This window comes from Leucobacter sp. UCD-THU, from assembly GCF_000349545.1.
Taxonomy (GTDB): Bacteria; Actinomycetota; Actinomycetes; order Actinomycetales; family Microbacteriaceae; genus Leucobacter; species Leucobacter muris.
The window spans coordinates 187,244-243,682 of sequence record NZ_KB714602.1; the positions used below are offsets into that span (position 1 = coordinate 187,244).

General features: G+C 71.3%; 52 protein-coding genes and 2 pseudogenes (2 of these 54 only partly in view). 18 read left to right on the forward strand and 36 right to left on the reverse strand.

Translation table 11 applies throughout. The annotated features are described in order from the left end of the window. From H490_RS24115 to H490_RS24130, 5 genes and pseudogenes are all read right to left on the reverse strand, one after another. On the reverse strand, positions 1-332 hold the 5' portion of the coding sequence (locus tag H490_RS24115; RefSeq protein ID WP_017884037.1) for a M24 family metallopeptidase. It extends 847 nt beyond the left edge of the window; only the first 332 of its 1,179 coding nucleotides appear in the window; it begins with the start codon at positions 330-332; its stop codon lies beyond the left edge, outside the window. Between the two features lie 25 nt (positions 333-357). Then, positions 358-1,416, reverse strand: a complete 1,059-nt coding sequence (locus H490_RS24120; protein ID WP_017884038.1) for an ABC transporter permease — start codon at positions 1,414-1,416, stop codon at positions 358-360. A gap of 22 nt (positions 1,417-1,438) precedes the next feature. Next, complete coding sequence (locus H490_RS32840) at positions 1,439-2,680, reverse strand: sugar ABC transporter ATP-binding protein (protein WP_017884039.1); 1,242 nt, start codon at positions 2,678-2,680, stop codon at positions 1,439-1,441. A gap of 73 nt (positions 2,681-2,753) precedes the next feature. After that, positions 2,754-2,924 (reverse strand): annotated as a pseudogene (locus H490_RS33070) (ATP-binding cassette domain-containing protein); the annotation flags it as partial. Then, positions 2,908-3,936 carry a sugar ABC transporter substrate-binding protein gene (locus H490_RS24130; RefSeq protein ID WP_017884040.1) on the reverse strand — a complete coding sequence of 343 codons (1,029 nt, stop codon included), beginning with the start codon at positions 3,934-3,936 and terminating at the stop codon, positions 2,908-2,910. The gene H490_RS24130 and the pseudogene H490_RS33070, both read right to left, overlap by 17 nt. Positions 3,937-4,130: 194 nt before the next feature. On the opposite strand from H490_RS24130, the gene H490_RS24135 reads away from it, so the two are divergent. Continuing rightward, positions 4,131-4,820, forward strand: coding sequence for a GntR family transcriptional regulator (locus tag H490_RS24135; protein WP_017884041.1), 690 nt, complete (start codon positions 4,131-4,133; stop codon positions 4,818-4,820). After that, complete coding sequence (locus H490_RS24140; RefSeq protein ID WP_017884042.1) at positions 4,817-5,989, forward strand: Gfo/Idh/MocA family protein; 1,173 nt, start codon at positions 4,817-4,819, stop codon at positions 5,987-5,989. The genes H490_RS24135 and H490_RS24140 overlap by 4 nt, the downstream gene beginning before the upstream one ends. Before the next feature lie 138 nt (positions 5,990-6,127). Here the strand turns inward: H490_RS24140 and H490_RS24145 are convergent, their stop codons facing one another. The 5 genes from H490_RS24145 to H490_RS24165 form a co-directional block, all read right to left on the reverse strand. After that, on the reverse strand, positions 6,128-7,225 hold the full coding sequence (locus H490_RS24145) for a LacI family DNA-binding transcriptional regulator (RefSeq protein WP_017884043.1): 1,098 nt from the start codon (positions 7,223-7,225) through the stop codon (positions 6,128-6,130). A gap of 26 nt (positions 7,226-7,251) precedes the next feature. Next, complete coding sequence (locus H490_RS24150) at positions 7,252-7,431, reverse strand: hypothetical protein (RefSeq protein ID WP_017884044.1); 180 nt, start codon at positions 7,429-7,431, stop codon at positions 7,252-7,254. A 9-nt stretch (positions 7,432-7,440) separates the two neighbouring features. Next, the gene (locus tag H490_RS24155; protein WP_017884045.1) at positions 7,441-8,265 is read right to left on the reverse strand and encodes a TIM barrel protein; all 825 of its coding nucleotides are present in this window, start codon (positions 8,263-8,265) and stop codon (positions 7,441-7,443) included. A gap of 43 nt (positions 8,266-8,308) precedes the next feature. Beyond that, positions 8,309-9,316, reverse strand: coding sequence for an inositol 2-dehydrogenase (iolG, locus tag H490_RS24160; protein WP_017884046.1), 1,008 nt, complete (start codon positions 9,314-9,316; stop codon positions 8,309-8,311). Between the two features lie 549 nt (positions 9,317-9,865). Next, a complete protein-coding gene (locus H490_RS24165; RefSeq protein WP_017884047.1) occupies positions 9,866-10,960 on the reverse strand; it encodes a LacI family DNA-binding transcriptional regulator in 1,095 nt (364 codons plus the stop codon). Between the two features lie 143 nt (positions 10,961-11,103). Here H490_RS24165 and H490_RS24170 point away from each other — a divergent pair, with 143 nt between their 5' ends. The 3 genes from H490_RS24170 (at position 11,104) to H490_RS24180 (ending at position 14,604) form a co-directional block, all read left to right on the forward strand. Beyond that, positions 11,104-12,294 (forward strand): Gfo/Idh/MocA family protein, encoded by a 1,191-nt coding sequence (locus H490_RS24170; protein ID WP_017884048.1) that lies wholly within the window; start codon positions 11,104-11,106, stop codon positions 12,292-12,294. A 169-nt stretch (positions 12,295-12,463) separates the two neighbouring features. Then, complete coding sequence (locus H490_RS24175; protein ID WP_017884049.1) at positions 12,464-13,459, forward strand: sugar phosphate isomerase/epimerase family protein; 996 nt, start codon at positions 12,464-12,466, stop codon at positions 13,457-13,459. Between the two features lie 116 nt (positions 13,460-13,575). Next, complete coding sequence (locus tag H490_RS24180) at positions 13,576-14,604, forward strand: Gfo/Idh/MocA family oxidoreductase (protein ID WP_031290021.1); 1,029 nt, start codon at positions 13,576-13,578, stop codon at positions 14,602-14,604. A 196-nt stretch (positions 14,605-14,800) separates the two neighbouring features. Here the strand turns inward: H490_RS24180 and H490_RS0115980 are convergent. Continuing rightward, positions 14,801-16,216 (reverse strand): annotated as a pseudogene (locus tag H490_RS0115980) (sugar porter family MFS transporter); the annotation flags it as partial. A gap of 109 nt (positions 16,217-16,325) precedes the next feature. On the opposite strand from H490_RS0115980, the gene H490_RS24185 reads away from it, so the two are divergent. After that, positions 16,326-17,093 carry a sulfite exporter TauE/SafE family protein gene (locus H490_RS24185; RefSeq protein ID WP_017884052.1) on the forward strand — a complete coding sequence of 256 codons (768 nt, stop codon included), beginning with the start codon at positions 16,326-16,328 and terminating at the stop codon, positions 17,091-17,093. A gap of 126 nt (positions 17,094-17,219) precedes the next feature. On the opposite strand, the gene H490_RS24190 is transcribed toward H490_RS24185, so the two are convergent. The 8 genes from H490_RS24190 to iolC all read right to left on the reverse strand — a co-directional run bounded on the left by H490_RS24190 (position 17,220) and on the right by iolC (position 26,827). Continuing rightward, positions 17,220-18,092: a sugar phosphate isomerase/epimerase family protein gene (locus H490_RS24190; RefSeq protein WP_017884053.1), complete on the reverse strand. Its 873-nt coding sequence runs from the start codon at positions 18,090-18,092 to the stop codon at positions 17,220-17,222. Positions 18,093-18,120: 28 nt separating this feature from the next. Beyond that, entirely contained in the window at positions 18,121-19,137 is a 1,017-nt protein-coding gene (locus tag H490_RS24195) for a Gfo/Idh/MocA family protein (RefSeq protein WP_017884054.1), read from the reverse strand. Positions 19,138-19,150: 13 nt separating this feature from the next. After that, a complete protein-coding gene (locus tag H490_RS24200; protein WP_017884055.1) occupies positions 19,151-20,074 on the reverse strand; it encodes a sugar phosphate isomerase/epimerase family protein in 924 nt (307 codons plus the stop codon). 228 nt (positions 20,075-20,302) lie between these two features. Then, complete coding sequence (iolD, locus tag H490_RS24205; RefSeq protein WP_031290023.1) at positions 20,303-22,228, reverse strand: 3D-(3,5/4)-trihydroxycyclohexane-1,2-dione acylhydrolase (decyclizing); 1,926 nt, start codon at positions 22,226-22,228, stop codon at positions 20,303-20,305. A gap of 88 nt (positions 22,229-22,316) precedes the next feature. Continuing rightward, positions 22,317-23,237 (reverse strand): 5-deoxy-glucuronate isomerase, encoded by a 921-nt coding sequence (iolB, locus tag H490_RS24210; protein WP_017884057.1) that lies wholly within the window; start codon positions 23,235-23,237, stop codon positions 22,317-22,319. A 100-nt stretch (positions 23,238-23,337) separates the two neighbouring features. Further along, positions 23,338-24,849: a CoA-acylating methylmalonate-semialdehyde dehydrogenase gene (locus tag H490_RS24215; RefSeq protein WP_017884058.1), complete on the reverse strand. Its 1,512-nt coding sequence runs from the start codon at positions 24,847-24,849 to the stop codon at positions 23,338-23,340. Positions 24,850-24,987: 138 nt separating this feature from the next. Further along, the gene (locus H490_RS24220) at positions 24,988-25,872 is read right to left on the reverse strand and encodes a class I fructose-bisphosphate aldolase (protein WP_017884059.1); all 885 of its coding nucleotides are present in this window, start codon (positions 25,870-25,872) and stop codon (positions 24,988-24,990) included. A 1-nt stretch (position 25,873) separates the two neighbouring features. Continuing rightward, the gene (gene iolC / locus H490_RS24225) at positions 25,874-26,827 is read right to left on the reverse strand and encodes a 5-dehydro-2-deoxygluconokinase (protein ID WP_031290024.1); all 954 of its coding nucleotides are present in this window, start codon (positions 26,825-26,827) and stop codon (positions 25,874-25,876) included. A 256-nt stretch (positions 26,828-27,083) separates the two neighbouring features. Between iolC and H490_RS24230 the strand changes: the two genes are divergently transcribed. Next, the gene (locus H490_RS24230; RefSeq protein ID WP_017884061.1) at positions 27,084-27,842 is read left to right on the forward strand and encodes a GntR family transcriptional regulator; all 759 of its coding nucleotides are present in this window, start codon (positions 27,084-27,086) and stop codon (positions 27,840-27,842) included. Here the strand turns inward: H490_RS24230 and H490_RS24235 are convergent. Then, complete coding sequence (locus H490_RS24235) at positions 27,809-29,086, reverse strand: glycosyltransferase (protein WP_017884062.1); 1,278 nt, start codon at positions 29,084-29,086, stop codon at positions 27,809-27,811. The two genes, H490_RS24230 and H490_RS24235, sit on opposite strands and share 34 nt — an antisense overlap. A gap of 171 nt (positions 29,087-29,257) precedes the next feature. Between H490_RS24235 and H490_RS24240 the strand changes: the two genes are divergently transcribed. The 5 genes from H490_RS24240 to katG all read left to right on the forward strand — a co-directional run bounded on the left by H490_RS24240 (position 29,258) and on the right by katG (position 35,810). Beyond that, positions 29,258-29,479, forward strand: coding sequence for a heavy-metal-associated domain-containing protein (locus tag H490_RS24240; protein WP_017884063.1), 222 nt, complete (start codon positions 29,258-29,260; stop codon positions 29,477-29,479). Positions 29,480-29,482: 3 nt separating this feature from the next. Then, positions 29,483-31,741 (forward strand): heavy metal translocating P-type ATPase, encoded by a 2,259-nt coding sequence (locus H490_RS24245; RefSeq protein ID WP_017884064.1) that lies wholly within the window; start codon positions 29,483-29,485, stop codon positions 31,739-31,741. Between the two features lie 16 nt (positions 31,742-31,757). Then, a complete protein-coding gene (locus H490_RS24250; protein WP_238560331.1) occupies positions 31,758-32,789 on the forward strand; it encodes a cation diffusion facilitator family transporter in 1,032 nt (343 codons plus the stop codon). Between the two features lie 205 nt (positions 32,790-32,994). Continuing rightward, the gene (locus H490_RS24255; RefSeq protein WP_017884066.1) at positions 32,995-33,483 is read left to right on the forward strand and encodes a Fur family transcriptional regulator; all 489 of its coding nucleotides are present in this window, start codon (positions 32,995-32,997) and stop codon (positions 33,481-33,483) included. Positions 33,484-33,575: 92 nt separating this feature from the next. Beyond that, the gene (gene katG, locus H490_RS24260; protein WP_017884067.1) at positions 33,576-35,810 is read left to right on the forward strand and encodes a catalase/peroxidase HPI; all 2,235 of its coding nucleotides are present in this window, start codon (positions 33,576-33,578) and stop codon (positions 35,808-35,810) included. Between the two features lie 131 nt (positions 35,811-35,941). Here the strand turns inward: katG and H490_RS24265 are convergent, their stop codons facing one another. The 8 genes from H490_RS24265 to H490_RS24300 all read right to left on the reverse strand — a co-directional run bounded on the left by H490_RS24265 (position 35,942) and on the right by H490_RS24300 (position 46,183). Continuing rightward, a complete protein-coding gene (locus H490_RS24265; RefSeq protein WP_017884068.1) occupies positions 35,942-36,565 on the reverse strand; it encodes a GNAT family N-acetyltransferase in 624 nt (207 codons plus the stop codon). A 16-nt stretch (positions 36,566-36,581) separates the two neighbouring features. Next, positions 36,582-37,934 carry a dihydrolipoamide acetyltransferase family protein gene (locus H490_RS24270; RefSeq protein WP_017884069.1) on the reverse strand — a complete coding sequence of 451 codons (1,353 nt, stop codon included), beginning with the start codon at positions 37,932-37,934 and terminating at the stop codon, positions 36,582-36,584. 28 nt (positions 37,935-37,962) lie between these two features. Beyond that, positions 37,963-39,027: an alpha-ketoacid dehydrogenase subunit beta gene (locus tag H490_RS24275; protein ID WP_017884070.1), complete on the reverse strand. Its 1,065-nt coding sequence runs from the start codon at positions 39,025-39,027 to the stop codon at positions 37,963-37,965. Further along, positions 39,024-40,211, reverse strand: coding sequence for a thiamine pyrophosphate-dependent enzyme (locus tag H490_RS24280; protein ID WP_017884071.1), 1,188 nt, complete (start codon positions 40,209-40,211; stop codon positions 39,024-39,026). The genes H490_RS24275 and H490_RS24280 overlap by 4 nt, the downstream gene beginning before the upstream one ends. Positions 40,212-40,289: 78 nt before the next feature. Further along, positions 40,290-41,393: a histidinol-phosphate transaminase gene (locus H490_RS24285; RefSeq protein WP_031290030.1), complete on the reverse strand. Its 1,104-nt coding sequence runs from the start codon at positions 41,391-41,393 to the stop codon at positions 40,290-40,292. 70 nt (positions 41,394-41,463) lie between these two features. Continuing rightward, positions 41,464-43,005 carry a tetratricopeptide repeat protein gene (locus tag H490_RS31110; protein WP_017884073.1) on the reverse strand — a complete coding sequence of 514 codons (1,542 nt, stop codon included), beginning with the start codon at positions 43,003-43,005 and terminating at the stop codon, positions 41,464-41,466. Then, the gene (locus H490_RS31115) at positions 43,002-44,741 is read right to left on the reverse strand and encodes a tetratricopeptide repeat protein (protein ID WP_031290031.1); all 1,740 of its coding nucleotides are present in this window, start codon (positions 44,739-44,741) and stop codon (positions 43,002-43,004) included. Before H490_RS31115 ends, H490_RS31110 begins: the two co-directional genes overlap by 4 nt. Further along, the gene (locus H490_RS24300) at positions 44,741-46,183 is read right to left on the reverse strand and encodes an AAA family ATPase (RefSeq protein WP_017884074.1); all 1,443 of its coding nucleotides are present in this window, start codon (positions 46,181-46,183) and stop codon (positions 44,741-44,743) included. The genes H490_RS31115 and H490_RS24300 overlap by 1 nt, the downstream gene beginning before the upstream one ends. Positions 46,184-46,289: 106 nt before the next feature. Here H490_RS24300 and H490_RS24305 point away from each other — a divergent pair, with 106 nt between their 5' ends. The 6 genes from H490_RS24305 (at position 46,290) to H490_RS24330 (ending at position 51,221) form a co-directional block, all read left to right on the forward strand. Then, the gene (locus tag H490_RS24305) at positions 46,290-46,697 is read left to right on the forward strand and encodes a phage holin family protein (protein ID WP_017884075.1); all 408 of its coding nucleotides are present in this window, start codon (positions 46,290-46,292) and stop codon (positions 46,695-46,697) included. A 90-nt stretch (positions 46,698-46,787) separates the two neighbouring features. Further along, positions 46,788-47,285: a low molecular weight protein-tyrosine-phosphatase gene (locus H490_RS24310; protein ID WP_017884076.1), complete on the forward strand. Its 498-nt coding sequence runs from the start codon at positions 46,788-46,790 to the stop codon at positions 47,283-47,285. Between the two features lie 58 nt (positions 47,286-47,343). Next, positions 47,344-48,729 (forward strand): adenylosuccinate lyase, encoded by a 1,386-nt coding sequence (purB, locus tag H490_RS24315; protein ID WP_017884077.1) that lies wholly within the window; start codon positions 47,344-47,346, stop codon positions 48,727-48,729. Between the two features lie 221 nt (positions 48,730-48,950). Continuing rightward, entirely contained in the window at positions 48,951-49,805 is an 855-nt protein-coding gene (locus H490_RS24320) for a siderophore-interacting protein (RefSeq protein ID WP_017884078.1), read from the forward strand. 98 nt (positions 49,806-49,903) lie between these two features. Continuing rightward, the gene (locus H490_RS24325; RefSeq protein ID WP_017884079.1) at positions 49,904-50,734 is read left to right on the forward strand and encodes an LssY C-terminal domain-containing protein; all 831 of its coding nucleotides are present in this window, start codon (positions 49,904-49,906) and stop codon (positions 50,732-50,734) included. Next, positions 50,727-51,221 carry a hypothetical protein gene (locus H490_RS24330; RefSeq protein WP_017884080.1) on the forward strand — a complete coding sequence of 165 codons (495 nt, stop codon included), beginning with the start codon at positions 50,727-50,729 and terminating at the stop codon, positions 51,219-51,221. Before H490_RS24325 ends, H490_RS24330 begins: the two co-directional genes overlap by 8 nt. Positions 51,222-51,309: 88 nt before the next feature. On the opposite strand, the gene H490_RS24335 is transcribed toward H490_RS24330, so the two are convergent. From H490_RS24335 to H490_RS24370, 8 genes are all read right to left on the reverse strand, one after another. Further along, positions 51,310-51,597 carry an ABC transporter ATP-binding protein gene (locus tag H490_RS24335; protein ID WP_017884081.1) on the reverse strand — a complete coding sequence of 96 codons (288 nt, stop codon included), beginning with the start codon at positions 51,595-51,597 and terminating at the stop codon, positions 51,310-51,312. Between the two features lie 31 nt (positions 51,598-51,628). Beyond that, positions 51,629-52,252 (reverse strand): hypothetical protein, encoded by a 624-nt coding sequence (locus H490_RS24340; RefSeq protein ID WP_017884082.1) that lies wholly within the window; start codon positions 52,250-52,252, stop codon positions 51,629-51,631. A gap of 74 nt (positions 52,253-52,326) precedes the next feature. Next, positions 52,327-53,703 carry a replicative DNA helicase gene (gene dnaB, locus H490_RS24345; protein ID WP_017884083.1) on the reverse strand — a complete coding sequence of 459 codons (1,377 nt, stop codon included), beginning with the start codon at positions 53,701-53,703 and terminating at the stop codon, positions 52,327-52,329. Between the two features lie 465 nt (positions 53,704-54,168). Next, positions 54,169-54,618: a 50S ribosomal protein L9 gene (gene rplI, locus H490_RS24350; protein WP_017884084.1), complete on the reverse strand. Its 450-nt coding sequence runs from the start codon at positions 54,616-54,618 to the stop codon at positions 54,169-54,171. A gap of 19 nt (positions 54,619-54,637) precedes the next feature. Further along, positions 54,638-54,898 carry a 30S ribosomal protein S18 gene (gene rpsR / locus H490_RS24355; RefSeq protein WP_017884085.1) on the reverse strand — a complete coding sequence of 87 codons (261 nt, stop codon included), beginning with the start codon at positions 54,896-54,898 and terminating at the stop codon, positions 54,638-54,640. A gap of 54 nt (positions 54,899-54,952) precedes the next feature. Further along, positions 54,953-55,498, reverse strand: a complete 546-nt coding sequence (gene ssb / locus H490_RS24360; protein WP_017884086.1) for a single-stranded DNA-binding protein — start codon at positions 55,496-55,498, stop codon at positions 54,953-54,955. Between the two features lie 3 nt (positions 55,499-55,501). Then, on the reverse strand, positions 55,502-55,861 hold the full coding sequence (rpsF, locus tag H490_RS24365; RefSeq protein WP_017884087.1) for a 30S ribosomal protein S6: 360 nt from the start codon (positions 55,859-55,861) through the stop codon (positions 55,502-55,504). Positions 55,862-56,036: 175 nt separating this feature from the next. Further along, positions 56,037-56,439, reverse strand: partial view of a PIG-L family deacetylase gene (locus H490_RS24370; RefSeq protein ID WP_238560332.1) — the end only. 446 nt of this gene lie beyond the right edge of the window; only the last 403 of its 849 coding nucleotides appear in the window; the start codon falls outside the window, past its right edge — the gene reads right to left on this strand; it ends in the stop codon at positions 56,037-56,039.

The window sequence follows — 56,439 nt, forward strand, 5'->3', positions numbered from 1 at the left end:
AGTCGCTCGCGCACCGCTTCGAGCGCGAACTCCATCGCGTCGCGCACGCCCCAGGCCTCGGCCTTGATGCGCGGAACCCAGACGGGTTCGTTCTCGATCTGGAACCCCTCCATGGCGTTACCGACGAAGCACGAGGCCTCGGGGGCGCCGCGGAAGTAGACGACCACCGGCAGGTAGCGGCTCACCCCGACCGCGTCCATGTAGTCGAACCAGAAGAAGCGGTGCCCGCCGAGCAGGTACTGCACGTTGTGCTTCGACGTGACGAGAAGCGCGTCGATGCCCTCCGCCGCCATCAGCTCGTCGAGATGGTGCGTCTTGAATGGAATGTCCACGGATGTCTCCTTCGGGATTCGGGCCTCAGCCCGCTGTGACCTTGCGCCGCGCGAGGCGACGGGTGTTGAACGAATCGAGCAGCACAGCGAGGAAGATCATCGCGGCCTGCACGAACTGCACCCAGAACGGGCTCACGTTCAGCAGCGTGAGGCCGTTGTTGATCACGCCGATCAGCAGCACGCCGACGAAGGTGCCGAACATGCTGCCCTTGCCGCCGAAGAGGCTGGTGCCGCCGATGACGACGGCCGCGATCACCTGCAGTTCGAGCCCGGTGCCCGCGGTGGGCGTGGCCGAGCCGAGGCGCCCCACCAGCACGACCGCCGAGATGCCGGCGCAGAGGCCCGCGAACCCGTAGACGAAGAACAGGGTCTGGCGGTCCTTGATGCCCGAGAGGCGCGCGGCCTCGCGATTTCCGCCGGTCGCGTACACCTTGTGCCCGAAGACCGTGTTGTTCAGGATCAGGTGCCCCACGATGAACATCAGCACCGTGAGCACGGACGCGAACGGGATGCCGAAGACCGAAGCGCTGCCGATCCAGTTGAAGGCGTCGGGCAGATCGTAGACGCTCTGACCCTGGCTGAGTTGGAGCGTGAGCCCTCTGCCCATGCCGAGTGTCGCGAGCGTCACGATGAAGGGCGCGAGATTGAGCCAGGCGACGGAGGCGCCGTTGAAGGCGCCGATCAGCGTCGAGACGAGCAGAGCGAGGATCACCCCCAGCACACCGTCTCCGCCGCCCGCGACGAAGGTCGCCGCGACCATGCCGGAGAGCGCGATGTTGGATCCGACCGACAGGTCGATGCCCGCGGTGATGATCACCAGCGTGGCGCCGACCGCCGCGATGCCGACGATCGCCGACTGGTTGAGGATGTTCAGGATGTTGGCGGCCCTGAAGAACCGGTCGGTGAGCACCGACATCACGACGCAGACCAGGATGAGTGCGACGAAGATGGGGGTCGTCGGGCTCAGCTTGATGCGCCGCCAGGTGCGGGCGCCCCAGCCGAGCTGCCGCTCGGCGAGCGTCGGCAGCGCCGACGTCTCGGGCGGCAGCACCCGGTCTTCGAGCTTCTGTGTATTGAGATTCATGAGTTCTTCCTCAGGTAGAGAGTCAGCCGAGCGACGCGAGGTGCAGCGCGGTCTCCCGGTCGAAAGCGGCCCGGTCGACCTCGCCGACGATGCGGCCGGCCCGGAGCACGTAGGCGCGGTCGCTGACCGCGAGCACCTCGTCGGTGTCCGAGCTCGTGATGATCACGCCGGCCCCGCCCTCGGCGAGTTCGAAGACCTTCTCGTAGATCGCGGCCTTCGAGCCGACGTCCACGCCGCGCGTGGGATCGTCGAGCAGGATCACGCGCGGCTCGGTGGCGGCGTAGCGCGCCAGCACCACCTTCTGCTGATTGCCGCCCGAGAGCCTGCCCACCGCGCCGTTCGTGTCGGCGGTCTTGACCTCGAAGTCGGCGACCCACTTCTTGCAGAGCCTGGCGAGCTTGGTCTTGCGCACCCAGCCGAGCTTGGAGAAGAGTCCGTAGTTGCCGAACGCCATGTTGTCGCGCACGCTGCTCTCGAGCACGAGCCCGCTCTGCTTGCGGTCCTCCGTGACATAGGCGATCCCGGCGCCGCGGGCCGCGGCGATGCTGCCGGTCTTCACCTCGGCCCCGTCGATCTTCACCCCGCCGCTCTCCGGACGGTCGATGCCCGCGATCGCCCGCATCAGCTCCGTGCGCCCTGCACCGGCGAGGCCGATCAGGCCGACGACCTCACCGCCGCGCACGTGCACCCGCGCGTCCTTCACGCGAGGCGCGTTCAGCCCCTCGACGTTCAGCACGTCGTCGCCGAGACGCCGTTCCCTGAAGGGATAGGCCCGGCCCAGGTCGCGGGCCAGCATGGCGCGCACGAGTTGCTGCTCGTCCCACTCCGCGGTCGGGCGCTGTTCGACCGCCCGGCCGTCGCGGAGCACGAGGATGTCGTCGGCGATCTCGAAGAACTCGTCGAGGTGGTGGCTCACGTACAGGATGCCGAGGCCGTCGGCCTTGAGGCCCTTGATCACGGCCATGAGGATCTCGACCTCGCTCTCCGGGAGCGACGAGGTGGGCTCGTCGAAGACGAGCACCTTCGCATCGCGGGCGAGGCAGCGGGCGATCTCGAGCAGCTGGCGCTCGGAGAGCGTCAGGCTCGACACCGGGCGCCAGGGGTCGATGTGCGCGAGCCCGACCCGCGCGAGCGATGCGCGGCTGAGCTTCTCCGCCTCGCGACGCCGGGTGAAGCCGGCACTGCTCGGGAACGCGCCCAGCAGCAGGTTGTCGGCGATCGACATGTCCGGCACGTCGGTGAGCTCCTGGTAGATGACGCTCACCCCGGCTTTTCGAAGAACTTTTCAGCAGTGAGAGNTGCACGGTGAGAAAAGCGTTTCGAAAATCGGGCCGCACCGCGCCGGCCAGGCTCTTGATGAGCGTGGACTTTCCGGCGCCGTTCTCGCCGGCGAGCGCCAGCACCCTCCCCGGGAAGATCTGCAGGCTGACATCGGTCAGCGCACGGACTCCCGGGTAGTGCTTGCTGACGCCTGCGAGCTTGACGAGTGGATCAGCCATCGACTTCATCGGCCCAGATGCCGAATTCCTTCACTTCGTCGCTGTCGATGTTGGCGGGCGTGATGAGCATCGAGGGCCACTCGACGAACCCCTCGACGGTCTCGCCGTTGTGCAGCTTGACGATCAATCGCACGGCCTCCTCGGCCATGGCGATCGGCTGCTGGCTGATCTCGGCGTCCTGGATGCCGGCGCGGATGTTCTCGATCGCGGGCTTCGGGCCGTCGATGCCGATCACGAAGATGTGGCCGTCCTCGCCGATCGGCGCGAAGCGTCCGGCGGACTCGATCGCGCGGCTGACGCCGACCGCCTCGGCCCCGTTCCCCGAGAAGACCGCGTCGATCTCGGGCTGCGCCTGCAGGATGTCGGTCATGACCTCGTTCGAGATCGCGGTGTCCCAGCCCCCGTCGGCCGTCGCGACGACCTGCACGTCCGGGTGGGCGTCCATGACCTCCAGGAAGCCCTTGTCCCGGTCGATGGCGGCGGGCGATCCGGCAGCGCCCTGGATGTTGACGACGTTACCCTTCGCCTCGCCGTAGCGATCCTCCAGGAACGAGACGATCTCCTCGCCCGCCATCTTGCCCGCGTCGACGTGGTTCTGGCTGACGGTGAACGTGATCAGGTCGCTCGGGATCGAATCGGCCAGTGCGATGACGGGGATTCCCGCCGCGTCAGCCGCCCTGACGGCCGGCACGATGGCCTTGCCATCGGCCGGGTTGATAGCGATGTAGTCGACGCCCTGGGTGATCAGGTTCTCCACGTCGGTGACCTGCTGGTTCGGGTCGCCGTTCGCGTTGGTGGTGATCAGGGTCACCCCGGTCTCCTCGGCACCGCGCTCGAGCCCCTCGAGCAGGCCGGCGAAGAATGGGTTCGACACGGTGTATCCCGAGTAGCCGATGGTGATGCCGGCGTCACCCGCTCCGCCGCCCTCGCCGTTTCCGCCGCCCGATGAGCAAGCCGTCACTCCGACGAGCGCGCCGACTGCCGTGAGCGCCAGCGTTGCCTGTGCAAGCTTTCTGAGCATCAAGTTTCTCCTCTGTCTCTCCATTGAGCCGAAGCGAGTGGCTGTCGCCAGTCGTCAGTCGCCTGTATACACGTTAGGATGATTCCGATAGGTTGTCAATAAAACTGAAACTCCGCTGAAACGATCAGGAAACGCGATGGCACACGTTTCGCGAGATCCTCGAGGATGCGGAGATCTGGAGACTGGTAACGAACATGACTACGTTTCAGCCGGGAAGCGCGCTGCAGCGCGGCCCCTCGCTCGCCGAGCAGGCGTACGACGCGATTCAGGATCTGATCGTCTCCGGCACGATCACGCCGGAGACGATCCTGAGCGAGAACGATCTCGCGCGGCAGCTCTCGGTCAGCAGGTCGCCGCTCCGGGAGGCGATCCGTCGGCTTCAGGACGAGGGCATGCTGAACGAGTCGGGCCCGCGGGGGTTCAGCGTTCCGCCCATCACCTCGGAGTTCGTCACCCAGATCTACCAGGTGCGGCGCGCGCTCGAGGCGGAAGCCGCCTTCCTCGCGAGAGACATCCCCCCGGCGGCGATCGCCCGCGTGCGGGCGCTGATGGAGAAGGTGCGGTCGGAGCTCGCGACGGACGCGCCCCACCACTCCTTCAGCGAGGCCGACTTCGCCTTCCACGACCTGTACATCGAGCGGTGCGGCAACCCGATGCTGATCCACCTCATCGAGCGCCTCCATGGCCCGCTCGCGCGCGTGCGGGTCTTCGCTGACCCGCTGCACGAGCACCTACGCGCATCCATCGACGAGCACATGGTCGCGCTCGACGCCATGGAGGCGGGATCGCCGGAACTGCTGCGCGACGCCGTCGTGCAACACATCGACGGGATCGCGGCGCGCCTCCTCCGCCACATCAACTTCGGCACCGGCGCAGACGCATGAGCGCACGACGCTCCGCGGCCTCCTCGCCGTCGGCCATCCGCGTCGCGGTGGCCGGACTCGGCTGGATGGGAGGGCTCCACGCGCGCTGCTACCGGCGCTTCGCCGAGGCCTACCCGGAGCTCGACGTCTCGTTCTCGCTCGCCGTAGCCGCCAGCCGGGCGGAGTCGCTGCGCGAGGAGGCCGAGCGGCGCTGGGGGTTCGAGCGGACCGTCGCGGCGCCGGGAGCGGCCGCGACGGCCGCCGACGTCGACCTCGTCTCGATCTGCACCCCGAACTCGGAGCACGCCGATCTCGCCGTCTCGGCCGCGAACGCCGGCAAGGCGGTCTGGATCGAGAAGCCGGTCGGGCGCACGCTCGAGGAGGTGCAGCGCGTCCACGACGCCGTGCAGCGCAACGGCACCGTCCTGGTGGTCGGGCACAACTACCGGTCCTCCCCTGCCGTGCGCGAACTGCGCACCCGCATCGCGGACGGCCGCATCGGCACCGTCGAGCACGTTCGCGGTCACTACGACGCGGGCTTCGCGACCGACCCGGCGGCTCCGCTCACCTGGCGGTTCTCCGAGGCCCAGGCCGGGGGCGGCGCCTCAAGCGACATCCTGAGCCACCTCATCGATCTCGCGCAGTACCTGAACGGCCCCGTCGCCGAGGTCGTGGGAAGGCTGCGGACGGTTCACGCTTCTCGCCCGCTCCCGGCAGGCACGGGCGGCCACTTCGGCGGGCGGGCGCTCAACGAGGTCGGCGAGGTCGACAACGACGACATCGCGGTGACACTCGCGTCGTTCGCGAACGGGTCCTTCGGCACCCTCAACGCGAGCCGCGTATCCCGCTCGGGCGAGAACGCCCTCGTGATCGAGATCCACGGCAGCCTCGGCTACGCGAGCTGGAACTCGGAGCACCCCAACGAGTTCCTGTGGCGCGATCGCACCATGTCGGCGGTCTCGAAGGAGTACGTCGACGCGGGCATGCCCGAGTACGGTCGTTTCCTGCCCGGCCCGGGGCTCGGCATCGGTTTCGACGACGTGAAGCTCATCGAGCTCGGCGAACTGGTGAAGCTGCTCCGCGGCATGCCGTCCGAGGCGGCGACCATCGACGACGCCCTGCGGGTCGCGAGGGTGGAGGATGCGCTCAGGCGGTCGACGGCATCGGGAAGCTGGATCGCGGTGAGCTAAGGGATTCGGCCGCATCGGCAACCGGGAGTCTCGTCGCGCCGGCGCCCCGAGGCGAAGCGGAGTGGCGCGCCCCCGTTCCTCGGCGGAGGGTCCGCGGCAGCGGAGGGCCGGGGGCCGGGCGCCGGGGCCGGGCGCCGCTCAGCCCGCGGTCGACCCGCGCACCACGAGGCTGGGCAGGATCAGCACCTCGCGCCCGCGGCGGAACGGGCCCGAGGCGGCGAGCAGCGCCTCGGCCGCCTCGCGCCCGATGCGACGGTTGTGCGGGTCGACGCTGGTGAGCGAGATGCGCGGGATCGCCGCGAGCGTCGAGTCGTCGTAGCCCGTCACGCGGCACCCCTCCGGCACTCGCACGCCGCCCTCCTCGAGCGCGGCGATCACCCCGAGCGCGGTGAGGTCGTTCACCGCGACGATCGCCTCGGGCGGCGGGCCGGCCGCGAGGATGCGCTCCACCGCACGGCGGGCGCCGGCCTCGGTGAAGTCGGCGCGCTCCACCCGGGCCGACTCCCCGAGCCCGCGACGGCCCACGGCCGCCCGGAAGGCGCGCTCGCGCGACGCCGAGACCGTGCCGCCGTCGCCGCCCACGAAGACGATGCGCTCGAGCCCGCGGTCGACGAGGTGGTCGACCACGAGGTCGATGCCCGCGTCGTCGTCCGTGCGCACCGCCGCCACCGTGTCGTCGGTCGCGTCGATCGCGCTCGCCACGACCGTGGGGATCGTGGCGGTCAGGTCGGACAGCTCGGAGAACTCGGGGATCGTGCCGACCGTCAGCAGCCCCGCGGGGCGGAGGTCGCGCAGCACCGCGAGGTTGTCGCGGTCGAGCACGGGCTCGCCGCTGCCGTCGTCGACCTGGGCGGTCACGATCATGGTGCGCTGGCCGGCCTCGCTGAGGCGGGCCTTCGCGGCGCCCACGATGTCGGCGAAGATCGGATTCGAGAGATTGGAGACGAGGATCGCCACGAGGTCGCGGCGCCCGGCCGAGAGCGACTGCGCGACCAGATTGGGCCGGTAGCCGAGCCGCTCGGCCGCGCGCAGCACGCGCAGCCTGCGCTCCTCGCTCACGTTCTCGCCGCCGTTGAAGACGAGCGACACGAGCGACTTCGAGACCCCCGCCTCCCGGGCGACGTCGCGGATCGTGGGCGGGCGAACGGGCGCGGTCGGATCCTGCAGCCGATCCTGGGTCTGCTCCGCCATCGTCACCTCCGCCGCCTCACCGGTCGCCGCACTCCGCTGCGGCATCCCTCACATCCTAGGGCTCGGCGCGGTCACTCGCCCGGGACCGGAGGCGCCGGAGTGCTCGCCGGATCGGAGAAGAAGCGGAAGATACCGCCCTCGCCCAGCCCCTCGCCGCCCTGGCCGAGATACCAGAGGAAGCCGAGCGCCCCGGCGATCAGCACGGCGAACACCACCGCGCGGTAGGCGTTGCGCTCACGATCCCCGCTCACGATCCGAGCCTACGCACTCGCGCCGGAGCCGGCACCGGGGCCGTCGGCGCCCGGTCCCTCGCCGAACGCCGCCGCGAAGGCGCCGAGTGCGGCGTCCGGATCGCCGCTGGCCCAGGCCTCCATGCCTATCACGCCTTCGTAGCCGAGCCGGCGCAGCGCGGCGGCGACGGCCTCGTAGCGGATCTCCCCGGTGCCGGGCTCGCAGCGGCCGGGCACGTCGGCGACCTGGATCTCCCCGATCCACGGCAGGGCCTCGGTGACGAGCGAGACGAGGTTCCCCTCGCCGATCTGCGCATGGTACAGGTCGAGGTTGAGGCGCATGCCGGGCCGGTCGACCGCCCGCACGAGCGCGAGGGTGTCGGCCGCTCGCGCGAACGGGGTGCCCGGGTGGTCGACCGCGAGGTTGAGGTTCTCGAGCACGAAGGTGCGCCCCGTCTCCTCGCCGAGCGCGGCGAGCTCGCGCAGGGTGTCGGCGGCGCGGATCCAGTCGTCGCCGTTCACGCTCTCGCGGGGCACGACCGGCAGGCCGCCCTCGCCGAGACCCGTGCCGTGCAGGTTGAGGCGGGGCGAGTCGATGACCTCGGCGGCGCGCAGCGACTCCCGCGCGGTGGCGATCAGCTCGGCGCGGCCCTCGTCGGTCGTGAGGTCGCCGCGCAGGTACCCCGTCATCGACGAGAACTCGGCGCCGGTCGCGGCGAGCGCGGCGAGGTCCTTCGAGCTCCAGTCCCAGATCTCGACGAGGAAGCCCCGATCGTGGATGCGGCGCACGCGCTCCTCGAACGGCAGTTCGAGGAAGAGCATCTCCGCGCAGGCGGCGAGTCGGTAGGTCATCATCGGCCCTTTCGGTGGACGTGGTGGTGCGGTCGGCGGGGCCGGCTCAGAGCTCGACGGGCACCGCGACGCCCTCCACGGCGGAGCGCTGGGCGGCATCGGCGAGGACGAGGGCGGCGCGACCGTCCTCGAACGTGGGGCTGGTCGACGCCTCGCCCCGCACGAGCTTCACGAACTCCACGAGCTCATCGGCGTAGGCCTGCGCGTAGCGCTCGAGGAAGAAGGCGCCGAAGGCGGGCTTCGCGTCGACCGCCGCGGCCGTCGAGGCGCTCACGAGGCTGGTGGGCGCATTGGCGACCTGCAGCATGCCGTTGGCGCCGAAGGCCTCGATCCGCTGGTCGTAGCCGATCGCGCTGTGCCGCGAGTTGACGATGGTGACCACCGCGCCCGAGGCGGTGCGCAGCGTGGTGACGGCCGTGTCGAAGTCGCCGTGCTGGCGGGCGCCGGGGTCGAAGGCCTGCGTGCCGGTGGCGCTGACCGACACGATCTCGGGCAGGAAGAAGCGGGCCATGTCGAAGTCGTGGATCGTCATGTCGCGGAAGATGCCGCCCGAGACCGCGACGTAGTCGGCCGGCGGGGCGGCCGGGTCGCGGCTGATGATGATGAGCTGCTCGAGCTCGCCGATCTCGCCCGCGGCGACGCGGGCCCGCACCGCGGCGAAGTCGCGGTCGAAGCGGCGGTTGAAGCCGAGCGCGACGGGCACGCCGCTCGATGCCACCAGCGGGCGCAGTGCATCGACGCGAGCGATGTCGAGGTCGATGGGCTTCTCGCAGAGCACGGGCAGGCCGGCCTTGACCGAGGCCTCGATGAGATCGACGTGGGTGGGGGTGGGCGAGGCGATGAGCACGGCGTCGATCTCGCCCGACGCGATGAGCGCTTCCGGAGAGTCGGTCGCGGTGCCGCCGAAGCGCTCGACCACACCGCGGGCGCCGTCGACGAACGGGTCGGCCACCCACGAGAGCGCCGCGTCGGGGGCGGCGGCGATGCTGGCGGCGTGCACCTGGCCGATGCGGCCGGTGCCGATGAGTCCGAAACGAACCGGGGTCTGCGTCATTGCGTGGTTCCTCTGGGTCTGGGCCGGGCTGCGAGGATCACCCTCGCCCGGTTTGATAAGACAATTGGGTCGCGATCAGTATACGACTATTGGACCGGTACAAATAGAGCCGCGTCGCCGAGCCCCGGCGGTCGTCGCCCACGGCGCTCCGGAGCCGCGCCGAGCACCGGGCTTCCCGCGCCCCCGGCCCCAGCCCCGACCCCCAACCCCGGCCCCAACCCCCAACCCCCAACCCCGACCCCAATCCCCAAACCTCCAACCCCCCAACCTCCAGACCCCCAAACCTCCAAACCTCCGAATCCCGCCTTCCAGCACCGATCGACCCTCAAGCACCGAATGGAGCGGGACAACGGGTGCTCGTGCGTCGATCGGTGCTGTTGGGGGCGGCGTGGCCGCGAAGGGATCGCAGGGGTGCGGAGGGATCGCCGGGGCACGAAGGGATCGCCGGGGCACGAAGGGATCGCAGGGGGCGCGAAGGGATCGTCGGGGGCCGCAGGGGCCGCAGGGGCACGGAGGGGCGCGGAGGGATCGCCGGAGCGCGGCAGCGCCTCAGGCGCGCGCGGCCGTCGAGCGCCGCAGCACGAGCCCGGGAGTGAGCAGCCCGCCCGCATCGGGCTCGCCGCCCGTCGCGTCGGGGTCGACGAAGCCGCCCCCGCGCGCGACCGAGGCACGATCGGCGGCCTCCTCTGAACCCGGACGCTCCGCTCCGCCCTCGATCAGCGCGACGAGCGCGCGACCCGCAGCCTCGCCCAGCTCTCGCGGGTCACCGCTCACGGAGGTCAGCGAGACGAGCTCGTATGCCGCGAGCGGCGAGTCGTCGTAGCCGACCACTGACAGGTCGCGCGGCACCTCGAGGCCGCGATCCCGGGCCGCGCCGATCACACCCACCGCCATCGGGTCGTTCACGGCGAACACCGCGGTGGGGGGCGATTCGGAACCGGTTCGGGATCCGGATCCCGCGAACAGCCCGGCCGCAGCCGCGCGCCCCGCGGCCTCGCTCGTCTGCTGCGCCCGCAGCACCCGCGGGGGCAGGCCGCGATCCCGCATCTCGGCGAGATAGCCCGCCTCGCGAGCCGCAGCGCTCGCGCCGGGCCCGCCGACGCACACGATGTCGCGGTGCCCGAGGTCGGCGAGGTGCGCGGTGGCGAGCCGGCCCCCCGCGGTCTCGTCGCTCGCGATGACCGGCGCCCCCGGCAGGCGGAGCGATCGTGTGCCGAGCACCACCGCGGGCACGCTCAGCCGCGCGGCGGACTCGGCGGGCGCCTCGCCGGCGAGCACGACGCCGTCGACCCGCAGCGAGCGGAACACCTCGAGCGGGTCGAGCCCGAGATGAGCGTTGAGGGCGGCGTCGGCCACGCTGAGGCTGTAGCCGCCCTCGGCGACGGCCGCGCGCAGCCCGGCGAGCGCGGGCGCGAACCACAGGTTCTCGAACTCGTCGACGACCACGCCGATGCCGCGCGTGCGCGTTCCGGCGAGCCCGGCCGCGAGGCGGCTCGGCGTGTAGTCGAGCTCGGCGACGGCCGCGAGCACCGCCGCGCGCTTCTCGTCGCTCACCCGGGGGGAGTCGCGCAGCACGAGCGAGACGAGGGACTTCGAGACGCCCGCGCGCTCGGCCACGTCGTAGATGGTGGGCGGTCTGCGCATCGGGATCTCCTCTCGGTGTTTCGCGTTGACAGCGGCGACCAGTCAAGGTTAGCGTGATCCTCGTTGGAGCGCTCCAACGCAATGCGACATACGCGCTCCGCCGTCTCCGCACCCCTCCACCGCCCTCCGAAAGGACCAGATCCGTGACCGCATCACTCGGCGTCGCCGTCATCGGCGCAGGCATGGCCGGCAAGGCCCACGCCGCCGCCTACCGCGCAGCCTCCACGCTCTACAAGCCCACGCTGCCCCCCATCCGCCTCGTCTCGATCGCCGACATCAACGTCGAACTCGGCGCCGAGGCCGCCGCTCGCTACGGCTTCGAACGCCACGACTCCGACTGGCGCGCCATCGTCGACGACGACGGCATCGACGTGGTGAGCGTGGTCGTGGCGAACTTCCTGCACCGCGAGATCGTCGAGGCCCTGCTCGCCGCGGGCAAGCACGTGCTCTGCGAGAAGCCGCTGAGCGACACCATCGACGACGCGCGCGCCATGGCCGAGGCCGCGCGCGCCGCCGCAGACCGAGGCGCGCTCGCCCGCATCGGCTACAGCTACCTGCGCGCCCCGGGCATCGCCTTCATTCGCAGCCTCATCGACGACGGTCGCCTCGGCGACGTGCTGCATTTCTCGGGTCGCTACTGGACCGACTACGGCTGCCGACCCGACGCGCCCATGAGCTGGCGATACCAGGGCCCCGCCGGATCGGGCGCCCTCGGTGACGTCGGCAGCCACCTCAGCTACATCGCCGAGTACCTCTGCGGCGACGTTCAGCGGGTCTCGGGCGGCCGCTTCCACACCTCGATCACCGAGCGCCCGAAGCCGCTCGGCGCCGTCGTCGGTCACACCCGCGGCAACGTGAGCGACGAGCTCGCGCCGGTCGAGAACGACGACTACGCCACCTTCAATGCGCAGTTCGAGCGCTGCGTCGGCACGCTCGAGGTATCGCGCGTCGCCGCCGGGCACCCGAACGACCTCTCCCTCGAGATCTTCGGCTCGAAGGGCGCCGCACGCTGGAACCAGACCAATCCCGGCCAGGTCGAGGTCATGCTGCACGACGAGCAGACCGACCTCGCCGGCTACCGTACCGTGCCGCTCGGCCCCGAGCACCCCCACTACGCCGGGGGCTGGGCGATGGACGCACCGGGTGTCGGCATCGGCCAGAACGACCTGTTCGTGCACCAGGCCCGCGCATTCCTCGAGGAGGTCGCAGGCATCCCGGAGGCCGACTCGCTGCCCCGCTGCCGCACCTTCGACGACGGCGTGCACAACATGGAGTTCCTCGCCGCGGTGGCCGAGTCGGCCGCACGGGGCGGATCCGAGATCACGGTGCGCTGATCCCGCCCAGCACCGGCTCCGAGCCCCTTCCCCACCCGCCGCTCCCCCGCCCACCGGTCCGGCTCGCCAGTCCCGGCCCCCAACCGGCTTCGACGAGCGGGCAGCCAGTCGGGCAACCGAGCAACCAAGCAAGCCCCCGAGCAACCACCTTCAACAGAAAGCACCGCACATGAAACTCGGCGTCTACAACGCGATCCTGCACGACCGCAGCCTCCCCGAGGCGATCGCGGTCGTGCAGCGCCTCGGCCTCACCGGCATCGAGCTGAACACGGGCGGTTTCCTGCCCCCGGTGCACGTGCCGAACCGCGAGCAGATCCTCACCTCCGACGCGGCCCGCGACGAGTTCCTCGGCCGGTTCGAGGGCACCGGCGTGCAGATCGCCGGCCTCAACTGCAACGGCAATCCGCTGCACCCGAAGCCGCTCATCGGCGACGCTCACGCCGCCGACGTGCGCCGCTCGATCGAGCTCGCCGCGCGGCTCGGCCAGAACCGCGTGGTCACCATGTCGGGCCTGCCGGGCGGTGAGCCCGGCTCGACCGTCGTCAACTGGGTGGTCAACGCGTGGAACTCGGCCGCGCTCGACGTGCTCGACTACCAGTGGGACATCGCGGCGGCGTTCTGGCGCGAGATCGACCGCTTCGCCGCCGACCACGGGGTGAAGGTGGCGCTCGAACTGCACCCGCAGAACCTCGTGTTCAACTCGGCCGACGTGCACAAGCTCATCGAGCTGACGGGCGCGACCCACGTGGGGGTCGAGCTCGACGCCTCGCACCTGTTCTGGCAGCAGATGGACCCGGTCGCGGTCGTGCGGCACCTCGGCGAGCTGGTCTTCCACGCCGCCGCGAAGGACGTGCGCGTGAACCCCGAGTTCGCGCGCCTCAACGGCGTGCTCGACAACTCGTTCCGCCGTCTGTCGCCCGACGAGCCCCGCACGAACCTCGGCGGCGACGAGTGGGCGAACGAGTGGCCGAAGCAGTCGGCGTGGGACTTCGTGGCGCTCGGCAGGGGCCACGACACGGCGTTCTGGACCGAGTTCCTGCGGGCGCTGCGCGACGTGGATCCCGAGATGTGGGTCAATATCGAGCACGAGGACGTCTCGCTCGGGCGCATCGAGGGCCTCGAGGTGGCCTCGCGGGTGCTGCGCGACGCCGCCGCCGCGCTGTAGGCGCGGGCCGGGCGGCGGGCGCAGGCGGGATCGCCGGCGGATCGGACCCGCCGACCCCTGCCGCGTTCGCCGCCCCGGGTACGCTCGGAACCGCAGCACGTCTCGAAGGGAGCCCCATGCGCATCGGACTCGTCGGCTACGGAGCCGGAGGCCGGCTCTTCCACCTGCCCTACATCCAGGCCGCGGCGGAGTGGCGGATCGCGAGTGTCGTCACCCGCTCGCCCGCGCGCCGCGCGCAGCTTGCCGAGGAGGCGCCCGGGGTGCCCGCCTTCGATTCGCTCGACGACCTCCTCGACGCCGGCGTCGACGCGGTGGTCATCTCCACGCCCCCGGGTACCCGCCGCGAGCTGGTGCTGCGAGCGCTCGCGCGGGGCGCGCACGTGGTGGCCGACAAGCCGTTCGCCCCGCATCTCTCGGGCGCCCGCGAGCTGGCCGACGCCGCGCGGGCCGCGGGCCGGGTGCTGACGGTGTTCCAGAACCGGCGCTGGGACACGGATCTCGTCACGCTGCGCGGCGTGCTCGAGTCGGGCGCGCTCGGCACGCCGTGGCGCGCGGAGCTGGTGCTGGATCAGGACAACCCGGGCACACTCGAGTCCGGGCCCGACGACGGCCTGCTGCGCGACCTCGGGGCGCACGTCGTCGACCAGGCGATCCAGCTGTTCGGGCCGGTGGCCCGGGTCGACGGGCACCTCGACTGGCTCGACGTCGACGGCGGCAGGATCGACGTGGGCTTCGCGCTCGGGCTGCACCACGGTTCGGGGGTCTACAGCGCGGTCTCGGCGAGCAAGCTGGGGCGCCGGTCGGAGCGCCGCATGGTGGTCTACGGCAGCGAGGGATCGTATGCGTCGCGCATGCACGACGTGCAGTTCGACCGGATCATGGCGGGCGAGCGGCCGGCGGCGGCCGCGCAGTGGGGCGTGGAGCGGGAGGAGCGCTGGGGCGTGCTCTCGACTGCGGCGGGCGAGCGGCGGGTGCCCTCGGCCGCTGGCGACTACTCGGCGTTCTACCGCGGTCTGCACGCGGCGCTCGCCGAGGGTGCGCCACTGCCGGTGCGGTTCGACGAGGCCCTGCACACGATCGCGGTGCTCGACGCCGCGAGGGAGAGCGATGCGCGGGGCCGCTCGATCGAGGTCGAGACCGCGTAGCCCGCGTCCCTCCCCGCACCCGCGCTCCTCCCCGTCGAGAGGCGAGAATCGCAGGTGGTTCGGGGGAACCGCCTTTTTCGAACCCATTTTCATGGGGCACGANCTGCTCGAACTCGGCCACGACCTCTTTCTCGAGCTTCTTGGTCTCGGCGTCGTAGCGGTAGCGGTAGCGCTCCCAGACGGTGGGCTCGAAAAAGAACTTCGAAAACGGCAGGTAGATCGCGCCGGTCGTGACGTCCTCCTCGAGCTCCTCGAGCGTGCGGCCGCGCGTCTCGGGCACGAACCTCCACACGAACAGCAGCGCCAGTGCGCCCACTCCGGCGAAGAGGTAGAACGTGCCCGTGATCCCGACCGCGTCGACGAGCGACAGGAAGTAGAGCGACAGGAACCCGTTGGTCACCCAGAGCATGAACACGGCGACGCCCATGCCGAAGCCGCGCATGTGCAGCGGGAAGATCTCGGAGAGGTAGACCCAGACGGCCACGTTGAGGAACGTCTGCATCGAGCCGACGAACAGCACGACGAGGAGCAGGATCACCCAGGGTCGCGCCGGGTTGCCGACGGGCAGCGTCATGGAGGCGAGCGCGATCAGCAGGTGGCTCGCGGTGGTGAGCGTCAGGCCGGTGATGAAGGTCTTGCGGCGATCGAAGCGGTCCATCATGGCGAGGGCGATGATGGCGCCCACCACGGCGATGACGCCGGGGGCGATGTTCGCGATGAGGGCGGCGCTCTCGTCGAAGCCCGACTCGACGAGCACCGTCTGGCCGAAGTACATGATCGAGTTGATGCCGGTGAGCTGCTGGGCGATGCCGACGCCGATGCCGATNGGTTTTCGAACGCGTTTTCCGAGCTGGGTCTCGACGGCCTCCTCGGCGGTGATCCGCTCGAGGTCGCGCATCTCGGCCTCGGCGCGATCTTCGGATCGCACGGTCTTGAGCACCGCGAGCGCGTCGGCGCGGCGGCCCTTCTCGACGAGCCAGCGCGGCGATTCGGGCATGCGCAGCATGCCGAAGAAGAGCGCGATGGCGGGCAGCGCGCAGATCGCGAACATGATGCGCCAGACGCCGTCGAGGTGGCCGAGGGCGTTGCCGATGATCGCGTTGACGACGAAGGCGGCGAGCTGGCCGGTGACGATCATCAGCTCGTTGCGGCCCGCGAGGGAGCCGCGGATCTCGTAGGGTGCCATCTCGGCGAGGAAGACGGGCACCACGGTCGAGGCGCCGCCGACCGCGAGGCCGAGCAGCACGCGCCCGATCACGAGCACGGTGAGGCCGGGGGCCGCGACGACGAAGAGGGTGCCGACGAAGAACAGCACGGCGAGCAGGATGATGGTCTTGCGGCGGCCCCAGCCGTCGGAGAGACGGCCGCAGAGCATGGCGCCGATCGCGGCGGCGAAGATGAGCGAGCTGGTGACGACTCCCTCGGTGAAGGGGTTGAGGCCGAGTTCGGCGGCCATGGGCCGCAGCGCCCCGTTGATCACACCCGTGTCGTATCCGAAGAGCAGGCCGCCGAAGGTCGCGATCAGCGCGACGAGGCCGAGCCGCTTGCGGTGCGGGCCGCCGGTGAGCGGCGGCAGGGTCGGTGTGCTCGGGTCGATGGATGCTGAGGCCATGAAGAGACTCCTTCGTCGATCGCGCGCTCGAGTCGTAACGGAGCGCTCACCCGAGCTTAACAATGTCGTTACATTTGGACAAACTTGGGCGGGGGCATAGGGTGGCCCCGTGACGTCGTTGCTTCCGCACCTCGCGCCGCCCACCTGGGCACTGCTCGCGCTCGCGGCGGTGCTCGTGGGCGTCTCGAAGACCGCGATCCCCGGCATCAATACACTCTCGATCGCAGTCTTCGCGGCCGTGCTACCCGCGCGCGCATCGACGGGCGCGCTGCTCCTACTGCTCATCGTAGGGGATCTCTTCGCGCTGCTCAGCTACCGGAGGCACGCCGACTGGCGCACGCTGATCCGACTCATCCCGGCCGTCGTCGCCGGCCTCGCACTCGGCGCCGGGTTCCTCGCCCTCGCCGACGACGCGTGGGTGCGCCGCGTGATCGGCGTGATCCTGCTGCTCATCATCGCGTTCACCCTCTGGCAGCACGCGAGGCGCCGCCCCATCGGCGTCGCACCCGAGTCGGATCGCGCCGCCGCATTCGCTCGCGTCGGCTACGGCTCGCTCGGCGGTTTCACCACGATGGTGGCGAACGCCGGCGGTCCCGTGATGTCGATGTACTTCCTCGCCGCGCGCTTCCCGGTGAAGGCGTTCCTCGGCACCGCGGCCTGGTTCTTCGCCGTGCTCAACCTCGCGAAGCTGCCCGTGTCGGTGAGCCTCGGGCTCATCACGCCGGGCACGCTGCTACTCGACCTGCTGCTCGTGCCCGGCGTGATCGGGGGCGCGATGCTCGGGCGCTGGATCGCCGATCGCATCAGGCAGCAGGCCTTCGAGTGGGCCGTGATCCTGTGCACCGTGCTCGGCGCCCTCTACCTGCTGCTGAGCTGAGCGGCGGGCACGGCGTTCCGCGGCCCGGCCGCCCCGCAGCCGGCCCGGCAACGGCGACGGGATCCGTCGAAGCGCGCCGCTTCGGCGCCCCTCGACGGATCACGCACCGCCCGACCCTGTCCCGGATCACGCCGAGGCGATCAGCTCCGTGATCTTCGCGAGCTGGAACTTCGAGATCTCGTCGGCCCGCTCATCTTCGGCGAACACGTTCGACACGATGAGCGCGTCCTCGCGGTCGAGGAAGCCCGTCTGCCGCAGCGTGCCGAAGAGCTCGGCCCAGTCGACGTCGCCGTCGCCGATCGCGAGGTGCTGGTGCACGCGCACGGCGTTGCCGGGAGGGTTGGTGATGTAGCGCAGCGCGTTCGAGCGCGTGTGGTCGAAGGTGTCGGCCGCGTAGACGGCGCCCAGGCGATCACCGACCTCGGGCAGCAGCGAGGCCGCGCGGTCACCGTAGTGGAACGTGTGCGCACCCACGTAGACGAAGCCCACGCGGTCGGTGTTCAGGCCGCGGATGATGCGCCACGCCTCGAGCCCGTCCTCGACGAAGTCGTCGGGGTGCGGATCGAAGTTGAGCGTGACGCCCTCGCGCTCGAGCACCGGCACCAGCGCCTCCATCGCGCGGTAGAACGCGAACTCCGACTCCTCCTCGCGCTCGGGGCGGCCCGAGAACTCGGTGTTGACGATGGGCGCCTCGAGCTCGGCCGCGATCTCGATGTAGCGGGTCGTGTTGAAGATCGCGGCCTGCACCTGGTGCTCTTCGGGCCCGCCGAAGCGCTGCACGGGCAGCACCGACGTGATCGTCACCCCGGCGTCCTTCGCGCGCTTCTTGAGCTTCGCGATCATGTCGCCGTCGACCTTCGGATAGTGGAAGTGGCGCCCGAAGTCGGGGTTCGGGGTGAGCTGCAGGTACTCGTAGCCGAGCCGCGCCACCAGGTCCGGGAAGTCGAGCAGGTGGACGGTGCCGTTGTAGGGGGTGGGATCGAGAGCGATGCGAACCATCGGGAGCTCCTTTGCTGTGCGGTGCGGGTCAGGCGTAGAAAGCGGGGCGCTCGGGCGCCTCGACGGGCACGATACCGCCCTCGTGCAGGGCCTTGACCCCGGCCTCGCACGACAGCGCGACGAGGTAGCCGTCCCACGCGTTGGGGCCGTCGATGAGGTCTCCGCGGCGCACGGCGTCGACCCAGCGCTGGATCTGCGCGTCGTAGGCGGCGGCGAACCGCGTGGTGAAGCTCTCGTGCTCCCGCACGCGGAAGAACCCGGCGTCCCAGCGCTGCAGGCCCGACGGCTGGCCGATGCGGGCGATGCCCTTCTCGAAGACGGCCTCGGTGGCGACCTGGTAGCCGAACTGCACGCTGACGTTCATCTCGACGTCGACGAGCACGCCGTTCTCGAGCTCCATGATCACGAGGATCGGCTCGCGCAGGCGCTCCGGGGCGAGCGAGTTGCGGCGGGGGTGCTTCACCTCGACGCTCACGACGCGCGACCCGGCGAGCCACGGCACCACGTCGAACTCGTGCACCACCGAGTCGGTGATGAGCATGTCCTCGGTGTAGCTCTCGGGCACCGAGGGGTTGCGGTGCAGCGCGCGCACCATCAGCAGCTCGCCGCTCTCGCCCGAGGAGACGAGCTCGCGCAGGGCCTGGTACTCGTCGTCGAAGCGGCGCATGAAGCCGAGCTGGATGTGCGGACGGTCGAGCTGCTGCTCGCGCTCGAGGATCTCGAGCGAGCTCTCCGAAGTCTGCGTGAGGGGCTTCTCGCACAGGATGGGCAGCCCCGCTTCGAGTGCCGGCTTCAGCACCGGCGCGTGGAACTGGCCGGGGGTCGCGATGAGCACCGCGTCCATGGCGCCGGCCTCGATCGCCTCCTCAAGGCGCGTGAAGGAGAGGGATCCCGGGGCGTCGGCCGCAGCCGCCTCTGCACGGCCGGCGTCGGGCTCGACGATGGCGGAGACGCGGGCGCCCGCGATGCGGTGCGTGATGCGCTTGATGTGGTCGGCGCCCATCATGCCGGCGCCGACGACGGCGACGCGGAGTTCTTCAGTCATCTTTTCTTGCTCCTTAGGAGATTCGCGCCAGGTGGGTGCAGCCGAAGATGTGCTCACGGGTGCGCCGGGCGATCGGGAGGGGGCGGTCGACGTCGCAGCCGTACATGTCCTGCTCGACGATCGCGAAGATCTCGGGGTCGATCTTCGCGACGGCCTCGATCACGGGTGCGAGGTCGGGGATGCCGTTCGGCGGCTCGATCATGATGCCGTCGGCGACGGCGTCGACGAACGACGTGTCGTTCTTCAGCACGTCGAAGAGCAGCGTGGGATCGACCTGCTTGAGGTGCAGGTAGCCGATGCGCTCGGGGCGCTGCTCGATGAGCTGCACGTTGTCGCCGCCGTAGTAGGCGAAGTGGCCGGTGTCGAGGCAGAGGTTCGTGTAGCGGGGGTCGGTCTCGTCGAGGAAGCGCAGCACCTCTCGCGTGGTGCCGATGTGGCTGTCGGCGTGCGAGTGGAACTGCTGCCGCATGCCGAACTCGTCGAGCAGCGCCTTCCCGAGGCGGTCGTGGCCGGCGGCGAGCTTCGTCCACTGCTCGTCGTCGAGCGTGCGGGGCTCGAGGTTCTCGCCGGTGACGTCGCTGCGCCAGAGGTCGGGGATCACGACGAGGTGCTCGGCGCCGAGCTTCGAGGCGAGGCCGGCGACCGCGAGGGCCTGGTCCCAGGCCCGCTGCCACTGCTCGTCGCCCTTGTGGAAGCCCGTGAAGACGGTGCCGGCCGAGAGCTTGAGGCCGCGCGTGCCGAGTTCGTCCTCGAGCTGGTGGGGGTCGGTGGGCAGGTAGCCGTAGGGGCCGAGTTCGATCCACTCGTAGCCCGCCTGCACGACCTCGTCGAGGAATCGCCGCCAGGGCACCTGGCCGGGGTCGTCCGCGTGCCAGACGCCCCAGGAGTCGGGCGCCGTGCCGATGCGCAGTCCGGGGTTGTCGGTGATAGCTGCCATGTGCGTGATGCTTCCTCACTCGTTCTGCGCGGGGCGGCCCGCTCGCGCCGCTGCGCTCGGGCTTTGATATGACAATATGCCATTGTAGGGCACTCGGATCGTCTTTCCCAGACCCTCGGGCGAACGCGTTCGAAGGCTCATCCGGAAGCCCGCCGCACGCGCAGCGGGGCCGCCGGGACGCGCGCGACGTGCGGCGTCCGGGCGGCCCCCGCAGCGGGTCGTCCGGGCTCAGCCCAGCAGCGGCTTCTGCGCAGCGACCTGCTGCTCGTACTCGGCGCGGGCCCGCTGGGTCGACTCGAGCGTCGACACCTGCGGCACCGGCACGTCCCACCAGCCCGCGCCGTCGGGCGCGTAGATCAGCGGGTCGCTGTTGATGTGGATGAACGTGGCGCGATCCGACGCCTTCGCCTGCGCGATCGCGGCCCGCAGCTCGTCGATCGCGTCGGCGCCCGGCTCGACCTCGATGACGTCCATGCCATAACTGCGGGCGTTCATCGCCAGATCGACGGGCAGCACTCGATCTCCCTGGAAATTGCGTGCCCGCTCGTCGTACTCGCGGTACCAGGTGCCGAAGCGCTCGGAACCGACCGTCTCGGAGAGGTGGCCGATCGAGGCGTAGCCGTGGTTCTGGATGAGGATCACGATGATCTTGATGCCCTCGGCCACGGCCGTGACGAGCTCGGAGTTGAGCATCAGGTACGAGCCGTCGCCCACCATCACGATCACGTCGCGGTCGTCGCCGTCGGCGAGCAGGCCGCGCTTCGCGCCCAGGCCGCCCGCGATCTCGTAGCCCATGCACGAGTACGCGTACTCGACGTGATAGCCGAGCGGGTCGCGCACGCGCCACAGCTTGTGCAGGTCGCCGGGCAGCGATCCCGCCGCCTGCACGATCACGTCCTCGGGCGCGGAGGCCTGCTGCACGGCCCCGATGATCTCGGGCTGGCCCGGCAGCGCGAGCCCCGAGGGCCGGAACGCCTCGTCGACGATGCCGTCCCACTGCGCCTTCTCGGAGGCCACGCGTTCAGCGTAGTCGGCCTCGACGCGCAGGTCGGAGAGAGCCGTGTGCAGATCGAGCAGCGCCTCCCGGGCGTCGGCGATCACGGGGATCTGCGTGCCGTGCTTGTAGGCGTCGAACGATGCGACGTTGATGTTCACGAACCGCACGTCGGGGTTCTGGAACGCCGTGCGGGAGGCGGTGGTGAAGTCGCTGTAGCGGGTGCCGATGCCGATGATGAGGTCGGCTTCTGCCGCGAGGCGGTTTGCCGCGAGCGTGCCGGTCGCGCCGACGCCCCCCAGGTACTGCGGGTGATCCCAGTCCAGCACGCCTCCGCCCGCCTGCGAGGAGCCGACCGGGATGCCGGTCGCCTCGACGAACTCGCGCAGCTGCTGCTCGGCGTCGGAGTAGAGCACGCCGCCGCCGGCCACGATGAAGGGCCGCTTCGCCGCGCGGATCGCCTCGACGGCGAGCGCGAGCGCGTCGCGTTCGGGGCGCGGGCGACGGATGCGCCACTCGCGCGGCTGCAGGAACTCGACGGGCACGTCGAAGGCCTCGGCCTGCACGTCCTCGGGCAGCGCGATGGTGACCGCGCCGGTCTCGGCGGGGTCGGTGAGCACGCGCATCGCCGCGAGGGCGATCGAGAACAGCTGCTCGGGGCGCTGCACGCGGTCGAAGAACTTCGAGACGGGGCGGAACGCGTCGTTGACGGTGAGCCCGATGTCGTGGGGCTGCTCGAGCTGCTGCAGCACCGGGTCGGCGACGCGGGTGGCGAAGGTGTCGCTCGGCAGCAGCAGCGCCGGCAGCCGGTTGGTGGTGGCGAGCGCCGCTCCCGTGAGCAGGTTCGTGGCGCCGGGGCCCACCGAGGCGGCCGACGCGTAGGTGCCGCGGCGCCGATGCATCCGGGCGTAGCCGACGGCCTGGTGCACCATGGCCTGCTCGTTGCGGGCCTGGTAGTAGGGCATGAGCTCGGGGTTCTCGGCGTTGCACTGCTTCAGGGCCTGACCCACACCGGCGACGTTGCCGTGGCCGAAGATGCCGAACATGCCGGGCACGGTGCGCTCGCGGATCTCGGTGCCGTCGGCGGCGCGGTCGACGGTCCACTGGTTCGCCAGGAACTCGACGAGCGCCTGGCTGACGGTCATTCGACGGGTAGTCATCGTGGTCTCCGTTTCGCTTGAGGGGTCGGGCCCTGAGCCCGTCGAAGGATCGGCCCGCTCGCACGGCGGGGCGCGAGCGGGTGGAGGGTCAGCGGTCGGCGGTGAAGGGAAGGCGCGAGTCGAGCTGCTGCCCCTCCCAGGTCTCGCGCACCCAGCCGTGGGCCGGGTCGTCGCTGATGAGCCAGGTGCGCTCGGGGTCGGGCCCGGCCATCACGTTGAGGTAGTACATGTCGTAACCCGGCGCCGCGACCGCGGGGCCGTGGTAGCCGTAGGGCACGAGCGCCACGTCGCCGGTCTTCACCTGGGAGTCGATCTCGATCTGCCCCGCGGGAGACGAGTAGGTGCTGAACATGCCGAAGGCGTGCTCAGCGTCGACGCCCTCTGGGGCGTCTTTGGTGGGCGCGACCTCGAAGTAATAGATCTCCTCGAGCTCGGACTCGTGGCCTTCGACGTGCTCGTCGTGCTTGTGGGGCGGATACGACGACCAGTTCTCGGCCGGGGTGATGACCTCGACCACGATGAAGCGGGCCGCGTCGAGCGCCTCCTTGCGACCGAAGTTGTGCACCTGGCGGCTGGAGGCGCCGGCTCCGCGCAGTTCGACGGGCACCTCTTCGGCCGGCATGTAGCGGGTGGGGCGCACGATGTCGGTGGGCGAGGTGGCGACGAGGAAGCGGCTCTCGCCGGGCGAAGTCGTGGTGACGGTTCCGGTGGCGGCCGCCGAGAGGTAGAGCACGTCGGTGGGGCCCGCGAACACGGAGGGCCGGCCGGCGAGCTCGGTGACCGCCTGCTCGCCGTTCTCGGCGTGGGTCACCCGGAACGAGCCGGAGAGGGGCACGATGAGGCGCTCGACGCCGGTGCCCTCGAGGTCGAGCGAGGCGCCCGGCTCGAGTCTGCCCACTCGAATGCCGGTGTGCTCCCACCCGGGGGTGCGCTCGTCGACCACACTCTCCCAGCCGCCCTCGGCGAGTTCGCCGCGGCGGTGGAACCAGCGCTCGGCCTGCTGTGTCATGTCGTTCTCCTCTCCAGCCCTGCCGGCCGGGCGAGCGGGGCCGGGCCGGGGGCTCCCGCCCCCGGGCTCCGACCGCCGCGCCCCCGGCGCGGCCCGTGCGTCAGTCGTTCTGCGGGAAGCCGAGGTTGATGCCGCCGTGCTTGGCGGGATCGAGCCAGCGGCTGGTGATCGCCTTCTCGCGGGTGAAGAACTCGAAGCCCTGCACGCCGTACGCCTTCGAGTCGCCGAAGAGCGAGGCCTTCCAGCCGCCGAAGGAGTGGTAGGCGACCGGCACGGGGATCGGCACGTTGATGCCGATCATGCCGACCTGGATCTCATGCTGGAAGCGCCGGGCGGCTCCGCCGTCGTTGGTGAAGATGGCGGTGCCGTTGCCGAAGGCGCCCGAGTTGATGAGCTCGACGCCCTCCTCGAAGGTCTTCACGCGCACGATCTCGAGCACGGGCCCGAAGATCTCCTCGGTGTAGGCGCGCGAGGTGGTGGGGAGGTGGTCGATGAGGGTCGGGCCCACGAAGAAGCCGTTCTCGTGACCGTCGACCGTGAAGTCGCGGCCGTCGACCACGATCGTCGCACCGTCCTGCTCGGCGATGTCGATGTAGCCCGTGACCTTGTCGCGGTGCACGTCGGTGATGAGCGGACCCATGTCGGGCTCGGGGCTCGATGCGCCGTTGCCGATGTTGAGGTTCGCGATGCGCTCCTTGATCTTCTCGATCAGCTCGTCAGCGACGGGCTCGACGGCCAGCACGACCGAGATCGCCATGCAGCGCTCGCCCGCGGCGCCGTAGCCGGCGTTGATCGCCTGGTCGGCGACGAGGTCGAGGTCGGCGTCGGGCAGCACCAGCATGTGGTTCTTCGCGCCGCCGAGGGCCTGCACGCGCTTGCCGTGCTTCGAGGCGGTCTCGTAGATGTACTGCGCGATAGGGGTCGAGCCGACGAACGAGATCGACTGCACCGCGGGGTCGGTGAGCAGACCGTCGACCGCGAGCTTGTCGCCGTTGAGCACGGTGAACACGCCGTCGGGCAGACCCGCCTCCTTCCACAGCTCGGCGAGCCACAGCGACGCCGAGGGATCCTTCTCGCTCGGCTTCACGATGACCGCGTTGCCGGCCGCGATGGCGACGGGGAAGAACCACATCGGCACCATGGCGGGGAAGTTGAAGGGCGAGATGATGCCGGCGACGCCGATGGGCTGCTTGATCGAGTAGACGTCGATGCCGGTGGAGGCGTTCTCGGAGAACGCGCCCTTGATGAGGTGGGGGAAGCCGGTGGCGAGCTCGACGACCTCCTGGCCGCGCAGGATCTCGCCCATGGCGTCGGAGAGCACCTTGCCGTGCTCGGAGGTGATGATCGCGGCGAGCTCGGGCTTGCGCTCGTTGAGCAGCTCGCGGAACTTGAAGATGACGGTCTGGCGCTTGGCCATGGAGAACTCGCTCCACAGCTCGAAGCCGCGCTGCGCCGACGCGATGGCCTCGGCGATCTCGGCCTCGTCGGCGAGCGCCACATGGGCCTGCACCTCACCGGTGGCGGGGTTGTAGACGGGGGCGGTGCGACCGCTCGCCGACTCGCGACGTGCGCCGTCGATCCAGTGCGGGATCACGGGGAGATCGGTGCTCATGGGGTTCCCTTCGGGGTGGAGGTGTGTGCCCGCCATTCTGGGCGGGGCCACTGACATTCTTATCGGTAAACGCGCGGGCCGCGCGAGGCTCGGACCGGCTCGCGCGAGGTGAGCCGGCGCCGAGTGCCGACGCCGGCGCTAGGGCAGGTCGCGGTGCACGAGGCGCGCGGCCGTGTCGACCGCCGCGGCCACGTCGTCGTCGTGGGGGTAGAGCAGGGTGCGGCCCACCGTGAGGCCGCGCACGCCGGGGAGCCCGAGCGCGTGCTCCCACGCGGCGAACGTCTCGTCGGGATCGCCGCCGTTGTCGCCGCCGAGCAGCAGCGTGGGCATCGTCGTGGCCTCCATGACGCGCTCCATCTCGGGCACGACGGGCAGCTTCATCCACGTGTACGCGCTCGAGTTGCCGAGGCCCGAGGCGATCGCGGTCGAGAGGATCACGGCGTCGGCCGAGAGGTCGTTGACGACCCTGCCGTCGACACGGCCGCTCATGAACGGTTCGAGCATGATGGGCAGTTCGGCCGCGGCCGCGGCGTCGACCGCGCGGGCCGTCGCCTCGAGCGTGGAGGCGGTGCCCGCGTCGTCGAGGTCGACGCGGATGAGGGTCTTGGCGAAGTCGATGCCCTGCCGCTTCATGGCGGGCACGTCGTACGCGGTGTAGCGGTCGTCCATCTCGAACGAGGCTCCGCGCAGGCCGCCGCGGTTCATCGAGCCCACGACGAGCTTGTCGTCGAGCAGGCCGAGCGCGGCGAGGTCGTCGATGATGTCGGGGGTGCCGAGCACGCCGTCGACGCCGGGGCGGGAGACGGCGAGCGCCATGCGCTCGAGCAGGTCGTAGCGGTTGGCCATGGCGGTCTTATTGGAGCCGACGGCGATCGCGCCTCGGGCGGGGTGGTCGGCGGCGACGATGAACAGCCGCCCGTCGCCGCGGATCACATCGCGTCGGCGGCGCTCGGCGAGGGCGCGGCCGACGCCCGCCGGGTCGGCGGCGCGCAGTTCGCGCAGGCGCTCGAAGTCCAGTGCCATCTCAGGCCCCCTTCGCAAGAATCGCCTCGACCTCTGCGGCGTCGGGCATGGCCGTGGAGCACTCCAGTCGGGTCGCGACGATGGCGCCGGCGACGTTCGCGAAGCGGAGGATGCGCTCGAGCTCCCAGCCCTGCAGCAGGCCGTGGCAGAGCGCTCCGCCGAAGGCGTCCCCCGATCCGAGGCCGTTGACCACGTCGACGAAGTGCGGGAGCACCTCGACGCGCTCGTCGCGGGTCTTGGCGAGCACGCCCTTCGGGCCCTGCTTCACGATGGCGAGCTCGATGCCGCGCTCGAGCAGCGCGTCGGCGGCGCGGTCGGGCTCGGTCTCGCCGACGGCCACCTCGCACTCCTCCTTGTTGCCCACGGCCACGGTCGCGTTGCCGATGGCGCGCTCGACCTGGGCGGTGGCCTCGGCGGGGTCGGCCCAGAACATGGGGCGGTAGTCGAGGTCGAAGACGGTGTGCCTGTGGCCGGCGCGCGCCTCGAGGGCGGTGTGGTGGGCGCTGCGGCTGGGCTCCTCGCTGAGCCCGGTGAGCGTGAACCAGAAGATGCGTGCGGCGCGCACGGCGTCGAGGTCGAGGTCGGAGCTCGTGATCTGCAGGTCGGGCGCCTTGGGCTTGCGGTAGAAGTAGAGCGGGAAGTCGTCAGGCGGGAAGATCTCGCAGAAGGTGACGGGGGTGGGGAACTCGGGATCGACCCTCACCTCGCGGGGGTCGACGCCGAGGCGGTCGAGTTCGCGGAGCAGGTAGCGGCCGAAGGGGTCGTCGCCCACTCGGGAGATGAGGGCGCTCGTGTCGCCGTACTTGGCCGCCGCGACCGAGACGTTGGCCGCGCTGCCCCCGAGGTACTTGCCGAAGCTCTCGACGTCCTCGAGCGGACCCTTCTGCAACGGGTAGACGTCGACGCCGAGCCGCCCCATCACCAACACGTCATCAGGACGCCGCTGTTCCGACATTCGCTCCCCGCCTTCCGGTTCATGACATGAGCAGCGCGCCGTGCGCCGCTGCATTTGTCCTAACAATATCACGAAGCGAAGCCGGTGGCACCACATCGCCTCAATGGAGGTAATGTTGTCATCACATAGGAGTAGCGCGGCTCGCCAGACGTCGCCGCTCAGTGCACGGAGAGCGGGCGCGGATCAGCGGCCCCTGTTCCGTTCGCGCTGCGGCCGGCGCCTCGCACGGCGGCCCGCCGAGCGAAGCGAGGGTCACATGAGCACCGAACCCGTCTGGCCGGAAGAGCTGTTCACCGACCTCGATCGAACCGGCCCGGTGCCCCTCTACTTCCAGATCTCGAGCCGCCTCGAGCGCGCGATCCGCGACGGCGTCATCCCCGCCGGCGCCCGCCTCGAGAACGAGATCTCGATCGGCGAGCGCCTCGGCCTCTCGCGCCCCACCGTGCGCCGCGCGATCCAGGAGCTCGTCGACAAGGGCCTGCTCGTGCGCCGCCGCGGCATCGGCACCCAGGTGGTGCAGGCGCGGGTGAGCCGGCCCGTCGAGCTGACGAGCCTGCACGAGGATCTCACGCGGGTGGGCCACACGCCCACGACGCGCGTGCTCTCGATCGAGCGCGTGCAGGCCGACGAGGAGGTGGCGGCGCAGCTGCGCATCGCCCCCGGCACCGAGATCAGCCGCATCCGCCGCCTGCGCTGCGCCGACGGCACCCCCATGGCGATCCTCGACAACCTGCTCGCCCCCGAGTTCTCGGACATCACCGCCGAGGACCTCGAGCGGCACGGCCTCTACGAGATCCTGCGGGCGCGCGGCATCACCATCAAGATCGCGAACCAGACGATCGGCGCGAGGCGCACGCACGGCGACGAGCACGAGCTGCTCGATCTCGCGAAGGGCAGCCCGCTGCTCACCATGGACCGCGTGGCCTTCGACCACGGCGGGCGGGTCATCGAGGCGGGGCACCACTGCTACCGCCCCGACCTCTACTCCTTCGAGACGACGCTCGTCTCGCGCTGAGCGCCGCCGCGCGCCCCCGCGAGCAGCTCGCGGTAGACCTCGAGCAGGCGATCCGCCGACGCCCCCCAGTTGCGGGTGAGAGCATGGGCCCGGGCGCCGCGACCCAGCGCGGCGAGCCGGTCGGGATCGGCGAGCAGCGCCGACAGTGCGTCGGCCCAGACGCGCGGATCGTCGCCCGCCACCAGCACTCCCGTCTCGCCGTCGATGACGGCCTCGCGCAGCCCGCCCGCGTCGCGCGCGATCACCGGGATGCCGGAGGCGGCCGCCTCGAGGGCGACGAGCCCGAACGTCTCGGAGTGCGACGGCACGAGCATCACGGCCGCGCGGCGGATGCGGTCGGCGAGCTCGCCCCGCCGCAGGGCGCCGTCGAAGGCGGTCGTGCAGAGCATGCCGTGGCGGGCGACCGCCTCGTGCAGCGCTCGCACGTAGTCGTCGCCGTCGGGCGGCGGCGCGCCCACAATGCGCAGCATGGGCCGCTGGTCGGGCGGCAGCACCGCCACCGCCTCGATCACGAGGTCGAAGCCCTTGAGCGGATGCAGCCGCCCCACGACGATCGCCTCGGGGCGTCCGCCGCTGCCGAACCAGTCGCGGTCCTCTTCGCAGTCGCGCGTGGCGCACGGATGGAACAGCTCGGTGTCGACGCCGAGCGGCACGACGCGCACGCGATCCTCGTCGCCGTCGAGGCGCTCGAGCACGGTGCGCCGCTCGGCCTCGCTCACCGCGATCACCAGGTCGACCTCGTGCGCGAGGCGCCGCTCCCCCGCCAGCCGGCCCGGCGACTCGGGCCGCTCGCCGTCGGTGAGCGGCGACTCGGGCGGCGCCGCGATCGAGTGGTAGCTCTGCACGAGCGGAACGCCGGCGCGGCGCGCGACCGGCAGTGCCGCGATGCCGGAGAACCAGTGCTCGGCGTGCAGCAGGTCGACGGGCGCGCGCTGCAGCTCGGCGTCGAGCAGCGCGCCGAACTCGCCCATCACGCCCTCGTGCTCGCCCTTCGCGAGCAGCCGCGGCGGGCCGGCGTCGATCTGCACGACCGCGAGCCCAGAGTCGAGCACGGTGCGGGCCGGTGGCGCAGGATCGCTGCGGCGGGTGAAGATGGTGACCTCGTGCCCCGCGCGGGCGAGGGCGTCGGCCTGGGCCCGCACCACCACGTTCATGCCGCCGGCGTCCTTCGTGCCCGGCACGTCGAGTGGCGACGTGTGCAGCATGACGAAGCCGATACGGAGCGGGGCGGCGCTGGAGGGCATGCATCGAGCGTATCGCCTCGGCCGGGCCGGCCCGCCTCGCCTCGCTCGGCTTCCCTGCCTCGGTGCCGAGGATCGGGTTCGCGGGCCGGGAATACGCGGGCGGGCAACGGGGTTGATGCGAGATATACCCCATAGGGGTATGCTGAAAGAGACTGCAACGAGAGGATCGCCATGACCGCCGCACCCCAGACCACCGAGTACCGAGTCACCGGCATGAGCTGCGGACACTGCGAGAATGCGATCCGCCAGGAGGTCGCCGAGGTGCCGGGCGTCACCGGCATCGAGGTCAGCGCCGGCACCGGCCTGCTGCGCGTCGAGCACGCCGAGCCGCTCGACGACGCCGCGATCCTCGCCGCCGTCGACGAGGCCGGCTACACCGCCGCCCGCGCCTGAGCCATGAGCACCAGCACCTACGAGCTCGAGATCGGCGGCATGACCTGCGCCTCGTGCGCCGCCCGCATCGAGAAGAAGCTGAACCGGCTCGACGGCGTCGAGGCCAGCGTCAACTACGCCACCGAGAAGGCCCGCATCGCGGCGCCGGAGGGCTTCGACCCGCACCTGCTCATCGCCGAGGTCGAGAAGACCGGCTACACCGCCGAGCTCCCCGCGCCGCCGCCCGACGCGACCGGCGCCGACGACGGCGCGACCGAGCACGACGACCCCGAACTGCTCGCCCTGCGCCGCCGCCTCGTCGGCTCGGTCTGGCTGTCGGTGCCCGTGATCCTCGTCTCGATGATCCCCGCCCTGCAGTTCGACTACTGGCAGTGGGCCGCCCTCACCCTCACCGCCCCCGTCATCGCCTGGGCGGCCTGGCCCTTCCACCGGGCCGCCTGGGTCAACCTGAAGCACGGCGCCGCCACCATGGACACGCTCGTGTCGGTGGGCACCTCGGCCGCGTTCCTGTGGTCGCTGTACGCGCTGTTCCTCGGCACCGCCGGCGAGAGGGGCATGACGCACGCCTTCGAGATCACCGTCCACCCCCACGACGGCGCGGGCAACATCTACCTCGAGGTCGCTGCGGGCGTCACCATGTTCCTGCTGGCGGGGCGCTACTTCGAGAAGCGCTCGAAGCGCCAGGCCGGATCCGCGCTGCGCGAGCTGCTCGAGCTCGGCGCGAAGGACGTCGCGGTGCGGCGGGGCGGGGTCGAGACCCGCGTGCCCGTCGAGCAGCTCGAGGTCGGCGACGAGTTCATCGTGCGGCCCGGGGAGAAGATCGCCACCGACGGCGTGATCGTCGAGGGCGCCACCGCGGTCGACGCCTCCATGCTCACCGGCGAGTCGGTGCCCGTCGAGGCCGCCACCGGCGACAGCGTCACGGGCGGCACCGTCTCCACGAGCGGCCGCATCGTCGTGCGCGCCGACCGCATCGGCTCCGACACCCAGCTCGCCCGGATGGCGAGGATGGTCGAAGACGCCCAGTCGGGCAAGGCGCAGGTGCAGCGCCTTGCCGACCGCATCTCGGGCGTCTTCGTGCCGATCGTGCTCGTGATCGCCCTCGCGACGCTCATCACCTGGTTCGCGCTCGGATCCTCGGCGGCGAGCGCGTTCACCGCGGCCGTCGCCGTGCTCATCATCGCCTGCCCCTGCGCGCTCGGGCTCGCGACTCCCACGGCGCTGCTCGTCGGCACCGGTCGCGGCGCTCAGCTCGGGATCCTGATCAAGGGCCCCGAGATCCTCGAGTCGACGCGCCGCGTCGACACCGTCGTGCTCGACAAGACGGGCACCGTCACGAGCGGGCGGATGGAGCTCGCCGAGGTGATCCCCGCAGCGGGTCAGGATCGAGACGAGCTGCTGCGCCGCGCGGGCGCCGTCGAGGCGGCCTCCGAGCACCCGATCGCGCAGGCCGTCGCGCGCGCCGCGGCCGACGAGCTCGGAGACCGGCTGCCGGCCGCCGAGTCGTTCCGCAACGTCGCCGGCCGGGGGATCGCGGCGACCGTCGAGGGCACCGCGGTCATCGTCGGGCGCGACTCCCTGCTCGCGGACTGGGCCGTGACCGCCGACGCCGCACTGCTCGCCGAGAAGGACCGCCTCGAGGCCGCCGGGCGCACCGTGGTCGTCGCCGCCTGGGACGGCGAGGCCCGGGGCCTGCTCGCCGTCGCCGACAGCGTCAAGCCCACGAGCGCCGAAGCGATCCGCGCCCTGGAACGCCTGAGCCTCACCCCCGTGCTGCTCACCGGCGACAACCGCGCCGTCGCCGAGCGCGTCGCCGCCGAGGTCGGCATCGATCGCGTGCACGCCGAGGTGCTGCCCGGCGACAAGGTCGACGTCGTCAGGGCGCTGCAGGCCGAGGGGCGCGTCGTCGCGATGGTCGGCGACGGCGTCAACGACGCCCCCGCCCTCGCGCAGGCCGACCTCGGCCTCGCCATGGGCACAGGAACCGACGCCGCCATCGAGGCCGCCGACATCACCCTCGTACGCGGCGACCTGCGCAGCGCGGCCGACGCCATCCGGCTGTCGCGCCGCACCCTCGCCACCATCAAGGGCAACCTGTTCTGGGCCTTCGCCTACAACGTCGCCGCGATCCCCCTCGCGGCGCTCGGCCTGCTCAACCCGATGATCGCGGGGGCCGCGATGGCGTTCTCGAGCGTCTTCGTCGTGGGCAACAGCCTGCGCCTGCGCGGCTTCAGGGGCGCTTCGACCCGGCCTGAGCGGTAGCGTCGAGTACCGAGAGATGGAGACACGGATGCAGGACGAGTGCGAGCCCGAGTTCAGCGCCGGGCACCCCGAGCGCCCCGACGCCCGCGACGACGGCCACGGGCACGGGCACTCCCACGACCACGGCGGCGGCGGCGGCGGCGGATCCGGGGCGCCCGGCACCGCGACCGCGAAGCACCGCAAGCGGCTGATCCTCGTGCTCTCCATCACCCTCGGCGTCTTCGTGGTGCAGGTGGCGGGCGCCTTCGTCTCGAACTCGCTGTCGCTGCTCGCCGACGCCGGGCATATGCTCACCGACGCCACCGGCGTCGCGATCGCGCTCATCGCGAGCCTCATCGCGGCGCTTCCCGCCACCTCGAAGCGCACCTTCGGCTACCTGCGCGTCGAGGTGCTCGCCGCGCTCGTCAACGGCATCGTGCTGGGCGTCATCGCGGTCGTCATCCTCGTGCAGGCGATCTCGCGCTTCGGTGCCGAGGTCGAGGTGCATTCGGGGCCCATGCTCGTGGCGGCCGTGATCGGCGCCGCGGCGAACCTGGTCTCGCTGCTGATCCTGCAGTCCGGCCAGAAGGAGAGCCTCAACGTGCGGGGCGCCTACCTCGAGGTGCTCGGCGACCTGCTCGGCTCGATCGCCGTCATCATCGCCGGCATCGTCATCATGCTCACCGGTTGGAACGCCGTCGACCAGATCGCCTCGATCCTCATCGCCCTGCTCATCTTCCCGCGCGCGATCAGCCTGCTGCGCGACGTCGTCGACGTGCTGCTCGAGGCCTCCCCCAAGAACATCGACGTCGACGCGGCCCGCGACCACATGCTCGCCGTGCCGGGCGTCACCGAGGTGCACGACGTGCACGCCTGGACCATCACCTCTGGGGTGCCCGCCTTCTCGGCCCACGTCACGGTCTCCGATGCGGCCTGGAGCGAGCGCGACTACCACGCGATCCTCGACGAGCTGCGGGCCTGCCTGCACGAGCACTTCGACACCTCCCACGTCACGCTGCAGCTCGAACCCGCGAGCCACGGCGAGAACTCCTCACATGCACATGCGTGACTGCGGTCCCCTCAGGTCGGCGAGGAGAGTGGAGCTCCGCGCGCCTCGGCGGCGCGCGGGGCGACGAAGGAGCAACGCGCGAGGGGTCCCCGTCCGGGCGCGGAGACCGGTCTCCGAACCGCGACACGCCCGGCCCTCCCCTCGCGCAGGCGCAGAACCGCGCCGATCCTTATTTTGAGTTATTCAAAACAAGTAGGCTGATGCCATGAGCGCGAACACCCCGGCCCCTCACGAACCGTGGAGCAGCCTGCTCCGCGCGCGCGGGCTGCGCGTCACCGAGGGCCGCCTCTCCGCTCTCGACCACATCGCCGCCCACCCGCACAGCTCGGCCGCCGCCATCCACACGGCCCTCGCCGAGCAGCAGCCGTCGCTCTCCCCCCAGTCGGTGCACAACATCGTCAACGACCTCACCCAGCACGGCCTGCTGCGCCGCATCGACCCGCCCGACTCCGGCAGCGCCCTCTACGAGACCCGCCTGCACGACAACCACCATCACGTGCAGTGCATCGTCTGCCACCGCATCGAAGACGTCGACTGCGCCCTCGGCGCGGCGCCGTGCATGCTGCCCCCGCAGACCCACGGCATGCGCATCATCGAGGCCACCGTCACCTTCCGCGGCATCTGCGCCGTCTGCGAACGGCGGGCCGATCCCGAGGCCGCAACCGCGGCCGCCGGATCCGCACCAGCCGCCTGATCCGCACCCCGCCGCGAGCTCGACGCCGAGCCCCTCCGCGGCTCCCCCATGCCCGAACACGTCCAGCACACCCCCGAAGAAAGGAACCGGCATTGACTGACGAGCTCAAGTGCCCCGTCGACCACAGCGGCAGGGGCCCCGCCCCCACCGAGGGCACGGCGAAGCCCGCCGCAGGCGCGACCACCAACTCCGACTGGTGGCCCGACCGCCTCAACCTGAAGATCCTTGCCAAGAACCCCGACGTCGCCAACCCCCAGGGCGCCGACTTCGACTACCGCGCCGCCTTCGAGACGCTCGACCTGCCCGCCGTGAAGGCCGACATCGCCGAGGTGCTCACCGATTCGCAGCCCTGGTGGCCCGCCGACTTCGGCAACTACGGCCCGCTCTTCATCCGCATGGCCTGGCACTCGGCCGGCACCTACCGCGTCTTCGACGGCCGCGGCGGCGGCGGCACCGGCCAGCAGCGCTTCGCGCCCCTCAACAGCTGGCCCGACAACGTCGGCCTCGACAAGGCGCGCCGCCTGCTGTGGCCCGTCAAGAAGAAGTACGGCAAGTCGCTCTCGTGGGGCGACCTCATGATCCTCGCAGGCAACGTCGCGCACGAGCAGATGGGCATGCCCACCTTCGGCTTCGCCGGCGGTCGCCCCGACGTGTGGGAGCCGGACGACGACGTGTACTGGGGCTCCGAGGGCAGCTGGCTCGGCGACGAGGCCCGCCTCGGCGACGACGGCAAGGCCAAGCTCTCCGAACCGCTCGGCGCCACCATGATGGGCCTCATCTACGTCAACCCCGAGGGCCCGCGCGCGAGCGGCGACCCCCTCGCCGCGGCGCTCCAGATCCGCGAGACCTTCGCCCGCATGGCCATGAACGACGAGGAGACCGTCGCCCTCATCGCCGGCGGCCACACCTTCGGCAAGACCCACGGCGCCGCCCCCGAGGGCGACCACGTCGCGGCCGAGCCCGAGGGCGCCCCCATGGAGCAGATGGGCCTCGGCTGGAAGAGCAGCTTCGGCACCGGCCACGGCAAGGACACCATCGGCTCGGGCCTCGAGGTCACCTGGACCTACCACCCCACGCGCTGGGACAACGAGTTCTTCCACATCCTCTTCGCCTACGAGTGGGAGAAGGTCGACGGCCCCGGCGGCCACCACCACTGGCGTCCGAAGGACGGCGGCGGATCCGACATGGTGCCCGAGGCCGACTTCAGCGGCCGCCGCGAGCCCCGCATGCTCACCACCGACATCTCGCTGCGCGAGGATCCGATCTACCGCGAGATCTCGATGCGCTACCGCGACGACCAGCGCGCCTTCACCGAGGCCTACGCTCGCGCCTGGTTCAAGCTCACCCACCGCGATCTCGGCCCGAAGTCGCGCTACCTCGGCCCCGAGGTTCCGTCGGAGGATCTGATCTGGCAGGATCCGATCCCGGCGCGCAACTACGAGCTGATCGACGCCGCCGACGTCGCCGCCCTCGAGCAGCGCATCGCCGAATCCGGCCTGACCGTCGCCGAGCTCGTCTCGACCGGCTGGGCGGCGGCCGCCACCTACCGCGGCAGCGACAAGCGCGGCGGCGCGAACGGCGGCCGCATCCGCCTCGAGCCGCAGCGCGACTGGGAGGTCAACAACCCCGAGCGCCTCGCCCGGGTGCTGCAGGTGCTCGACGGCGTCAAGGCGCAGTTCGACGCCGAGAACGAGGCCACCGGCAAGCGCGTCTCGATCGCCGACCTCACGGTGCTCGCCGGCAACGTGGGCGTGAAGCAGGCCGCCGAGGCCGCGGGCCGCACGGTCTCGATCCCCTTCACCCCGGGTCGCACCGACGCCTCGCAGCAGCAGACCGACGTCGAGTCGTTCGAGTACCTCAACCCGGCCGCCGACGGCTTCCGCAACTACGAGAGCCCGCGGGCACTCGGACGCCCCGCCGAGCAGCTGCTCGTCGACCGCGCCAACCTGCTCACCCTGTCGGCCCCCGAGATGACCGTGCTCGTCGGCGGTCTGCGCGTGCTCGACGCCAACTGGGACGGCTCGAAGCACGGCGTGCTCACCGACCGCCCGGGCGTGCTCACGAACGACTTCTTCGTGAACCTGCTCGATCTGAACACGAACTGGCGCGCGATCGACCCCGAGTCGCGCACCTTCCAGGCCATCGATGAGACTACGGGCGAGGAGACCTGGACCGGCACCCGCGCCGACCTCGTGTTCGGCTCGAACAGCGAGCTGCGCGCGGTCGCCGAGGTGTACGCCAGCGACGACGCCGCCGACCGGTTCGTCGACGACTTCGTGCGCGCCTGGGTCAAGGTCGCGAACCTCGACCGCTTCGATCTGCGGTAGCCGACGCTCGGCCTCGGCGAGGGGATGCCTTCCTGTCGCGAGGATGCCTGAACACCCGTTCGCCCGGCATCCTCCCGACGGGGAGGCATCCCCTCGTCGCACGTCGACGGTGCGCGTGCGGCAAGCGCCCCTCAGCCGAGCCTCGGGCCGCCCTCCGGCTGCGCCAGGTGCCGCGCCACGCGCTGCTCGAGGCCGAGCCGCACGCCCGGCCACTCGGTGCGGGTGATCGAGAACACCACGGTGTCGCGCAGGTAGCCCGCGGGCTGCCGCAGGTGCGCGCGCAGGACGCCGTCCTGCCGCGCCCCGAGCCTCGCGATCGCCTCCCGCGACTGGTGGTTGTGGGAGTCGGTGCGGAACTCGACCGCCGGGCAGTCCCAGACCTCGAAGGCGTGCGCGAGCAGCAGCAGCTTCGACTCGGGGTTCGTGCCGGTGCCGTGCGCGCCGGCCGCGTTCCAGGTCGAGCCGATCTCGACCCGGGGCGTCGCGGCGTCGATGTTCATGAACGTGGTCATGCCGATCACGCGGCCCGTGTCGTTGCGGCGCGCGGTGAAGGGCAGCATCGACCCGCACCGCTGCAGCTCGAGGCGCCGGTCGATCTCGGCCGCCATGCCGTCGGGCGCCGGGATGCTCGTGTACCAGAGCCGCCACATCTCGCCATCCTGCACGGCCTCGACGAGCCCGTCGTGGTGCTCGGGCGCGAGCGGCTCGAGCGTGACGAGCCGGCCCCGCAGCACGCCCGGATGTTCGAGTGTCATCTGGTCGCCCCGACGATCAGTCCAGCAGCAGCGCGGGCTCTTCGAGCACGGACGCCACGTCGGCGACGAAGCGCGAGATCACGTCTCCGTCGACGATGCGGTGGTCGAACGATCCGCCGACGGTGGTGACCATCCGGGGTCGCACCTCGCCGTCGACCACCCACGGCTTCTGCTTGATGGTGCCCATCGCCATGATGGCGCACTCGCCGGGGTTGAGGATCGGGGTGCCGAAGTCCATGCCGAAGACGCCGATGTTGGTGATCGTGATGGTGCCGTTCTGCATCTCGGCGGGCTGGGTGCGGCCGTCGCGCGCCGTGATCGTGAGCTGCTCGATCGCCTTCGCCAGGTCGAGCAGGCTGAGGTCTTGCGCGTCCTTGATGTTGGGCACCACGAGGCCGCGCGGCGTGGCCGCGGCGATGCCGAGGTTCACGAAGTTGTGTCGGATGATCTCGGTGTCGGTGAAGGTGGAGTTCACCTCGGGGTTGCGCCGGATCGCCCAGAGCATCGCCTTCGCGAAGATGAGCAGCGGTGACACCTTGACGCCCGCGAAGTCGGTGGAGTTCTTGAGGCGCTTCACGAACTCCATCGTGCGGGTCGCGTCGACGTCGGTGAAGACGCCCACGTGGGGCGCCTCGGTCGAGCTGGCCACCATCGCCTTCGCGATCTGCTTGCGCATGCCCTTCAGCGGGATGCGCTCCTCGCGGGCCTCCGACGCCTCGGGGGTGGAGATGTTGCGGAAGAGGCTCGCCTGGGTGGCGTGCCGCACCACGTCGTCGCGCAGGATCTCGCCGGCGATGCCGGTGCCCGAGACCTGCGAGAGGTCGACGCCGAGATCCTTTGCGAGCTTGCGGATCGGCGGCTTCGCGATGATCGGGGCTGCCTCGGCGACCGGGATCGGCGCGTGCGCGCGCGGCGACCCGTTCAACAGCGGTTCGCCGCCGCGACGACGGCGCGACTTCACCGCGCCGCCCGCCCCGTAGCCGACGAGCACGGCGCCGCCCTCGTCCTCGTGCTCCACGCTCGCAGCCGCGTCGGCGACCGCGGCGCGGGTCTCCTCGTCGGCGCCCGCCGACTCCGCACCCGCCGGCTCCGCCCCGGGCGCCGCTGCGGCCTCGCCGCCCTCGGACCCCGCCGTCGTGACGCGCAGGATCGGATCGCCCACGGGAACGGTCTGACCGATCTCGGCGAGCAGCTCGGTGACCGTGCCGGTGAACGGCGACGGCAGTTCGACGAGCGACTTCGCGGTCTCGATCTCGCAGATCACCTGGTTGAGCTCGACCGTGTCGCCGGGCGAGACGTGCCAGGTGACGATCTCGGCCTCGGTCAGGCCCTCGCCCACGTCGGGAAGGGGGAACGTCATCTCGCTCATGGTTGCTCCTGGGATTCGGTGGGAGGTTCTAATAGTGCATCGTGCGGTCGACGGCCTCGAGCACGCGGTCGGCGTCGGGCAGGTAGAGCGATTCGACGGCGGCCGCAGGGAACGGCACGTCGTAGCCGGAGACGCGCAGCACCGGCGCCTGCAGGGAGTAGAACGCGCGCTCGGCGACGGTCGCGGCGATCTCGCTGCCGATGCTCGCGTTGCCGACCGCCTCCTGCGCGACCACGAGACGCCCGGTCTTGCGCACGGAGGCGAGCAGCGGCTCGTAGTCGATCGGCGAGACGCTGCGCAGGTCGACGACCTCGAGGCTCGTGCCCTCGGACTGCGCGACCTCGGCGGCCTGCAGCAGCGTCGTCACCATCGCGCCGTGGCCGACGACGGTACAGTCGGTGCCCGTGCGGGCGATCCGGGTCTGGTGGAGGCCCGCGGCCGGCGCCGCCGGATCGACCTCGCCCTTCTGCCAGTACTTCGCCTTGGGCTCGAAGAACAGCACGGGATCGTTCGAGGCGATCGCCTGCTGAATCATCCAGTAGGCGTCGTTCGGCGTCGACGGCGCGACGACGCGCAGGCCAGGGGTGTGCGCGAAGTACGCCTCGGGGCTCTCCTCGTGGTGCTCGATGGAGTTGATGTGCCCGCCGTAGGGCACGCGGATGACCACCGGCATGTCGACCCGGCCGTCGTGGCGGGCGCGGATCTTCGCGAGCTGCGTGACGATCTGGTTGAAGGCCGGGAAGATGAAGCCGTCGAACTGGATCTCGATGACGGGGCGGTAGCCGCGCATCGCGAGGCCGATCGCGCTGCCGACGATGCCGGCCTCGGCGAGCGGGGTGTCGAGCACGCGGGCCGAGCCGAAGTCTGCCTGCAGCCGGTCGGTCACGCGGAAGACGCCGCCGAGCGGGCCGATGTCCTCACCCATGAGCAGCACTCGCTCGTCGGCGGCCATCGCGGCGCGCAGCCCCTCGTTGATGGCGCGGGCGAGCGGGAGGGTGGTGCGCTCGGACAGCGTGGCGACGGTCTGCCCGTCGACGCGCTCGGTATCCGGCTGAGCCGGGCGGCTGGAGGTCTCGGTGTGCGTGGCGCTCATTCTGCTGATCCTTCCGAGAACGACGACTCGTAGCGCTCGAACCACTCCCGCTGCTCGTCGATGCGCGGATGGGGCTCGGAGTAGACGTGGTCGAACATCGACCCGGGCTGCGGGGCGGGCAGGCTCAGTATGCCGTCGCGGACCCGCTTCGCCTCGCGCTCCGCCTCCTCGCGCGCCTCCTCGAAGAACGCGTCGTCGATGCCCAGCGTGCGCAGGTGCGCCTCGAAGCGGGCGATCGGGTCGCGCTGCTGCCACGCCTCGAGCTCGCCGGCCGGCCGGTAGCGCGTGGGGTCGTCGGCGGTGGTGTGCGCGCCGACGCGGTAGGTGAGCGCCTCGATGTATCCCGGGCCGCCCCCCGTGCGCGCCTCTCGCAGGAATCGGCGCCCTACCGCGTACGCGGCGAGCGGGTCGTTGCCGTCGATCTGCACGCTGCGCAGGCCGAAGCCGAGAGCGCGGCGGTAGAGCGGGGTGCGCGACTGGCGCGCGACCGGCACCGAGATGGCCCAGCCGTTGTTCTGCACCACGAAGACCTCGGGGGTCTGGTAGCTGGCGGCGAAGATCATGGCCTCGTTGGCGTCGCCCTGGCTGGAGGTGCCGTCGCCGTAGAACACCATGGTGGCCTCGCCCGTCGCGGTGCCCGGCTCGCCCGCGTCCATGCTCGTGTCGCCCGCGCGACGCTTGGCGTCGAGCAGCTGACCGAGCGCGTTGCCGGTGGCGTGCTGGGTCTGCGCGCCGAGCACCAGCGTGTAGAGGTGGAAGTTGCCGTGCGCCGGGTCGGTCACGTCCCAGCCGCCGTGGGTGAGGCCGCGGAACTGCGCGGCGATCTGCAGGAAGCCCACGCCGCGGATCAGCGCGACGGCGTGCTCCCGGTAGGCGGGGAAGATGTGATCCTGCGCTTCGGCGGCGCGGCCGAGGCCGACCTGGCAGCCCTCCTGCCCCACGCTGGGCACCCACAGCGCGAGCTGCCCCTGCCGCTGCAGGTGGGTGCACTCGGTGTCGAAGGCGCGCGTGGAGACCATGTCGCGGTACCACTGCTTGAAGTCATCGATCCCGACGGCCGAGAGCTCGTCGGCGAACTCGGCGGCGGTCGCCGAGGGCGCGTAGGCGCCCGCCTCGTCGAGGAAGCGGATCGGCTCGGGATCCGCCCCACCGTGCAGCGGGCCGTAAGTCGTCTGTTCGCTCATCCTGACCCAGTGTAATGAGCACCCCCGACACCGCGCGGATATATCGCGGGGTGGGCGGACCGGTGGGCGATCCTCGTCTCAGACCGCGACGACGAACTCCCGCACGATGCGCAGCACCTCGGGCAGGCTCTCGGCCTCCCCCACCGAGACGCGCACGCCGTGGCCGGCGAACGGGCGCACGAGGGTGCCCGCCTCGGCGAACGCGGCGGCGAGCGCCTGCGCGCTGTCGACGCCGCCGCGATCCCGGCCCTCCGGCACCCACACGAAGTTGCCCTGCGCCTCGGGCACCGCGAGCCCGAGCTCGCGCAGACCCGCGGCGAGCGCGTCGCGCCGCCGCACGATCTCGGCGATGCGCTCGGCGTGCACGGCGCGGGCCCCGGGGGTCAGCGAGGCGAGCGCCGCGCTCTCGGCGACGCCGGTGACCGAGAGCGGGATGCCCACGCTCGCGGCGGACGACAGGATCGCGGGGTGGCCGACGCCGTAGCCGATGCGCAGCGCGGCGAGCCCGTAGGCCTTCGAGAAGGTGCGCAGCACGACGAGGTTGGGATGGTCGCGCAGCACGTCCTCGCCCCGCACGGCGTCGGGGGCGTCGACGAACTCCCGGTAGGCCTCGTCGAGCACTACGAGGGTGTCGGAGGGCACGCCCGCAATGAAGCGGTCGAAGTCGGATCGGCGGATCGCCGGGCCGGTGGGATTGTTGGGGGTGCACAGCAGGATCACGCGCGTGCGCTCGGTGATCGCCGCGGCGATCGCGTCGAGGTCGTGCTCGGCGCCCGCGGTCAGCGGCACCGCGACGCCGGTGGCGCCGGAGGCGAGGCCGAGCGAGGGGTAGGCCTCGAAGCTGGGCCAGGCGTAGAGGTACTCGTCGCCGGGGCCCGCCGCGGCGTGCACGAGCTGGTAGAGGATCGCGACGGATCCGGCCGCGAGGTGCACGTGGTCGAGGCTCACCCCGAACTCGCCCGCGAGCGCGGCCCGCAGCTCGGGCATCGCCGCCGGCGCGTAGCGGTTCGTCTCGAGCGCGCGCTGCGCCACGGCCTCGAGCACCCCGGGAAGCGGGTCGAAGGGGTTCTCGTTGCTCGACAGCTTGAACCCCGGCCTCGTGGGCGTCGCACCCTGCCGGTAGGCGGGCATCGCGAGCACGTCGGGGCGGATGCGAACGGGAGGCGCAGCGTTTTCGCTCATGGATCGCAAGTCTAGTGAGCGGCTGCGGCCCTGCCCGCCGCGTCGCCGGTCGTCTCGGCCGCGGACGCCGTCACTGCCCGTCGAGGTCGGGGATCTCGGGCGGGTCCCACTGCAGGTCGGGCAACTCGATGGGAGTGGGCGTCGGCGCGGGCGCCGTCGGGATGATCGGCTGCTCGGGCCGCGTGGGCGACGGGTCGGGATCGGGGATCCCGGAGCGCTCGGAGGGAGCGGGCGGCACGCACGCCATCACGACCGCGAGGGCGACCGAGACGGCCGCTGAAGCGATCGCGAAGCGCATCGGCGCGCGGGCCCCGGTCGCCTCCCCGGAGACGGCCGCGCCGAGCTGCCGCCGTCGCAGCAGCAGGGCGAACGCGGGGGGCGCGGCCAGTACGAGCGCGATCACGCCGAGCAGCGGCCAGAACCGGCCCGTCGCGTCGCCCGCGCCGAGCAGCGCCGCGAAGACGGCCGCGAGCAGCGCGCAGCCCGCCCCGAGGCCGATGCGCCACCAGCCCCGCCGGGCGGCGCGCAGGCGGTGCTCGGCGAACTGCCGTGCCGCATCGCCCGCGCCATCGAGGGTGCGCGCCGCATCGGTCTCGGCGGCGGCCACGACGATGAGCTCGCCGGCCAGCAGCGCGAGCAGCGGCACCGGCAGCAGGCCGAGCGCCCCCGAGGCGAGCAGGGCGCCCATCAGCACCGGCCAGGCGGCCCCGACGAACACGAGTACCACCCCCGCCCGGGCCCACGGGGGCCTCGACCACGTCTGGCGCAGGAAGCCGCGCGGCGCCGAGCGGGTGGTGCCCACGAGCAGCTGGAACAGGTTCACGCAGATCGCGCCGAGCAGCGCGAACACCGCCGGGGGCACCGCGATGGCGACGAGCAGCCACGCGGCGAGGGCCGCCACGAGCCGGGTGCGCTCCCACACGGCCGAGGTCATCGCGAACGCGGCCTCCCGCTGCTGCGGGTTCTGGGCGAGCACCCCGCTCAGCACCCGCATCGCCTGGGCGTCGGTGCGGGTGTGCACGTCGGAGGCGAGCAGCAGCAGGTCTTCATGCTCGGGGTCGATCGCGAGCCCCTGCGCGACGAGGTGCGAGAGCTCGCCCTTGTCCGCGATCCCGCCGAGCATCTGGGCCGCCGCCGCGTAGACGCCGGCGTCGTGCGGGGCGAGCGCGACGGCCCGATGCACGTGCGCTCGGACGGGTTCGCGGTGGGACACGTCGCCGCGCGGCTCGGCGCGCAGCGCCCACGCCGAGAAGAGGTGCGCGGCGGGCATCTCGGGGGCGAGCGCGAGCGCCCGGTCGATGTGGGGGCGCGCGAGCCGCGGCTGCTCATCCCTGAGCTCGAGCGCCGCGAGAGTGAGGTGCGCTCTCACGCCGTCGGGGTGCAGGGCGAGCGCGCGCTCCGCGGCGCTGCGCCCCTCCTCGGGGTGCGAGCACCGGTACTCGGTCCACCCGAGTTCGGACCAGAGCGCTGCGCTGTCCGGGAACGCGGCGACGCCGCGCCGCAGCTCGGCGGCCGCCTCCTCGGCCCGCCCGAAATCCCAGAGCGCCGCGGCGCGCCGCAGATACCCGTTCGGATCCTCATCGGCGGACGCACCCGAAGGCTCCCGGCTCACGGAACCTCCGCGCCGTCGATCGGGGCCGCGCCGCCCTGGCCCTGCGGCTGCTGGTTGCGCTGGCGGATCTCCTCGAGCGAGCGGCTCATCCGCTCGATCGCGTCGTCGTCGGGCAGCGAGCTGCGCCGCTCCTCCATCTCCTGCTGCAGCTTCTGAGTGCGCTCGCGCATCTCGAGCTCCATGGGGGTCGGCGGCGGATCGAACTCGGCGGCGTGCCGGTCGGCGAGCAGCCACGCACCGGCGATCCCCGCCGCCGCGCAGGCCAGCGCGGCGAGCACGAGCCACGGCGAGGTGCGCGCCGATCCGCGTCGGAGGGAGAGCACCCGGCCCGCGCGCAGCAGCAGGGTCACGAGGGGCGGCACGGCGAACGCCGCGGCCACCGCGGCGAGCAGGCCCGCGGCCTCGGGCCGCATCTCGATCGGCTTCGCGTACACCGGCATGAGCGCGAGCAGCACCGCGACGCCGACCCGGGCGAGGCCCCACCACCCGTTGCGCAGCTCCTGCCGCGCCGCGGCCAGCCCCTCGTCGTCGCGGGGGAACAGCCCCGTGCGCTGCTCGGAGCGGAACCGCGCGAACACGAACAGCACCTCCGCGATCATCAGCAGCCACGCCGTGAAGCCGATGCCCATCGTGACGCCGCCGATGTAGCTGCCCTGCATCTCGAGGTGGCGCTCGCCGGACCGCACGCCGAGCGTCAGCGCCCACAGCAGCGTGCCGAGACCGCCGACGGCGGCGAGCGCGAAGCCGATCCACACCCACCACACCGGCGCGTAGAGTCTGCGCATGAAGCGCTTGGGCAACCCCCGCGTGCGAATGGTGAAGAGCAGCACGAACCACGCCATCGGCAGCACCAGCATCGCTTCGGCGAACTTGACCTGAGAGCGTCGACTGCCGGGCGAGGGCTCGCCGAACACGAGATAGGCGAACACCGACAGCATCGCGAGCATCCAGAGCGCGAGGCCCGCGAGCAGCTGCGTGCGGCCCCAGACCCGGTCGCTGATCTCCCGCGCGACGGAGCGCTGCACGGGGTTGTCGGCGAGCACCCCCGCCAGCAGCCGCAGGGCGGCGGCCTCGTGCGCGGCGCCCATGCCGCCGATGCGCGGACTCGCCTGCCCCGCCCGCTCGCTCTCGCGCTCGGCGGCGAGCAGCCTCAGGCTCTCGGCGTCGGGATCGAGCGCGAGCGCGCGGTCGAGGGTCTCGGAGGCGGCGGCAGAGTCGCCGAGCTCGCGCAGCATGACCGTAGTGCGGCGCAGCGTCTCGACGTCTTCGGGCGCGAGCTGCAGGGCGCGGTCGAGGCAGGAGCGGGCCTCGCCGCGCCGCTGCCGCTTCTCCTTGCGCGGCCCGCGCGGGTCGGCGATCAGCGCCCGCGCCGCGTTCAGGTGCGAGACCGGCCAGTCGGGATACGACTGCTGCAGCTCGCGGGCGTAGGCGAGGCCCTCGTCGGCGCGGCCGTCGGCGATGGTCGCCTCGCACAGCGTGTTCAGGGCTCGGGGGTCGCCCGGTCGCACCGCCAGGGTGCGGTGCGCGAGCTGCTCGGCCTGCTGCGGCTGCCCGGCGAAGAACAGCTGCCAGCCCAGATACCCGAGCAGCTCGGAGTCGTCGGGGAACTCGGCGAGGCCGCGCCTGAGCTCGGCGATGGCGTCGTCGACGCGGCCGAAGCCCACGAGCGCCTCGGCCCGCTCGAAGAAGCCGGCGGCCGTCTGCGCCTCGGCCGCTCCTCCCGGGGGCGCCTCCATCAGAATCGCTTGTACTGCTTGAGCAGCTGCACGAGGTCGTCGTAGCGGCCATCGGTGTTCGCGTAGTTGGCGACGTTGCGCGCGCTGTCGAGCCAGGGCCCGATCGACGGTTTCACCTCTTTCAGGGCGCGGTTCGTGTCGCCCATCGAGACCGGCTGCACCGCCCCCGACTTGATGGATGCGGCGAGCGCCTTCTCGGCCGCCGTGTCGCACAGGTGCTTGAGATCGGCGCCCGAGAAGCCCTCGGTCTTGCGCACGAGCACGGGGAGGTCGATGCCCTGGATGGGCCGCTGCTCGAGGTGGCTGCGCAGGATCGCCTCCCGCGCCGGCGCGTCGGGCGGGGAGACGAGCACCATGCGGTCGAAGCGCCCGGGGCGCAGCAGCGCCGCGTCGACGTCCCAGGGCATGTTGGTGGCCGCGAGCACGAACAGGCCGTCGTTGTCGCTGCCCACGCCGTCCATCTCCATGAGCAGCTGGTTGACGAGGTTGCGCAGCCACTGCGAGCCCTGCGAGCTGCGCTTGCCGCCCACCGCGTCGATCTCGTCGAGGAAGAGCACGGCGGGCGCCTTCTGGCGGGCCTCGGTGAAGGTCTTGTGGATGTTGCCCTCGCTCTCGCCCATCCACTTGCTCAGCACGTCGGCGAGGGTGACCGAGATGAAGTGCGCGCCGAGCTCGCCCGCGATCGCGCGCGCCAGGTAGGTCTTGCCGCAGCCGGGCGGGCCGTAGAGCAGCAGGCCGCCGCCCAGGCTCTTCTTGAACGCCTTGGCGATCTCGGGGTGCGCGATCGGGTCGAGGAACGTCTCGCGGATGCGCTGCTTCACCTGCACCAGGCCGCCGACGTCGGAGAGCCGCATCGTCTCGCGGCTGACCTCGACGGGCAGCGAGCCGTCGGGCGCCTCGGAGACGCCCACGTCGATCGTGCCGTCGGGGTTCTGGCTCGCCTGCTCGACGATGAACGGCGGCGGCAGCGGATTCTCGAACTGGTTCTCGAGCTGACGCCAGTCGACCCCCGGCCCGGTCGCCTCGCCGGGCGCGCCCGACTCGGGCGTCTGCCGCCCCCGCGTCTCCGAGTCGGGCGCCGCCGGCGCGGCATCGCCCGCGCCCGCCCGCGCGTCGGGGGGCGAGTCGCCCTGTCCGTGCGGCTGATACGGCTGCGGCCGGGGCGTCTCGGTCGTGTAGGCGGCGTGCTCGGGCGGCGACGAGGCGCCGCCCGCTCCCTCGCCCGGGGCGGTGTCGGACGGCGCCTCGCCGGTCAACCGATCGACGAGGGCGCGCGCACCCGCGTGCCCGGGCGCCTTCGAGAGCACCACCATGGCCTGCCCCAGCCCCTCGTCGCGCCGCCCCGCCTCGGCCAGTCGCTCGGCGTAGAGCGCGCGCAGCTCGGGGTCTTCGGGGGAGGCTGCCACCGCGGCGGCCAGACTGTTCAGCAGTGCGTCAGACATGGTTCGATGCTACCCGCGGCCTCCCACATGCACGGGGCGGCGACCCCGCTCGGATGCGGTCGCCGTCGCTGAGGCGGCGCGCAGCCGAGGCTGCCACACTGGAGTCATGAGATCCGTGATCCGAGTGCTCGTCAGCGCGTTCGCGCTGTGGCTCACCACGCTCATCGTGGGCGGCAGCGGCCGCCACGGGGTGTGGATCGAGCCGATCAGCGGCGACGACTACTCGCCGCTCGTCACCGTGCTGCTCGTTGCGCTCGTCTTCGGGCTCGTCAACGGCACCCTCGGCCGCGTGCTGCGATTCCTCTCGACGCCGCTCTACATCCTCACGCTCGGGCTGTTCGGCCTCATCGTCAACGGCGCGATGTTCGCCGCGGTGGCCTGGCTCTCCGACATCGCCGGTTTCGGCCTGCGCATCGAGACGTTCTGGTGGGGCGTGCTCGCGGCACTCGTCCTGTCGATCCTCTCCGGGATCATGAACGGGCTGCTCGGCAGCAGCAAGAAGAAGGATCGCTGATCGCCGAGCCCGATGCGGCGCGGCCGGCACGGTCGGCACCCCGAGCGAACGCGACCTGAATTCTCGCCGCGCATTCGGCAGACTGGGGGCATGAGCACCGTCGATCCGATCCGCCCCTTCCGCATCAGCTTCGTCTGCTCCGGCAACATCTGCCGCTCCCCCATGGGCGAGGTGGTGCTCCGCTCGCTGGCCGAACAGGCCGGCCTCGGCGAGCGCTTCGTCGTCACCTCGCGCGGCACCCACGGCTACCACGTCGGCGACCCCGCCGATCCGCGCACCCTCGTCGCGCTCGCCGAGTGCGGCTACGACGGCAGCGCCCATCGCGCGGCCCAGGTCTCCCCCGCCGACATCGAGCAGCACGACCTGCTGATCGCCCTCGACCGCGGCCACGAGCGCAGGCTGCGCTCGCTCGGCGCCGATCCGCGGCGGCTCTCGCTGCTCACGGCGTTCGATCCCGAACGCCCCGCCGACCCCGACGTGTTCGACCCCTACTACTCCGACCAGCACTCGTTCGACGAGGTGCTCGCGCAGGTCGAGCGCAGCAGCGCGGTGCTGCTCGATCGCCTCGTCGCCCGCATGGAAGAATAGGGGCCAGGGCGTGCCCGGCAAACCCTGGCCCGCGATCCCGAACCACCGAGAGGCACCCATGACCCCGCTCCCCCCGCAGCCCATCAGCCCCCTCGACGGCCGCTACCGCGCCGCGGTCGCCGACCTCGGCGACACCCTCTCCGAGGCGGGGCTCAACAAGGCTCGGGTGCACGTCGAGGTCGAGTGGCTCGCCTACCTCACCGAGCACTCGCTGCTCGGGGCGACTCCGCTGCCCGCCGCCGAGCTGCAGGCGCTGCGCGACTGGGCCGCGAACTTCGGCCAGGCCGAGATCGATCAGCTCGCCGAGACCGAGCGCACCACCCAGCACGACGTGAAGGCTGTCGAGTACCTCGTCCGCGGCAAGCTCGACGAGCTCGACCTCGGCCGCCTCGCCGAGCTCACCCACGTGTGCTGCACGAGCGAGGACATCAACAACCTCTCCTACGCCCTCACCGTGAAGCAGGCGATCGCCGACGTGTGGCGCCCCCGCTTCGAGAAGGTCATCGCCGAGCTCGCCCGCCAGGCCGAGCAGTACCGCGAGCTGCCCATGATGAGCCGCACCCACGGTCAGCCCGCCACCCCCACCACGCTCGGCAAGGAGCTCGGGGTGTTCGTGCACCGCCTCGAGCGCCAGCTCAACCAGATCGACGACGTCGAGTACCTCGGCAAGTTCTCGGGCGCCACGGGCACCTTCGCCGCCCACCTCGCCGCCGATCCCCGCACCGACTGGGCGCAGGTCTCGCAGCAGTTCGTCGAGGGCCTCGGGCTCGACTGGAACCCCCTCACCACCCAGATCGAATCGCACGACTGGCAGGCCGAGCTCTACACGCGCATCGCGCACGCCAACCGCATCCTGCACAACCTCGCGACCGACATCTGGAGCTACATCTCCATCGGCTACTTCCGCCAGATCCCCGTCGCCGGCGCCACCGGGTCGTCGACCATGCCCCACAAGGTCAACCCGATCCGCTTCGAGAACGCCGAGGCCAATCTCGAGCTCTCGAACGCGATCCTCGACTCCCTCGCCGCCACGCTCGTGACCAGCCGCTGGCAGCGCGACCTCACCGACTCCTCGGCGCAGCGCAACATCGGCGTCGGCCTCGGTCACTCCGTGCTGGCGCTCGACAACATCTTGCGCGGGCTCGGGCAGATCGACGCCGCCCCCGACGTGCTCGCGGCGGATCTCGACGCCAACTGGGAGGTGCTCGGCGAGGCGATCCAGACCGTGATCCGCGCCGAGGTGACCGCCGGCCGCTCATCCATCAAGGATCCGTACGCCGCGCTCAAGGAGCTCACCCGCGGCCGCCGCATCGGCCAGGCCGAGCTCGTCGAGTTCGTGCAGGGCCTCGAGATCGGTGACGAGGCCAAGCAGCGGCTGCTCGCGCTGACGCCCGCGACCTACGTCGGCGACGCCGCGCGCCTGCTCGACTACCTGCAGCGCTGAGTCGCGCGGGCCGATCCGCGCGCTCAGCCCGCTTCGCATGCGCACCGCCCTCGCCGACCTCGGCGGGGGCGGTGCTCGTGTTGCGGGGCATGGAGCCGAGCGCTCTGACACCGTGAGCCGCCGGCGCCTCGATGCCGCGAAGCTGCTCCCGCAGGCCCCGGGCCCCTTGGCGCTTCTCGAGGAGATGTGCCAGAGTGGAAACATCCGATGAAAGGACCTCCGTGCCCGAGAACACCCCGGCCGTCGACCGCTTCGCACGCCAGCGCGTGCGCCACCGCTTCACCGCCCGCGAGGTGACCGTGACGGCGGTGAGCTCCCCCGTCGAACCCTTCATCCGCGTCACGCTCTCGGGCCCCGACCTGCACGACTTCGTGTCGGACGGGCCCGCGGATCACGCTCGGCTCTTCTTCCCCCACCCCCTCACGGGCGAGCTCGTGGCGCCGACCCCGGTCGGTCCCGGCGAGGACGGGATCGTGCGCCCGGAGGCGCCCATGTTCCCCCGCGACTTCACGCCGCTCAACCTGCGCACCGATCCCGAGACCGGTCTGCGGGCGTTCGACGTCGACTTCCTGCAGCACCCCGATCCCGGCCCGGCCTCCGCCTGGGCCGCCGCCGCGAAGCCGGGCGATCGACTCGTGGTGGTCGGTCCGCGCGGCTCGGCGACCGCCCCGCAGGGAGCGGATCGGCTGCTGCTGATCGTCGACCCCTCGGCCCTGCCCGCCGCGGCTCGCTGGATCGCCGAGGTGCCCGAGCGCACCGAGATCGAGGTCGTCGCCGACGCCTCACCCGCCGACCTCGACTGGATCGAGCAGTACCTGCGCGAGCAGGGCGGCCGAGAGGTCGCGGTGACCGAGGCGTTCGGCACCCTCGCCGACGCCGCGGCCGACGCCGGCATCGACGAGGGCACGTTCCTCTTCGCGGCCGGCGAGGCCACCCGCCTCATCCCCCTGCGCCGTCTGGTGAAGTACGAGTACGGCGTGCCCCGCGAGCAGTACGCGCTCAGCGGCTACTGGAAGCGCGGCATGGCGAACTTCGACCACCACGCCCCCATCGATCCCGAGGATCCCGAGGAGTGACCCGCCGGGGCTCTCGCCGCTGACCCTCCACCGCGCTCGAGCGGGCTCTCGACGCCGGCTTCCCCGAGCCTGCTCCAGCCGGGGGCTAGCATGGAGCCATGGACTCCGTGCAGCGTTCGCGCATCTCGCTCACGGCCGTGCTCGACGAGTTCTTCTTCATCTACGGCGGGGTCGCGGCGATCTGGCTGGCCTGGCTGGTGCTCACCGAGAGCTTCAGCTTCGGCTGGCTCGGCATCCTGTCGTTCATCGCCTTCTGGGTGCTGCTCGCCTACCTGGCGCTCCCCCGCGTGCACCGCATCCTGACGACCGTCTACGTGCCCGACTACTTCATCGGCCGCACCCGCACGAGCGACGGCCTGCTGGGCGACCCCATCAACCTGTCGCTGCGAGGCACGGAGCAGCAGCTGCACGACGCGATGGAGCGCGCCGGGTGGGTGCGCGCCGATCCGGTCACCCTGCGGTCGTCGTGGGGCATCGTGGTCTCGACGATCACCAGGCGCAACTACGATCGCGCGCCCGTCAGTCCGCTGTTCCTCTTCGGCCGCATGCAGGACGTCGCCTACCAGCAGGAGGTCGCCGGCAATCCCGCCAAACGCCACCACGTGCGCTTCTGGCGCACGCCCGAGGGCTGGCTGCTGCCCGGCGGCGCCCGGGTGGATTGGCTGGGCGCCGCGACCTTCGACCGCGCGGTCGGCTTCTCGCTGTTCACGTTGCAGATCACCCACAAGATCGACGCCGACATCGACGTCGAGCGCGACCACGTCGTCGCGACGGTACAGCGGGCCAACCCCGCCGCACGGCTCGAGGTGCTCTCCGACTTCTCGACCGGCTACCACTCGCGCAACGGCGGCGGCGACACGATCCGCACCGATGGCGATCTGCCGGTCATCGACCTGAGCCCCATCGGGACGGAGGCCGCCCGTGGGTGAACGACCCCGCAAACGCGCGGCCATCGAGCCCGCCGCCACGCTCTTCGATCGTGAGGCCGAGCCCGCGCCGCAGGACCGGCGGCCCGTCTCCGTCTCGGGCGGCGCCGCCCTCGTCGTCGCCCGCGCGCTGGGCACCGCGCTGTGGAGCGTCGGGCTGCTGCGGCAGTGGGGCTCCATTCGCGCCGACCTCGACCTCGAACCCGACGAGTCCGGAGTGGCCCTCGGCGTGCTGCTCGGCTTCCAGGGTTTCTGGATGCTGCTGCTGCTCGCGCTCGCGTGGCTCATCTGGCGCGGCGGCAACGGCGCGCGCATCCTCGTGATGATCGGCGCCACTGCCAGCATCACGGCCTCGGCGATCGCCTACTTCGCGGCGGGAGAGGAGATCACCGTGCACACGACGCTGCTCACGCTGGCTCTCGACATCCTCATCCTGCTCGCCCTGTCGAGCCGGGATGCGCGGGCGTGGACGCGGCGCCGCAGGGCGTGAGCCGCCGCCCATGAACGGCGGCGGTCGGGCCCCGAGGCATCAGTCGTCCTGATCTCACGGCCTCATCCGCGGATGAGTGATCCCGGGCTCAGTGCCAGTCGTCGCCGTCCGGGCGGTGCAGGTCTTTGCGCGCCTCAAGGTCTTCCTGGCTCGGCTTGCCGCCGAGGCCCACGAGCGCGACCATCATCACCGAGACGATGAATGCGACGCCGAGGAAGACGAGCGCGAGCACCCAGTCGCGGGTGGCCATCAGCACGACCGCACCCGCGAAGATGCCCAGCACGGCCGAGAACCCGATGAGCTCCAGCGGTCGCAGGCGGTCACGGCGCGACGGCGTCACGGGATCCTGCGGTGCGGGCTCGGTGGGCTCAGTCATCGTCTGCTTTCGGTTCGGTGAGGAGGAGGGATCAGCGCGCGTCGGCCGAGGACTGCTCCGCGGCGGGCGCACCGGCGACCGCGGCGGAATCGCTCGTGGAGCGGCCGTCATGGGCACGGGTGTCGAACGCAGAGATGCCGAGGAAGACGCCCGCGATCACCGCGTATGCGCCGAAGAAGCCGAGCACGGCGACCGGGTCTTCGCGCACGAGCAGCGCGAGCAGCGCGAGCAGCACGCCGGCCCCGCCGAGCAGGGTCGAATCCTGGCGGCTGCCGGGCTGCACGGCCGCCCCGATGAACTCGAGGAGCGCGCTCACGAGCGACCAGGCGGCGATGAGCACGGCGAAGCCGATGGCGGACGAGCTGAGCGGGATGGCGACCGCCGCGGCCACCGCGACGACGCCGAGCAGCAGTGGCAGCGAGCTGCGGCTCGTCGACCGGCGCGCGAACCACTCAATCAGGTGCGCGACGGCGATGGCGCCGAGCGCCGCCGAGGTGATGCCGAGGTCGAAGCCGAGCTGCTCGTGCATGGTCGCGCTGAAGGCGATCGCCATGCCCGAGAACAGCAGCACGATCACGCGGACCAGGCGCACGGAGCGGGAGACGGCCGCGTTCGGGGTCGTCGACTCCGCAGCGCTCGATACGGCAGCGGACATGACACCCCTTTCTTCTTCCGGCAGTCTATCGCGTCCTGCCGCGAGCTCGCTGACCGCCCGTCGGGGACGAGAGCTCATACGCCCTGCGGCATGTCCTGGAAGCGCGAGTAGTGGCCCTGGAACGCCACGGTGACGGTGCCCGTGGGGCCGTTGCGCTGCTTGGCGAGGATGAAGTCGGCCTCTCCCGCTCGGGGGCTGTCGCGATCGCCCACGGCCTCGCGGTGCAGCAGGATGACCATGTCGGCATCCTGCTCGAGCGACCCGGACTCGCGCAGATCGCTGATCGCCGGCATCTTGTCGGCGCGCTGCTCGGACGCGCGGTTGAGCTGCGACAGCGCGATGACGGGCACGTCGAGCTCTTTCGAGAGCAGCTTGAGCGCTCGCGAGAACTCGCTGACCTCTTGCTGACGGCTCTCGGACTTCTTGCCGCTCGACAGCAGCTGCAGGTAGTCGATGACCACCATGCGCAGGCCGTGCTGCTGCTTGAGCCGCCGGCACTTGGCGCGGATCTCGACGAGCGTGAGGTTGGGGCTGTCGTCGATGAAGAGCGGGGCCTCGGCGACGCGCGCCTGGGTGGCGGCGAGCTTCTGGAAGTCGCGGTTGTCGAGCGCGCCCTTGCGGAGGGTCTGCATGGGGATGCTGGCCTCGGCCGCGAGCAGACGCATGGCGATCTCGGCGCGGCCCATCTCGAGCGAGAAGAAGACGGTGGGCGCGTTCGCGTGCACCGAGGCGTTGCGCGCCACGTCCATGGCGAGCGTCGACTTGCCCATGGCGGGGCGGGCCGCGATGATGATCATCTGGCCTCCGGCGAAGCCGTTGGTCATCGCGTCGAGTTCGCTGAAGCCGGTGGGCACGCCCAGCATGCCGTCGGCGGCGCCGTTGGCCTTGTTGATCTCTTCGAGGGCCGCGTCGACGGCCAGCGAGAGCGGCACGTAGTCTTCGCCCTGGTTCTCGCCCGTCACGCCGTAGATCTCGGACTGCGCCACGTTGACGAGGTCGATCGCCTCGCCCTCGCCCGCGTAGCCCATCTGCACGATGCGCGTTCCGGCCTCGACGAGGCGGCGCAGCAGCGCCTTCTCGGCGACGATCTCGGCGTAGAAGCCGGCGTTGGCGGCGGTGGGCACGATGCTGGTGAGGGTGTGCAGATACTCGGCGCCGCCCGCGCGCTGCAGCTCGCCCGCCTTGGTGAGCTCGTCGGTCACCGTGATGACGTCGGTGGGCTCGCCGCGGGAGTACAGCGAGAGCACCGCCTCGTAGATGACCTCGTGCTTGGGCACGTAGAAGTCGCCGCCCTTCAGCAGGCCGGTGACGTCTGCGACGGCGTCTTTCGAGAGCAGCATGCCGCCGAGCGCGCTCTGCTCGGCGAGCAGGTCGTAGGGCGGGGTGCGCTCGTGCCCGCGGGCGTCGTCTTCGACGAACGGATCCGAGATCCCCAGGTGTGCGATCGACACTCGACGGCTCCTTTTTCGTTGTGCGGGCCTGTTACCGACTGATTAGACACCAGACCCCCGACATTCACGGTACGAGCACCTCGCGAGGCACTCAAACGAACGCAGATCGGGCCTGTGGATAACTACGTGCATAACTTGCCCGTTTGAGCCACATGTTTTCCACACCATTGGGGAAAACCTGTGGAGAGCTTGTGTACGACTTCTCGTTTATGGGCTCTGATCGGGTATTTATTCTTTCCACAGGGAGAAAGTTATTCAAGTTTCAGGTAAAGCTTGAGGCTTGAGCGGTCGCGGCTCATGTGGACAACTAGCGGGAAAAGTCGCTCCTGTCAAAGCTTTTCGTCAGCCCGCGCGCGGTGCGGCGTTCACGCGCCATTCATCGCCGGGCAAACCCCGCCCGAGCGCCCCGCACACGCAAACGGGGCGGGATCCCGAAGGATCGCCGCCCCGCTCGAAACGCTGGGATCAGCGCTGCGCGATGACCTGCAGGGTCACCTTGGCGTCGACGCCCTCGTGCAGGTGCACGACGGCCTCGTACTCACCGGTCGACTTGATGGTCGGCACGGTGATCTTGCGCTTGTCGATCTCACCGAGCCCGGCCTCGGACACCGCTGCGGCCACGGCCGCCGGCTTCACCGAGCCGAACAGGCGGCCCTCGGCGCCCGTCTTCGCGAACAGGCGGATCTTGCCCTCCTGCAGCTTGGCCTTGAGCGCCTGGGCGTCCTCGGCCGAAGCGAGCGCGCGCGCCTCGCGAGCGGCGCGCAGCTGCGCGACCTGGGCCTCGCCGCCGCGGGTCCAGTGCACCGCGTAGCCCTGCGGCACGAGGTAGTTGCGTGCGTAGCCGTTCTTGACGTCGACGACGTCACCGGCGGAACCGAGGCCCTGGACCTCGTTCGTGAGAATTACCTTCGCCATGATGTTCTTCCTTCGCGGCTCAGCGGCCGGAGCCGGCGTAGGGGAGGAGTGCCATCTCGCGGGCGTTCTTCACGGCCTTCGCGATGAGTCGCTGCTCCTGCACGGACACGCCGGTGATACGGCGGGCGCGGATCTTGCCGCGCTCAGAGATGAACTTGCGCAGCGTCGCGACATCCTTGTAGTCGATGACGCCGACGGTCTGCTTCTTCGCGGGTGCGAGGGTCTTGGCGTTCTTACCCCGACCCGGCTTGCGGCCTGCGCCGCTGGACTTGCCTGCCATATTTGGTCTCTTTTCGTGATGCGATCCGGCTGGCCGGATCAAGAAGTTGTCTGCCTAGAAGGGCTGCTCGTCGTCGAAGCCGCCGCCGAAGTCGTTGCCGCCGCCGGAAGAAGCGCCGCCCTGACCGGAGTTGGTCCAGGGGTTGCCTTCCTGCTGCTGCGCAGCGGGACGACCCCAGCTGCTCTGACCCTGCGGCTGGTTGCCACCGCCGCCGAAGCCGCCGACCTGGCCGCGCGACTGACCGCGGCTCACCTGAGCGGTGGCGAAGCGCAGCGACGGACCGACCTCTTCGACCTCGAGATCGAGGCTCGTGCGCTGCTGGCCCTGGTTGTCGGTGTAGCTGCGCTGCGTGAGGCGGCCCTGCACGATGACGCGCATGCCCTTCGTGAGCGATGCCGCGATGTTGTCGGCGTATTCGCCGTATGCGCGGCAACCGAGCCACAGCGGTTCGCCGTCAGACCAATCGCCCGACTGACGGTCGCGCACGCGAGGGGTCGAGGCGATCCGGAAGGTCACCCACGAGTTGCCCGCCTGGCTGACCCGAGGCTCGGGATCGGCAACGAGGTTGCCGACGACAGTGATCAGCGGCTCGCCGGCCATGAGCTACGCGCCCACCTTCGCGGCACGAGCGGCCTTGGCCTGCTCGCGCTTGGCCTGAGCAGCGCGCTGAGCGATGAGCTCGTCGGCGCGGAGCACCTTGGTGCGCAGCACGGCCTCGGAGAGACCCAGCTGACGATCGAGCTCGGCAGTCGCCTCGGGGGTCGCGGAGAAGTTCACCACGACGTAGATGCCTTCGGCCTGCTTCTTGATCTCGTATGCGAGACGGCGCTTGCCCCAGATGTCGACGTTCTCGATCTCGCCGCCCGCGTTGCGGATGACGCCGAGGAACTTGTCCATGCTGGGGGCCACGGTGCGCTCGTCGATACCCGGATCGAGGATCACCATGAGTTCGTACGGATGCATTACTGACCCACCTCCTTCGGACTTCACGGCCACAGGATTTCTGTGGCAGGAGGGTGTTTATGCGGTGTGCCCGCGCGCTGAGCGGAACGCTTCGCACGCAGACAACTAGAACAGTTTAGCACCTTCGAGCCCGGGCCGCCCGGGCAGTTTCCCGGGGGCGCGCGAGCGGGCCGGCTCAGACGCGCCGGAAGCTCTCCACGCCGCCGATCGGTTCCCGCTGCCCGCCGACGTGCACGATGTCGCCGCCGTCGACCGTCAGCTGGGTGCCGTGGGCGCGCAGCGCGGCGACCTTGCGCTCGAGCCAGGGGGAGATGTCGTGCCGCTCGACGGTGGCGTCGGTCTCAGTGCCGGTGCCGGCGGGCCCGGCATCACCGGCGGCCGGAGGGCCGGGGGAGCCGGCGTCGTCTGCTCCGGGGGCGGCGAGGGGCTCGGGATCCGGCACGATCTCCCAGAACGGCAGCTCGAGCGCGTGCGCGACGGCTCGGGAGAGACGGTGCGCGAGCCGGTGGTCGGGGTGCCCGTAGCCGCCCCCGTCGTCGTAGCTCACGATCGCCTGCGCGCCGGCCTGGTAGGCGGCG

Bases quoted from the DNA above. Each gene is read 5' to 3' on its own strand.
- H490_RS24120 (WP_017884038.1), bottom strand. From the start codon at position 1,416: ATGAATCTCAATACACAGAAGCTCGAAGACCGGGTGCTGCCGCCCGAG.
- H490_RS24130 (WP_017884040.1), bottom strand. From the start codon at position 3,936: ATGCTCAGAAAGCTTGCACAGGCAACGCTGGCGCTCACGGCAGTCGGC.
- H490_RS24135 (WP_017884041.1), top strand. From the start codon at position 4,131: ATGACTACGTTTCAGCCGGGAAGCGCGCTGCAGCGCGGCCCCTCGCTC.
- H490_RS24140 (WP_017884042.1), top strand. From the start codon at position 4,817: ATGAGCGCACGACGCTCCGCGGCCTCCTCGCCGTCGGCCATCCGCGTC.
- H490_RS24145 (WP_017884043.1), bottom strand. From the start codon at position 7,225: ATGCCGCAGCGGAGTGCGGCGACCGGTGAGGCGGCGGAGGTGACGATG.
- H490_RS24155 (WP_017884045.1), bottom strand. From the start codon at position 8,265: ATGATGACCTACCGACTCGCCGCCTGCGCGGAGATGCTCTTCCTCGAA.
- iolG (WP_017884046.1), bottom strand. From the start codon at position 9,316: ATGACGCAGACCCCGGTTCGTTTCGGACTCATCGGCACCGGCCGCATC.
- H490_RS24165 (WP_017884047.1), bottom strand. From the start codon at position 10,960: ATGCGCAGACCGCCCACCATCTACGACGTGGCCGAGCGCGCGGGCGTC.
- H490_RS24175 (WP_017884049.1), top strand. From the start codon at position 12,464: ATGAAACTCGGCGTCTACAACGCGATCCTGCACGACCGCAGCCTCCCC.
- H490_RS24180 (WP_031290021.1), top strand. From the start codon at position 13,576: ATGCGCATCGGACTCGTCGGCTACGGAGCCGGAGGCCGGCTCTTCCAC.
- H490_RS24190 (WP_017884053.1), bottom strand. From the start codon at position 18,092: ATGGTTCGCATCGCTCTCGATCCCACCCCCTACAACGGCACCGTCCAC.
- H490_RS24195 (WP_017884054.1), bottom strand. From the start codon at position 19,137: ATGACTGAAGAACTCCGCGTCGCCGTCGTCGGCGCCGGCATGATGGGC.
- H490_RS24200 (WP_017884055.1), bottom strand. From the start codon at position 20,074: ATGGCAGCTATCACCGACAACCCCGGACTGCGCATCGGCACGGCGCCC.
- iolD (WP_031290023.1), bottom strand. From the start codon at position 22,228: ATGACTACCCGTCGAATGACCGTCAGCCAGGCGCTCGTCGAGTTCCTG.
- iolB (WP_017884057.1), bottom strand. From the start codon at position 23,237: ATGACACAGCAGGCCGAGCGCTGGTTCCACCGCCGCGGCGAACTCGCC.
- H490_RS24215 (WP_017884058.1), bottom strand. From the start codon at position 24,849: ATGAGCACCGATCTCCCCGTGATCCCGCACTGGATCGACGGCGCACGT.
- H490_RS24220 (WP_017884059.1), bottom strand. From the start codon at position 25,872: ATGGCACTGGACTTCGAGCGCCTGCGCGAACTGCGCGCCGCCGACCCG.
- iolC (WP_031290024.1), bottom strand. From the start codon at position 26,827: ATGTCGGAACAGCGGCGTCCTGATGACGTGTTGGTGATGGGGCGGCTC.
- H490_RS24230 (WP_017884061.1), top strand. From the start codon at position 27,084: ATGAGCACCGAACCCGTCTGGCCGGAAGAGCTGTTCACCGACCTCGAT.
- H490_RS24235 (WP_017884062.1), bottom strand. From the start codon at position 29,086: ATGCCCTCCAGCGCCGCCCCGCTCCGTATCGGCTTCGTCATGCTGCAC.
- H490_RS24240 (WP_017884063.1), top strand. From the start codon at position 29,258: ATGACCGCCGCACCCCAGACCACCGAGTACCGAGTCACCGGCATGAGC.
- H490_RS24245 (WP_017884064.1), top strand. From the start codon at position 29,483: ATGAGCACCAGCACCTACGAGCTCGAGATCGGCGGCATGACCTGCGCC.
- H490_RS24250 (WP_238560331.1), top strand. From the start codon at position 31,758: ATGGAGACACGGATGCAGGACGAGTGCGAGCCCGAGTTCAGCGCCGGG.
- H490_RS24255 (WP_017884066.1), top strand. From the start codon at position 32,995: ATGAGCGCGAACACCCCGGCCCCTCACGAACCGTGGAGCAGCCTGCTC.
- H490_RS24265 (WP_017884068.1), bottom strand. From the start codon at position 36,565: ATGACACTCGAACATCCGGGCGTGCTGCGGGGCCGGCTCGTCACGCTC.
- H490_RS24270 (WP_017884069.1), bottom strand. From the start codon at position 37,934: ATGAGCGAGATGACGTTCCCCCTTCCCGACGTGGGCGAGGGCCTGACC.
- H490_RS24275 (WP_017884070.1), bottom strand. From the start codon at position 39,027: ATGAGCGCCACGCACACCGAGACCTCCAGCCGCCCGGCTCAGCCGGAT.
- H490_RS24280 (WP_017884071.1), bottom strand. From the start codon at position 40,211: ATGAGCGAACAGACGACTTACGGCCCGCTGCACGGTGGGGCGGATCCC.
- H490_RS24285 (WP_031290030.1), bottom strand. From the start codon at position 41,393: ATGAGCGAAAACGCTGCGCCTCCCGTTCGCATCCGCCCCGACGTGCTC.
- H490_RS31115 (WP_031290031.1), bottom strand. From the start codon at position 44,741: ATGGAGGCGCCCCCGGGAGGAGCGGCCGAGGCGCAGACGGCCGCCGGC.
- H490_RS24300 (WP_017884074.1), bottom strand. From the start codon at position 46,183: ATGTCTGACGCACTGCTGAACAGTCTGGCCGCCGCGGTGGCAGCCTCC.
- H490_RS24305 (WP_017884075.1), top strand. From the start codon at position 46,290: ATGAGATCCGTGATCCGAGTGCTCGTCAGCGCGTTCGCGCTGTGGCTC.
- H490_RS24310 (WP_017884076.1), top strand. From the start codon at position 46,788: ATGAGCACCGTCGATCCGATCCGCCCCTTCCGCATCAGCTTCGTCTGC.
- purB (WP_017884077.1), top strand. From the start codon at position 47,344: ATGACCCCGCTCCCCCCGCAGCCCATCAGCCCCCTCGACGGCCGCTAC.
- H490_RS24325 (WP_017884079.1), top strand. From the start codon at position 49,904: ATGGACTCCGTGCAGCGTTCGCGCATCTCGCTCACGGCCGTGCTCGAC.
- H490_RS24335 (WP_017884081.1), bottom strand. From the start codon at position 51,597: ATGACTGAGCCCACCGAGCCCGCACCGCAGGATCCCGTGACGCCGTCG.
- H490_RS24340 (WP_017884082.1), bottom strand. From the start codon at position 52,252: ATGTCCGCTGCCGTATCGAGCGCTGCGGAGTCGACGACCCCGAACGCG.
- rplI (WP_017884084.1), bottom strand. From the start codon at position 54,618: ATGGCGAAGGTAATTCTCACGAACGAGGTCCAGGGCCTCGGTTCCGCC.
- rpsR (WP_017884085.1), bottom strand. From the start codon at position 54,898: ATGGCAGGCAAGTCCAGCGGCGCAGGCCGCAAGCCGGGTCGGGGTAAG.
- ssb (WP_017884086.1), bottom strand. From the start codon at position 55,498: ATGGCCGGCGAGCCGCTGATCACTGTCGTCGGCAACCTCGTTGCCGAT.
- rpsF (WP_017884087.1), bottom strand. From the start codon at position 55,861: ATGCATCCGTACGAACTCATGGTGATCCTCGATCCGGGTATCGACGAG.